General features: G+C 69.8%; 40 protein-coding genes and 6 pseudogenes (1 of these 46 running past the window's edge). 22 read left to right on the top strand and 24 right to left on the bottom strand.

The window, feature by feature from the left end; genetic code table 11:
• On the top strand, nucleotides 1-43 hold the end of the coding sequence (locus tag ABZ532_RS02300; RefSeq protein WP_361278765.1) for a PspA/IM30 family protein. 668 nt of this gene lie to the left of the window's left edge; the window shows 43 of its 711 coding nt (coding positions 669-711); its start codon lies off the left edge, out of view; the stop codon is at nucleotides 41-43.
• 187 nt (nucleotides 44-230) lie between these two features.
• On the opposite strand, the gene ABZ532_RS02295 is transcribed toward ABZ532_RS02300, so the two are convergent.
• The 5 genes from ABZ532_RS02295 to ABZ532_RS02275 form a co-directional block, all read right to left on the bottom strand.
• Nucleotides 231-2,891: a SpoIIE family protein phosphatase gene (locus ABZ532_RS02295; protein WP_361278761.1), complete on the bottom strand. Its 2,661-nt coding sequence runs from the start codon at nucleotides 2,889-2,891 to the stop codon at nucleotides 231-233.
• A 148-nt stretch (nucleotides 2,892-3,039) separates the two neighbouring features.
• Nucleotides 3,040-3,465: an ATP-binding protein gene (locus ABZ532_RS02290; RefSeq protein ID WP_361278759.1), complete on the bottom strand. Its 426-nt coding sequence runs from the start codon at nucleotides 3,463-3,465 to the stop codon at nucleotides 3,040-3,042.
• 149 nt (nucleotides 3,466-3,614) lie between these two features.
• On the bottom strand, nucleotides 3,615-4,031 hold the full coding sequence (locus ABZ532_RS02285; RefSeq protein WP_361278757.1) for a (deoxy)nucleoside triphosphate pyrophosphohydrolase: 417 nt from the start codon (nucleotides 4,029-4,031) through the stop codon (nucleotides 3,615-3,617).
• A 99-nt stretch (nucleotides 4,032-4,130) separates the two neighbouring features.
• A complete protein-coding gene (locus ABZ532_RS02280; RefSeq protein WP_361278755.1) occupies nucleotides 4,131-4,325 on the bottom strand; it encodes an SPOR domain-containing protein in 195 nt (64 codons plus the stop codon).
• Between the two features lie 205 nt (nucleotides 4,326-4,530).
• Nucleotides 4,531-5,283, bottom strand: coding sequence for a GntR family transcriptional regulator (locus ABZ532_RS02275; RefSeq protein WP_361278753.1), 753 nt, complete (start codon nucleotides 5,281-5,283; stop codon nucleotides 4,531-4,533).
• Nucleotides 5,284-5,717: 434 nt separating this feature from the next.
• Between ABZ532_RS02275 and ABZ532_RS02270 the strand changes: the two genes are divergently transcribed.
• A complete protein-coding gene (locus tag ABZ532_RS02270; RefSeq protein ID WP_361278751.1) occupies nucleotides 5,718-6,827 on the top strand; it encodes a threonine synthase in 1,110 nt (369 codons plus the stop codon).
• A gap of 51 nt (nucleotides 6,828-6,878) precedes the next feature.
• Here the strand turns inward: ABZ532_RS02270 and ABZ532_RS02265 are convergent, their stop codons facing one another.
• Together ABZ532_RS02265 and ABZ532_RS02260 are read right to left on the bottom strand one after the other, a co-directional pair.
• The gene (locus ABZ532_RS02265; RefSeq protein ID WP_361278749.1) at nucleotides 6,879-8,084 is read right to left on the bottom strand and encodes a cytochrome P450; all 1,206 of its coding nucleotides are present in this window, start codon (nucleotides 8,082-8,084) and stop codon (nucleotides 6,879-6,881) included.
• A 79-nt stretch (nucleotides 8,085-8,163) separates the two neighbouring features.
• A complete protein-coding gene (locus tag ABZ532_RS02260) occupies nucleotides 8,164-9,267 on the bottom strand; it encodes a DUF6421 family protein (RefSeq protein WP_361278747.1) in 1,104 nt (367 codons plus the stop codon).
• Nucleotides 9,268-9,559: 292 nt separating this feature from the next.
• Between ABZ532_RS02260 and ABZ532_RS02255 the strand changes: the two genes are divergently transcribed.
• Both ABZ532_RS02255 and ABZ532_RS02250 read left to right on the top strand, forming a co-directional pair.
• Nucleotides 9,560-9,784, top strand: a complete 225-nt coding sequence (locus ABZ532_RS02255; RefSeq protein ID WP_361279397.1) for an MbtH family NRPS accessory protein — start codon at nucleotides 9,560-9,562, stop codon at nucleotides 9,782-9,784.
• A gap of 1 nt (nucleotide 9,785) precedes the next feature.
• Complete coding sequence (locus ABZ532_RS02250; protein ID WP_361278745.1) at nucleotides 9,786-10,562, top strand: alpha/beta fold hydrolase; 777 nt, start codon at nucleotides 9,786-9,788, stop codon at nucleotides 10,560-10,562.
• Between the two features lie 58 nt (nucleotides 10,563-10,620).
• Here the strand turns inward: ABZ532_RS02250 and ABZ532_RS02245 are convergent, their stop codons facing one another.
• From ABZ532_RS02245 to ABZ532_RS02225, 5 genes are read right to left on the bottom strand one after another with little or no spacing between them, the layout of a single operon-like run.
• Nucleotides 10,621-15,372 carry an amino acid adenylation domain-containing protein gene (locus ABZ532_RS02245; RefSeq protein ID WP_361278743.1) on the bottom strand — a complete coding sequence of 1,584 codons (4,752 nt, stop codon included), beginning with the start codon at nucleotides 15,370-15,372 and terminating at the stop codon, nucleotides 10,621-10,623.
• On the bottom strand, nucleotides 15,369-18,050 hold the full coding sequence (locus tag ABZ532_RS02240; RefSeq protein WP_361278741.1) for a MupA/Atu3671 family FMN-dependent luciferase-like monooxygenase: 2,682 nt from the start codon (nucleotides 18,048-18,050) through the stop codon (nucleotides 15,369-15,371). Before ABZ532_RS02240 ends, ABZ532_RS02245 begins: the two co-directional genes overlap by 4 nt.
• The gene (locus ABZ532_RS02235; RefSeq protein ID WP_361278739.1) at nucleotides 18,047-21,235 is read right to left on the bottom strand and encodes a beta-ketoacyl synthase N-terminal-like domain-containing protein; all 3,189 of its coding nucleotides are present in this window, start codon (nucleotides 21,233-21,235) and stop codon (nucleotides 18,047-18,049) included. The genes ABZ532_RS02240 and ABZ532_RS02235 overlap by 4 nt, the downstream gene beginning before the upstream one ends.
• Nucleotides 21,236-21,251: 16 nt before the next feature.
• Complete coding sequence (locus tag ABZ532_RS02230; protein ID WP_361278737.1) at nucleotides 21,252-26,375, bottom strand: MupA/Atu3671 family FMN-dependent luciferase-like monooxygenase; 5,124 nt, start codon at nucleotides 26,373-26,375, stop codon at nucleotides 21,252-21,254.
• A 2-nt stretch (nucleotides 26,376-26,377) separates the two neighbouring features.
• Nucleotides 26,378-31,435 (bottom strand): amino acid adenylation domain-containing protein, encoded by a 5,058-nt coding sequence (locus ABZ532_RS02225; protein WP_361278735.1) that lies wholly within the window; start codon nucleotides 31,433-31,435, stop codon nucleotides 26,378-26,380.
• A 194-nt stretch (nucleotides 31,436-31,629) separates the two neighbouring features.
• On the opposite strand from ABZ532_RS02225, the gene ABZ532_RS02220 reads away from it, so the two are divergent.
• Genes ABZ532_RS02220 through ABZ532_RS02210 form a run of 3 tightly spaced genes read left to right on the top strand, consistent with a single transcriptional unit; the run spans nucleotide 31,630 to nucleotide 34,816 of the window.
• Nucleotides 31,630-33,042, top strand: a complete 1,413-nt coding sequence (locus ABZ532_RS02220; RefSeq protein WP_361278733.1) for an MDR family MFS transporter — start codon at nucleotides 31,630-31,632, stop codon at nucleotides 33,040-33,042.
• Between the two features lie 32 nt (nucleotides 33,043-33,074).
• On the top strand, nucleotides 33,075-34,073 hold the full coding sequence (locus ABZ532_RS02215; RefSeq protein WP_361278731.1) for a TauD/TfdA family dioxygenase: 999 nt from the start codon (nucleotides 33,075-33,077) through the stop codon (nucleotides 34,071-34,073).
• A complete protein-coding gene (locus tag ABZ532_RS02210) occupies nucleotides 34,070-34,816 on the top strand; it encodes an alpha/beta fold hydrolase (protein ID WP_361278729.1) in 747 nt (248 codons plus the stop codon). The genes ABZ532_RS02215 and ABZ532_RS02210 overlap by 4 nt, the downstream gene beginning before the upstream one ends.
• Nucleotides 34,817-34,944: 128 nt before the next feature.
• Here the strand turns inward: ABZ532_RS02210 and ABZ532_RS02205 are convergent.
• Nucleotides 34,945-35,357: pseudogene (locus ABZ532_RS02205) on the bottom strand (DNA-binding protein).
• Entirely contained in the window at nucleotides 35,339-35,563 is a 225-nt protein-coding gene (locus ABZ532_RS02200) for a hypothetical protein (RefSeq protein WP_361279395.1), read from the bottom strand. The pseudogene ABZ532_RS02205 and the gene ABZ532_RS02200 overlap by 19 nt, the downstream one beginning before the upstream one ends.
• On the opposite strand from ABZ532_RS02200, the pseudogene ABZ532_RS02195 reads away from it, so the two are divergent.
• Nucleotides 35,538-35,909: pseudogene (locus ABZ532_RS02195) on the top strand (transposase); the annotation flags it as partial. The gene ABZ532_RS02200 and the pseudogene ABZ532_RS02195 sit on opposite strands and share 26 nt — an antisense overlap.
• A 14-nt stretch (nucleotides 35,910-35,923) precedes the next feature.
• Here ABZ532_RS02195 and ABZ532_RS02190 read toward each other — a convergent pair.
• The gene (locus ABZ532_RS02190; protein WP_361278727.1) at nucleotides 35,924-36,217 is read right to left on the bottom strand and encodes a hypothetical protein; all 294 of its coding nucleotides are present in this window, start codon (nucleotides 36,215-36,217) and stop codon (nucleotides 35,924-35,926) included.
• A 38-nt stretch (nucleotides 36,218-36,255) separates the two neighbouring features.
• Nucleotides 36,256-38,091 (bottom strand): FG-GAP-like repeat-containing protein, encoded by a 1,836-nt coding sequence (locus tag ABZ532_RS02185; RefSeq protein WP_361278725.1) that lies wholly within the window; start codon nucleotides 38,089-38,091, stop codon nucleotides 36,256-36,258.
• Nucleotides 38,092-38,556: 465 nt separating this feature from the next.
• On the opposite strand from ABZ532_RS02185, the pseudogene ABZ532_RS02180 reads away from it, so the two are divergent.
• A pseudogene (locus ABZ532_RS02180) lies at nucleotides 38,557-38,945 on the top strand (transposase); the annotation flags it as partial.
• Nucleotides 38,946-39,006: 61 nt separating this feature from the next.
• Here ABZ532_RS02180 and ABZ532_RS02175 read toward each other — a convergent pair.
• A pseudogene (locus tag ABZ532_RS02175) lies at nucleotides 39,007-39,436 on the bottom strand (ATP-dependent helicase); the annotation flags it as partial.
• A gap of 182 nt (nucleotides 39,437-39,618) precedes the next feature.
• Between ABZ532_RS02175 and ABZ532_RS02170 the strand changes: the two are divergent.
• Both ABZ532_RS02170 and ABZ532_RS02165 read left to right on the top strand, forming a co-directional pair.
• The gene (locus ABZ532_RS02170; protein WP_361278722.1) at nucleotides 39,619-39,885 is read left to right on the top strand and encodes a hypothetical protein; all 267 of its coding nucleotides are present in this window, start codon (nucleotides 39,619-39,621) and stop codon (nucleotides 39,883-39,885) included.
• On the top strand, nucleotides 39,882-40,274 hold the full coding sequence (locus ABZ532_RS02165; protein WP_361278720.1) for a PIN domain-containing protein: 393 nt from the start codon (nucleotides 39,882-39,884) through the stop codon (nucleotides 40,272-40,274). The genes ABZ532_RS02170 and ABZ532_RS02165 overlap by 4 nt, the downstream gene beginning before the upstream one ends.
• A gap of 195 nt (nucleotides 40,275-40,469) precedes the next feature.
• On the opposite strand, the pseudogene ABZ532_RS02160 reads toward ABZ532_RS02165, so the two are convergent.
• Nucleotides 40,470-42,652 (bottom strand): annotated as a pseudogene (locus tag ABZ532_RS02160) (DEAD/DEAH box helicase).
• A gap of 109 nt (nucleotides 42,653-42,761) precedes the next feature.
• Here ABZ532_RS02160 and ABZ532_RS02155 point away from each other — a divergent pair.
• From ABZ532_RS02155 to ABZ532_RS02125, 7 genes are all read left to right on the top strand, one after another.
• Nucleotides 42,762-43,031 (top strand): type II toxin-antitoxin system Phd/YefM family antitoxin, encoded by a 270-nt coding sequence (locus ABZ532_RS02155; protein WP_361278718.1) that lies wholly within the window; start codon nucleotides 42,762-42,764, stop codon nucleotides 43,029-43,031.
• Entirely contained in the window at nucleotides 43,024-43,287 is a 264-nt protein-coding gene (locus ABZ532_RS02150; RefSeq protein WP_361278715.1) for a type II toxin-antitoxin system RelE/ParE family toxin, read from the top strand. Before ABZ532_RS02155 ends, ABZ532_RS02150 begins: the two co-directional genes overlap by 8 nt.
• Nucleotides 43,288-43,578: 291 nt before the next feature.
• Complete coding sequence (locus ABZ532_RS02145) at nucleotides 43,579-43,965, top strand: CPCC family cysteine-rich protein (RefSeq protein WP_361278713.1); 387 nt, start codon at nucleotides 43,579-43,581, stop codon at nucleotides 43,963-43,965.
• Nucleotides 43,962-44,693 carry a HEAT repeat domain-containing protein gene (locus ABZ532_RS02140; protein ID WP_361278711.1) on the top strand — a complete coding sequence of 244 codons (732 nt, stop codon included), beginning with the start codon at nucleotides 43,962-43,964 and terminating at the stop codon, nucleotides 44,691-44,693. Before ABZ532_RS02145 ends, ABZ532_RS02140 begins: the two co-directional genes overlap by 4 nt.
• A gap of 3 nt (nucleotides 44,694-44,696) precedes the next feature.
• Nucleotides 44,697-45,329, top strand: coding sequence for a DUF6000 family protein (locus ABZ532_RS02135; RefSeq protein ID WP_361278709.1), 633 nt, complete (start codon nucleotides 44,697-44,699; stop codon nucleotides 45,327-45,329).
• 139 nt (nucleotides 45,330-45,468) lie between these two features.
• Nucleotides 45,469-45,828: a hypothetical protein gene (locus ABZ532_RS02130; protein WP_361278707.1), complete on the top strand. Its 360-nt coding sequence runs from the start codon at nucleotides 45,469-45,471 to the stop codon at nucleotides 45,826-45,828.
• Nucleotides 45,825-47,003: a caspase family protein gene (locus ABZ532_RS02125; RefSeq protein WP_361278705.1), complete on the top strand. Its 1,179-nt coding sequence runs from the start codon at nucleotides 45,825-45,827 to the stop codon at nucleotides 47,001-47,003. Before ABZ532_RS02130 ends, ABZ532_RS02125 begins: the two co-directional genes overlap by 4 nt.
• Before the next feature lie 675 nt (nucleotides 47,004-47,678).
• Here ABZ532_RS02125 and ABZ532_RS02120 read toward each other — a convergent pair.
• The 4 genes and pseudogenes from ABZ532_RS02120 to ychF all read right to left on the bottom strand — a co-directional run bounded on the left by ABZ532_RS02120 (nucleotide 47,679) and on the right by ychF (nucleotide 52,438).
• The gene (locus ABZ532_RS02120) at nucleotides 47,679-48,383 is read right to left on the bottom strand and encodes a hypothetical protein (RefSeq protein WP_361278702.1); all 705 of its coding nucleotides are present in this window, start codon (nucleotides 48,381-48,383) and stop codon (nucleotides 47,679-47,681) included.
• A 992-nt stretch (nucleotides 48,384-49,375) separates the two neighbouring features.
• Nucleotides 49,376-49,906, bottom strand: coding sequence for an NUDIX domain-containing protein (locus tag ABZ532_RS02115; RefSeq protein WP_361278700.1), 531 nt, complete (start codon nucleotides 49,904-49,906; stop codon nucleotides 49,376-49,378).
• A gap of 1 nt (nucleotide 49,907) precedes the next feature.
• Nucleotides 49,908-51,157: pseudogene (locus tag ABZ532_RS02110) on the bottom strand (tetratricopeptide repeat protein); the annotation flags it as partial.
• A gap of 192 nt (nucleotides 51,158-51,349) precedes the next feature.
• The gene (ychF, locus tag ABZ532_RS02105; protein ID WP_361278698.1) at nucleotides 51,350-52,438 is read right to left on the bottom strand and encodes a redox-regulated ATPase YchF; all 1,089 of its coding nucleotides are present in this window, start codon (nucleotides 52,436-52,438) and stop codon (nucleotides 51,350-51,352) included.
• 231 nt (nucleotides 52,439-52,669) lie between these two features.
• Here ychF and ABZ532_RS02100 point away from each other — a divergent pair, with 231 nt between their 5' ends.
• The gene (locus tag ABZ532_RS02100; RefSeq protein ID WP_361278696.1) at nucleotides 52,670-53,332 is read left to right on the top strand and encodes a DUF6542 domain-containing protein; all 663 of its coding nucleotides are present in this window, start codon (nucleotides 52,670-52,672) and stop codon (nucleotides 53,330-53,332) included.
• Between the two features lie 118 nt (nucleotides 53,333-53,450).
• On the opposite strand, the gene ppgK is transcribed toward ABZ532_RS02100, so the two are convergent.
• Nucleotides 53,451-54,188, bottom strand: coding sequence for a polyphosphate--glucose phosphotransferase (gene ppgK, locus ABZ532_RS02095; protein WP_361278694.1), 738 nt, complete (start codon nucleotides 54,186-54,188; stop codon nucleotides 53,451-53,453).
• A 30-nt stretch (nucleotides 54,189-54,218) separates the two neighbouring features.
• Nucleotides 54,219-55,208 carry a 4-hydroxy-3-methylbut-2-enyl diphosphate reductase gene (locus tag ABZ532_RS02090; RefSeq protein WP_361278692.1) on the bottom strand — a complete coding sequence of 330 codons (990 nt, stop codon included), beginning with the start codon at nucleotides 55,206-55,208 and terminating at the stop codon, nucleotides 54,219-54,221.
• A gap of 129 nt (nucleotides 55,209-55,337) precedes the next feature.
• On the opposite strand from ABZ532_RS02090, the gene xseA reads away from it, so the two are divergent.
• From xseA to ABZ532_RS02075, 3 genes are all read left to right on the top strand, one after another.
• A complete protein-coding gene (gene xseA, locus ABZ532_RS02085) occupies nucleotides 55,338-56,552 on the top strand; it encodes an exodeoxyribonuclease VII large subunit (protein WP_361278689.1) in 1,215 nt (404 codons plus the stop codon).
• Between the two features lie 10 nt (nucleotides 56,553-56,562).
• Nucleotides 56,563-56,847 carry an exodeoxyribonuclease VII small subunit gene (locus ABZ532_RS02080; protein ID WP_361278687.1) on the top strand — a complete coding sequence of 95 codons (285 nt, stop codon included), beginning with the start codon at nucleotides 56,563-56,565 and terminating at the stop codon, nucleotides 56,845-56,847.
• A gap of 140 nt (nucleotides 56,848-56,987) precedes the next feature.
• Nucleotides 56,988-57,578 (top strand): malonic semialdehyde reductase, encoded by a 591-nt coding sequence (locus tag ABZ532_RS02075; RefSeq protein WP_361278685.1) that lies wholly within the window; start codon nucleotides 56,988-56,990, stop codon nucleotides 57,576-57,578.
• Nucleotides 57,579-57,671 lie beyond the last annotated feature (93 nt).

The following is a 57,671-nucleotide window of genomic DNA, read 5'->3' as shown; positions in this document are numbered from 1 at the left end:
CGCGGAGATCGAGGCACGGCTGGCGGCCCTCAAGGCCGCGTAGGCCTGGCCGGGCGGTTCTCGAGAGGCGGCCTGCGGCGTGGGCTGCGGAGGAGCGACCCGGGCCCTCCGGGTCTGGGGGAGCCTCACCAGGCGGTGCGGGCGCCCCGGCCTGAGTCCGAGGGAGGCCGCCCGGCCCCGGAGGACCGCCGGGACAGGGCCCGGTGGCCCGGCAGTCCGGTCCTCAGGTCTCAGAACATGCTGAGCAGCTGCTCCACGCTGGGCTCGGCCGCCGAGTCACCGTCCGGCAGGGCCAGTTCGAACCACACCGTCTTCCCGCGCGGGGTGCGGCGGGAGCCCCAGGCCGCGCTCAGCAGCCCCACGAGCTGGAGCCCCCGTCCGCCCTCGTCGGTGTCCCGCGCACGCCTGCGCCGGGGCTGTACGAGGCCTGCGTCCCAGACCTCGCAGACGAGGGTGCGGTCGCGCAGCAGCCGCAGCCGGATCTCGCCCTCCCCGTAGCGCAGGGCGTTGGTGACCAGTTCGCTGACGAGCAGCTCCACGGTGTCCACGAGCGGCTCGAGCTCCCAGGCGACCAGCTGGGCCCTGGCGAGTTCGCGGGCACGGCCCACCGAACGGGGTTCGCGGGGCAGCCGCCAGTCGCCCACGGCCTCGGTCGGCATCCCCTGGATCCGGGCCATGAGAAGGGCGATGTCGTCCTCGCCGTGGTGGGTGTCGAGGGTGTTCAGGACGTGGTCGCAGATGTCCTCGAGCGAGCGGGCGCCCGCTCCGGGGCTCACCCCTTCCTGGCGTACCGGGCCCGCCTGCAGCGGGAGCGTGCGGCGCGCCGACGGGCGGGACGGATCGGTGAGCGCCGCCCGGAAGGCGCTGAGGCCCTCGTCGAGTGGATGGTCCCGGGACTCGACCAGACCGTCCGTGTACAGCGCGAGCAGGCTGCCCTCCGGCAGCTCGACCTGGACCTCCTCGAAGGGCTCGCCGCCCACTCCGAGCGGCATGCCCGGCGGCACGTCGAGCAGCAGGGCCTCCTCGCCCGGTTCGAGGAGGATGGGCGGCAGGTGCCCGGCGTTGGCGAAGGTGCAGCGCCTGGTCACCGGGTCGTACACGGCATAGACGCAGGTCGCCAGATAGACCTCGGAGAGCTCCGGGTCACGGGACTTGTGGGCCACGCGGGATGCCTGCTGGGCACCGCTGGGGCTGCCGAGCCCGCGGGCGATCTCGTCCAGGGCGGAGAGCACCTCGGCGGGCTCCAGGTCGAGCAGCGCCAGGGTCCGTACGGCGGTGCGCAGTTCGCCCATGGCGACGGCGGCCCGCAGCCCGCGGCCCATCACGTCGCCGACGACGAGGGCGGTGCGGTGCCCGGGAAGTTCGATGACGTCGAACCAGTCGCCGCCGACCTCGGTCGCGGTGTTGCCGGGCAGATAGCGGCAGGCGATGTCGAGCCCGGCGGCCTCGGGGTCACCTGGGGGCAGCAGGCTCCGCTGGAGGATCAGGGCGCGTTCGTGCTCGCGGCGGTAGAGCCGGGCGTTGTCCATGCAGACGGCGGCGCGCGCGGCGAGTTCGACCGCGAGGGCGCGGTCCCGTTCGCCGAAGGGCTCGCTGCCCTTGGCCCGGGAGAACTGCACCAGGCCGATGACCGCGTCGTGGGCGACCATCGGCACGGCGAGGGTCGACTGGACGAGGCTGCGGTCCTCGCCGGGGATGGTCTGCACGCGGGCGGTGCGCAGGGCGACGGCCGACGGCGTGCTGAACGGGAAGTGGTGGACGGCCCCGACGCGCGGCGACGCCGGCGTACCCGCGGCAGCGCTGTCCGGGGAGTCCGGACCGTCCAGGCCGTCGGACGGGAGGGCGCCGGCGACCGCGCTGGCGAAGGCCACCCGGCGCAGCTCGGCGCTGGCGCCACCGTAGCCTTCCGGGCGGCTGGAGCCCCAGTGTCCCGGCGGGGCCTCGTCCCCGGAGAGCAGCCCCTGGTAGAGGTCCACGGACGCGAGGTCGCAGAACCCCGGCACGGCGACGTCGAGCAGTTCGCGCGCCGTGGTCTCCAGGTCGAGGGAGTTGCCGATCCGGGCGCTCGCCTCGTTGAGGATGGCGAGGTTGCGCCGGGCGCTGGCGGCCTCCCGGGCGGCTACGTGGCGGCGCGTGACATCGATTCCGAGTCCGGCGACGCCGATGGGGCGTCCCGTGCCGCTGTGCACCCTGTAGAGGTTCACCGACCAGTGGCGGCGATCGATGCTGTCGGGCACGCTGCCGACGATCTGGAGGTCGGTGACGGACTCCCCGGTGTCCAGGACCCGCTTGAGCGCGGCGGTCATCCGCTCCGCCTCGGGCCGGGAGAGGTAGTCGTGGACGGTGCGCCCGCGGTGCTCCGACACCGCACCGCCGAACACCTTCGCGAAGCGCTGGTTGGCGCGTACGACGGTGAGGTCGGGGCCGAACAGGAGAAAGCCAAAAGGAGATTGGCCAAAAATGGCCTGCGACGCGGCGAGATCGGTCTCTATGCCGCGCAGCGCGCGGACATCGACCACGATGCAGAGCGCGGCACGCCGGCCGCCCTCGGTCTCGCTCGGCATGACGTAGACCTCGGCCAGGCCGTGGGCGTGGTCCTCGTCCGGCATCCGAAAGGGGACGAGGCCGGTCCACTCCCTGCCGTCGAGTATCTCGGCCATCTTGCGGTGACCGCGAGGGCGCAGCTCGGCGGGCATGAAGACCTCGATCGGGTCCTTGCCCATGACTTCCGCGGGTCCGATACCGAACTGCTCGGTGGCACGACGGCTCCACTGGTCGACCAGCCCGTCAGGGCCGATCGAGAACGATGCCACCCTGATGTAGTCGTAGATCGAGCCGGGCGGACTGCTCTGCCACACCACGCCGCTCGCCGTCTCAGGTATCTCGCTCACGCGACCGTCCCCTCCAGCTCACCGCACCGGACCGGCCATGCCTGGCAGTATTCAGCACTACGGCCTCCGGCGGCACGGCGTTCACGATCACAGAGCGGTCTCGTTCATTTTGAGCCGAGAACGCGATGATCGACGTCCCATCAGACTTCTAACCAGGCAGAGGCAGCTCGAACCACACCGTCTTGCCCGTCCTGCCGTGACGTGTGCCCCACCGCCTGGCGGTGCAGGCCACCAGCTGGAGTCCGCGTCCCCCTTCGTCCTCGGGGCCGGCCGGGCGCTCCAGGGGTGGATCGGGAAGGGGGTCGCTGACCTCCACGAGGAGCGCGGAACGGGTCGGCGGGGTGTCGCCGTCCACACTCAGCCGGACCAGACGTACGCCGATCGGGCCGGAGGCGTACCGCAGCGAATTGGTCACCAGCTCGCTGACCAGCAGCTCGGTCACATCGCCTAGGCCGTCCAGACCCCAGACGCGCAGCGCGTCCCGGACGGCGTGGCGTGCGGCGCGGACGGCATCGGGCGCGCCAGGGAAGGTCCACTCGGCGATGTCGCCAAGGGTGTCGCTCACACCGATCACTTCCCACGGCCGATCGTGGTGACTGGACCACGTCTGATTCCGGAGCGTCATTCACCCCATACCCGATATTCAGGACACCTACCGCCGTGGAACCCCTACGGTGACGCGAATGGCGGACATGGTCCGGGCAGGGCGGTGCGGGGGAAGTCTCACCCCGGAGACCCCTTTGGCACGCATCGCGCCGCGGCGTCCACCGCCGGACGGTCCTGGGGCAGCCAGTCCACGGTGTGCAGCTCATCGGGAGCGAGCCAGCGCAGCTCGTCGTGGTCCTCCAGCGGTTCGGGATCGCCCCGCAGCAGCCGGGCCGTCCACACCTGCAGCACATAGCCGGGGCCGAGCGGCCATTCACCGGGGACCCGCTCGAGCGGCTGCGCGTCGACACCGAGCTCCTCGCGCAGCTCGCGCACCAGTGCCTGCTCGGGGGTCTCGCCCGGCTCCAGCTTGCCGCCGGGCAGTTCCCAGCGGCCGGCCAGCTCCGGAGGCGCACTCCGGCGCGCGGCGAGCAACCGTCCCCGCTCGTACACCGCTCCCGCCACCACGACCCGGGCTGTCACACGATCCGTCATGCGCGGGAGCGTAACGCGCCACGCCGCCACCACCGTGCCGTGTACGCGGGGGAGCTGAGCCCGTGCGGACGGCGCACGGGGCAAGGCAAGGGAGCAGGGCTAGGCCAGATCGGGAGCCGGCGCCGCCGGCCCGAAGCGCTCCACCCAGTAGAGCTGCTGGTGGCCGCGAGCGCCGAGGCTGTCGGCGATCCTCCGCGCCTCGACCTCGGTGGCGTACCTGCCGACGCGATAGCGGTTGCCGTTGTCGTCCTGACGGATCACCAGCCAGGGAAGCACCGCGCTGTCTTCGCTCATCGCGACCCTCCCGTCGCCTGCCTGCGCATCTTCAACGATCCCCAGGAAACCGCACTCTGCATATGCCCGAGCTTACGCCTGACATTTACTCAGCGGTTACGCGTTCTCACAAAGAGATACGGATCCAGCCAGAGGCAGGACGGGGAGAGGGAGCGTACATGGCCGAGCGCGCCCCTCACAGGGCGCTTTCAGGCCCCGTGGCGGCTCACCGCACGGGAAGGTGGTACGAGATCCGGTAGCGGTCGGCCGGGATGACGACATCCGCCGTCTCCACCGCCCGGCCCGACGCGTAGTAGGTCCTCTGGATGACCATGACCACATGACCCGGAACCCCGCCGAGTGCCTGGAGTTCCTCCGCCAGACCGGGACGCGCGCCGACCTCTTCCGCCACGTTGTCCACGACGACGTCGATGGCTCCCATCCGCTCGACGACACCGCAGCCGCCGAGCGGCCCTTCCTCGGGCAGCATCACGGGGGTCCGGCCGGTGATGGCGAGCGGCTCCCAGGAGGTGGACAGCATCATCGCCTCGCCCGCCTCCCGGAACACATAGCGGGTACGCATGACCCGCTCGTCCGCACCGATCCCCAGCCGGGCGGCGACGGCGGCACCGGCGTCCACCTGCTCGCTGCGGGACTCCCAGGTGCCCCGGGCACCGTCCACCGCCTGTTCCTGGCGGAAGGGACTGCCGCCGGACGTCAGCCGGAAGCCGGAACGGGCGATCCGGCGGGGCACGGGCCGCTCGCGCACATAGGTGCCGGACCCGGAGCGGCCCTCGACGAGCCCCTCGGCCATCAGCACCTTGCGCGCTTCGAGGGCCACGGTGTCCGACACCCCGTACTCCTCGCGGATACGGGCCTGCGAGGGAAGCCGGGTGCGCGGCGGCAGTGAACCATTGGCGATCTTCCGTCGGAGATCGCTCGCAACACGCAAATAGGCGGGCTGCTCACCGAATGTCACTGGCCACTCCCAACGGGTTGACAGACAGCAACAGCGTGGCAACCGCCGGTTGGCCCCCGCAAGCATGGGCCAGAGCATCACCAGTCGCAATGGCGCCTCTTCAGCCAACGCCTTACCGGAGGTAGGGCGCTTGCCGCCGGGCCCGACGGCAGAAGGGGTGGTCGCCCGAAGCGACCACCCCTTGCTGTTATGTCAGAACCTGATCAGAACTGAGGACACCTGGAGTCGATCTTTCCGGTGTGGTCGCTCGCGCTGTCGCTCACGGCTTCCATCTCCCGTTCGCGACCTCGGACGGGGCGTCCACCGTGGAGGTGGTGTCGCCGCGTCCCGGCCGGGGGGCTGCCGGCCGAAAGGCCGACGGTTCTTCAGGGTTCCCATGGAGAAGTGCGCGGGTGGCGTAACGCGCGCGGCACACAGGTGCGATGGTGGATCACATGACGGAGTACCAGTGTCCGATGTGCGATGTCCGGTCCCCGGTGGAAACGGCCGCCTGGTGCTGTCCGCAGTGCCATGGCCCATGGGACCTCGACTTCCGGGCGTCCCCCGTACCCCGCGACTCACTGCCGTCCCGCGTCAACTCTCTCTGGCGGTACGAGGAGGCCCTGCCACTGCCCGCCCCGGCACACGCCGCGGTTTCCCTGGGCGAGGGCCGCACCCCGCTCGTTCCCCTCACGGACACCGTCACGGCCAAGCTCGACTTCCTGATGCCGACCCTGGCCTTCAAGGACCGCGGAGCGGTGATGCTCGCCGAGCTGGCACGGCGGCTGAAGCCCCGCCGCGTGATCGCCGACAGCAGCGGAAACGCGGGCACGTCGATCGCGGCGTACTGTGCCCGCGCCGGTCTCGACTGCACCGTCTACGTGCCCGCCGGCACCTCCCCCAAGAAGCTCGAGCAGATCGGGGCCCATGGTGCGCGCGTGGAGCTCGTCACGGGAGACCGCGAGGCCGCGGCACAGGCGGCCCGCTCGGTCGCCGGGGATGAGGACGTCTTCTACGCCTCGCATGTGTTCAACCCGTACTTCCTGCACGGCACCAAGACCTATGTGTACGAGATCTGGGAGGACCTCGGCGGACGGCTGCCCGAAACCCTCGTACTGCCGGTCGGCAACGGGACCCTCCTGCTCGGCGCGGCGCTCGCGATCGACGAGCTGCACGCCCAGGGCCTGATCACCCGGAAGCCCGCCCTGCTCGCCGTCCAGGCCGCGGCGGTCGCCCCCCTGGCCTTCGCCTTCCGCGCGGGAGCGGACGACATCCTGGCCCCGTCCTTCACGACCAGCACGCTCGCCGAGGGCATCGCGATCCCGAACCCGCCCCGCGCCCGGCAGATCCTCACCGCGGTACGCGCCACGGGCGGCAGCTTCCTCACGGTGACGGAGGACCAGATCCGCGCCGCCCAGCTGGACCTCGCCGCCCGCGGCCTCTACGTCGAGTCCACCGGCGCGGCATCCTGGGCCGCGGCCGGCACCTGCGACCTGGGCGACCGGACCGTGGTGCTGCCGCTGTGCGGGGCGGGGCTGAAGACGGGGCTCGCGGCGGCGACGTAGACGGTCCGGTCATGCGTCCAGGCACTCGGGAAGTACCACCCCCAGGTGCGTTCAGGCGCCAGGGGCTTCCTCCACCACGAGGTGCTCCAGGACCGTGACCCCGTAGTGCGACCGCGTCCTCGGCGGCTCCGCGAAGCGGAGGGTGGACCACTTGGCGAACAGGGCGTCCAGGGCGATCTGGGTTTCGAGCCGGGCGAGACCTGCTCCGAGACAGTAGTGCGCCCCGTATCCGAACCCGAGATGCCGTCTGATCTCCCGCCGGTCGTCGAGGCGGTCGGGCCGGCTGAAGGCCTCCGCGTCACGGTTGGCCGTGCCGAGCATGATCAGGACCAGGTCGCCGGCCGAGATCTTCCGGCCGGCCACCTCGACCGTGTCCGTGGCCACCCTGGCGACCTGCTGGACCGAGGTGTCGAAGCGAAGCAACTCCTCGACCGCGCGGCCGGCCCCGTCACCGCTCAGGCGTTCCCAGGAGCCGGTGTGCAGGATCGAGCGCACGGCCTTGCCGATGAACGTCGATGTCGTCTCGAACCCCGCGTAGATGAGGAACGTCGCCGTGGCCCAGACGTCCTGGAGTTCGATCTCGCCCTTGCGGTGGGCGTCGCGGAGCAGGTGCAGCCCGGTGCCCGCCGGCGGTTCGCCCGCGAGCACCTGGTCGATGACCACGGTCATGTCCTCGAGTGCGGTGTGCCCTCTGGTGACCACGTCGGGCAGGTAGTCCGCGATCAGGAAGGCCGCGACGTCCTGCGCCCAGGCCTCCAGATACGGGGCCACCCGCGGGGGCAGGCCGAGGATGTGGCAGATCACCCGTCCGGAAAGGGGCACCGCGAGATCCGCCATGACGTCGATGGACTCCCGGTGCGCGGCCATGAGTTCGTCGACCACACCCTCGACGAAGGGCCGCAACTCGGCCACCCGCTCGGCCGAGAAGAGCGGGGCGACCAGTTTCCGGGCCCTGCCATGACTGGGATGGTCATTGAACATGAACCACTTGCGCACCAGCCCCGAGGTGCGCGCACCATCACCGCCGCCGACTGCGGCGTGCAGCGGCGTGCTTCCCCTCTCCGGCCAGGCGGACGACAGCGAGGGGTGCCGCAGCAGTTCGGTCGCCTCGCGGAATCCGGTGACGAACCACAGCGCGAGATCCTCGTCCCAGCGGACGGGCTCGATGTCGCGGTGCCGTAGGTAATCACGGCACGGGTCGGTCATCGCCCCTTCGCCGCTGTCGTACGGACACCTGGTGGCGGCTGTGTGACTCACGTGAACTACTCCTGCTCAAAGGTCTGTTCCCACGGGACGGAGCCAGGGGCGGCACCGCCCCTCCCGCCCTGCTCGCCCGTCACACGCCGAGTCGCTGCTTGATCTCCGCGAAGTAGGGGATGTGCTGGTAGTCGCGCGCCTCGGGGTCGTAGACCGTGTAGGCGTTGGTGAATCCGAGGAGGTCCTTCTTGACCGCCTCGACGGGTTCCGTGTGGATCCTGCTCTCGATGCGCTCGATCTCGTTCAGGAAGCCCGCGAGTACACCCGGGAGCCCGGGCAGGAGGGTGATCCTTCCGTTGGCGAGGCGGATTCCGTTGTGCTCGGAGAGGTAGTTGAAGAGCAGTTGCGAAGCCACCGCGTCGTAGTTCGGGCGGGGAATCCCCTCTACCGCGTAACGCAGGAGCCGCTCCGCGAGCATGAACTCATAAGCCGTCATCGCCTCTTCGCGCGGAAGCTTCTCGTCCTGTAGGCAGACGAGCATTCCGGACACATCGACGCGCAGCTCCTCAAGGCCTGCCAGGGGCTTGATCTTCTTCGCCGAAAGAAAGTCGGGGATGGGCATGTCGCCGTGCCGGTGATGGTACTCGTGGAGCCGTACCCACCAGGAGCAAGCCAGCTCGACCGTCTTGTCAGACGCCCCCTGGATCCGCGGGAAGCTGCCGGGCTCCATCACCGCGTCGATCATTTTCCGGGTGATGCGGTTATGCCTCTCCACGAACTTGTCGATGAAATAGAAGATAAGATCTTCCGGCTGCTGTATTCCATCGATGTGATTTTCCGGGAAGAGCGCCACCACCGCCCGCGAACGGAATCCGTCGGTGGCTTTCGTCATATTCACCGGCATGGTGTTACTGGCATAACGCTCCGCCAGGTGGGGATCGGTCGGAAGTGTCTCGTAGGTGAGGTAGTCCAGACCGAGAGCCGGGAAATACGAGGCATCGAAGAGCGAGAATATGTGATTGTCCCGCCGGGTGTTGATGTGCTCTTTGACGGCCGCCAGGCGATCACCGGACCTGAACGCCCGGACGTCCTCCAGAAGCGCCTGAACCGCAGGCTGCCGACGCAGCGAGGGGCTGACTTCCAGTCGCCTGGACAGCTCCTTGAGGGTCGACTCCTCTCGGAACATCGCACGCTCCGGGAGGGTCTGCCTGATCTCCTGAATCTCCGCGAACACCTGCTCCATGAATTTATCCCTCCGTGTGCATCACGCGTAAATTGATGCATCAATTCCGGGCAGGCCAAGGTATGCGGTCCGCCCCCTCGCCCGCTGCCACGTCGCCCCCACCGCTTGACGCAGGGGCGGAAATAAAGAAGTGATTGCAAGCCTAAACGACCCGCTGATCAGTTGCAATGAGATCGAGGCCGGAACCCCGCTGTGACGATAACTACCCTCCACTCCCCACAGGGCCTTGCCATCCCGATACCGGCACTGTTAGCTTCTTGATCAACATCAGCTCTCCGTGAGAGCTGAATTCATGTCCCACCTGGAGGTACAGATGGACGAGCAGGGTCGGTTCACCGTGGTCCTCAATACCGAAGAGCAGTATTCGATCTGGCCATTGGACAAGGCGATACCGGACGGCTGGCGTACGGACGGCACGAGCGGCACGAAGGACGAGTGCCTCGCCCACATAGCCGAGGTATGGACCGATATGCGCCCACTAAGCCTTCGCCGCGAGATGGAGGCGCAGGCACAGTAATATGGCGAAGGCCGCGAAGGACAAATGGATTTACTACCAGCGCCCCGGGAACGAATCGGCCACCCGGCTGTTCTTCTTTCCGTACGCAGGTAAGGGGGCTTCCGGTTACCGGGAGCTGGCGGACAGCTTCGGCCCCGGGGTGGAGCCCGTCCTCGTGCAGACGCCTGGACGGGAGGGCCGCCTTGCCGAACCCGCCGTCGCGGATCTCGGTGACCTGGTGGTCCAGCTCGCCGATGCGCTGCGCGGCCGTATGGATGTGCCGTTCGCGTTCTTCGGGCACAGCATGGGTTCGCTGATCGCCCTGGAGCTGGCGGCGCATCTGGAGCGCACGGAACCGGGACTTCCCGGCCCGGTGGGCTTGTTCGTCTCCGCGGAGACCGCCCCTCATCTGCTCCTCCCTCCCCAGGTCCCCGACGACCGGCTCAGCGACGCGGAGTTCCTGGCGGACCGGACGCGTGTGCGAGAGGACAGTCCGCTGCTGTCCGACCCGTTGTTCACCGAGTTGATGCTGCCGAGCTACCGGGCGGACTGCGTGCTCGTCGAGCGGTACACGGCCACGGCCCGCGACACCGTGCTGCGCTGCCCGGTCTCCGCGTTCACCGGCGAGTACGACGAGATCGTGCCGCCGGAGTCCGTGGCCGGCTGGAAGCAGCACACCGCAGGCCGGTTCAGGCTGCGGCTGCTGCCCAGCGGCGAACACGCCTTCTTCGAAGCGGAGTCCCTCCCTTTGATCACGGCGGCGGTCGAGGGCGACCTGCGGGCCGCCCGGCAATCCTGACGCCCGCCCGGGGGCCGGTGGGAGAGACGTCTCGTCTCTCCCACCGGCCCCCTCGGCGTCACCCGAGAAGGTCACCGACCGTCCCGTCGGGCCGGTCCGCCAGCTGGTCCAGGACCTCGGCCAGTTCGGCCGCGAGGTCCCGTACCAGCTCCTCATCGGCCCGTGCCTCGTCGTACATCATGGCGAGGCGCAGCGGCTTGACGTCCACGGAGACGATGAGCGCGGCGCCGACCCGGGAGAATCCGGCGGTGCCTACCACCCGGAGCCCGCCGGTCGGGGCGTCGTGGAAGCTGTGCGGGTAGTTGTGGATGAGCAGCAGCGTGTCCCACAGCGCCCCGCCCGTACCTGAGCGCTCCTGGAGGACCCCGAGGTCGGCCGTGAACAGCTCCTTGAGCAGAGCGCCGCGGTGGTGCAGCCTGCCTATCCAGTCGGCCACGGTCTCCTCGCGGTCCAGCCTGAGGCCCGACGGGAGGGTGTTGATCATCAGTCCCAGCATCCGCTCGACGTCCAGGACATCGGCGTCACGGGCGGAGAAGACCGAACCGAACTGAACGTCGGTCGCGCCCGTGCGCCGCGCCAGCACCGCGGCCCAGGCCGCCTCCAGAACAGTGCTGACCGTGACGCCGTGATCCTTGGCGAACGCCTCCGCCCTCGCGGGCAGCGGGAAGCGCAACTCCCGGTAGCACTCGGCGGACGGTCCCACCTCGGGAGCGAAGAGCGACTTGGGGGACAGCTCCTTGAGCTGCTCGTTCCACAGCCGCTCCGCCGCCGCCCGCTGCCGCGGCAGCAGCCACTCCACATAGGCGCTGAAGGGTGCGCGCGGATCGGCGGCCGGCTCGGGGCGGTGGTCGCGCAGTGCCGCGTGCATGTCGAGCAGCTCGTCGTAGAGCTGGGAGAAGCTCCATCCGTCGAGCAGCACGTTGTGCCGGGTCCACACCATGGCGAAGCGGCGGTCGCCGAGCCGCAGCAGGATCATCCGGCTCAGCTGAGCGGCCTCGTCGGGGAATCCGCTGCGCCACTCCTCCTCCAGCAGGTCACGGCGTCGCCGCTGCTGCTCGTCGGCCGGATAGCCGCTCCAGTCCTCGTACCGGAAGGAGGGCTCTGAGGCGGGGTGGACCTGCTGCTCGGACTGCTCCGGCCGCTCGTGCCAGCGCACGGAGGTGCGCAGCACCGGGTGGCGCTCGACCAGGCGCCGGAACGCGGTACGCATGGACTCCGGGTCGACTTCGCCGTCAAGGAGCAGCTCTGCGGGCACGACGTACACGCCCCTGCCCGGTGCCGCCGCGGCCTCCCGCAGCATCTCCCGCTGCAACGGCGTGAGCGGGAAGCGCGTGGGACTCGCCGCGGCGGCGGGACCGGGGGCGGCGGAAGCCACCTTGGCTCCGTCACCGGACTCCCCGGCCACCGCGGCCAGGGCGGCGAGTGTCGAGTGCCGGAACAACGCCGGAACCGTGAGCTGCATACCGACCCTGCGCGCCTTGGCGACCATCTGGATCCCCAGGATCGAATCCCCGCCGAGCTGGAAGAAGCTGTCCTCCCGGCCGATCCGGTCCACTCCGAGCACCTCGGACCACAGGGCCGCCAGCATCAGCTCACGCGGGCCGAGCGGCGCCTCGTATCCGGAGTCGCCGCCCGGGGCGGTGGTCCGGGCAGCGCGTTCCGGTGCGGCTGCGGGTGCGGGGAGGGCTGCACGGTCCAGCTTTCCGCTGGTCAGCACCGGAAGGCCGTCGGGAAGCTCCATGTACACGGTCGGCAGGGCGAACTCCGGCAGCCGGTCGGCCAGGTGGTCGCGCAGTTCCTGTTCCCCGCCGGACGGGCGGCCGCAGTAGTACGCGACGAGCCGGAGGCCGCCCTTACCCTCCGCCGCCACGACGGCAGCCTCGCGGACCGCGGGATGGGCGAGCAGCGCGGCCTCCGCCTCCCCCGGCTCCACACGGACTCCGCGCAGCTTGATCTGCCGGTCGATGCGGTCCACGTACTCCAGGACCCCGTCGGAGCGCCAGCGCGCCCGGTCGCCGGTGCGGTAGAGGCGCCCTCCGGGCAGTGTCCCGAAGGGATCGGGCAGGAACCGCTCCGCGGTCAGGCCCGGCTGTCCGCGATAGCCGCGGGCGAGCTGGACCCCGCCCAGGTACAGCTCACCGGGAACACCGACGGGCTGCGGGCGCATCCGTTCGTCCAGGACGTACGCCGTGGTGTTGGCCACGGGCCCGCCGATCGCCACCGAGGCGGGCAGCTCCGGCACCGGCCAGCAGGTGACGTCCACGGCTGCTTCGGTCGGTCCGTACGCGTTGAACATCCGTACACCCGGCAGCACTTGCTGCACCCGTGCGGCGAGTGCCGGGTCCAGCGGCTCACCCCCGCTGAACAGCACCCGCAGCCCCGTGCACCGTGCGGCTTCGGGCTCGTCGGCGAAGAGCCGCAGCAGCGAGGGGACGAAGTGCGCCACGGTGACGCCGTGTTCGGTGATCAGCCGGGTCAGCTCGCTGAAGTCCCGGTGTCCGTCCGCGCTGGGCAGCACGGCCGTCGCACCCATGTGGAGCGGCCCGAAGAGCTCCCACATCGCGTAGTCGAAGGTGGGTACGGCGTTCTGGAGCACGACGTCCCCGGCTCCGAGTCCGCAGTCGCGCCGCATCCAGCGGAGCCGGTTGACCAGGGCCCGGTGGCTCACCATGACGCCCTTGGGGGTGCCGGTGGAACCCGAGGTGTACAGCACATAGGCGAGGTTGCCGGGGCTGGGCCGGTGGCCGGCCCGGGCGGCAGGCTGCCCCGCCGCGCCGCACCGGCGCATGCCCGAAGCGTCCACCAGGAACTCCGCGCCCGCGTCGGCCAGCACGAAGTCCCTGCGCTGGGCGGGCCAGTCCGGGCCGAGCGGCAGGAAGGCACCGCCCGCCTTCGCCACGGCCAGCAGGGTGACGAGCAGCCGGGTGGAGCGCTCCAGGCAGACTGCCACCACCGACTCGGGACCGACCCCGAGCCCGCCCAGACTGGCGGCCAGCTCGGTCGCCTCGGCGTCGAGTTCCGCGTAGCTGAGGTGCCGGTCCGGGCCGATGACGGCGGTGCGCTCCGGGGTTGCCCTCGCCTGCTCTTCGAACAGCTCGTGAAAGCAGCGGTCCGGGCCGAGGTCGGCCCCGGTGTCGTTCCAGTCCTTCAGTACCAGCCGGAGCTCCGCCTCCGCGACGGTGTCGAGCTCCGACAGCGGCCTGTCCGGCTCGGCCGCCGCAGACCGGAGCAGGGCGCCGAACCGGTCCGCGAACGCGGCGACCGTCGCCTCGTCGAAAAGGGCTGTCGCGTACTCGATGTCGATGAGCAGCTCATGGGGAGCCTGCCAGGCGTACATGCTGAAGTCGTACATGGCGTAGTGCCGCGGCACCGGGAACAGCTCGGCCGAGACCTCGCCCAGATCGGCGCGGAGATCCGGCGGCGTCGGCTGGAGGTTCAGGGTGCTGGAGAACAGCGCGGGCCGGGACGCGTCCCGCTCCTGCGCCAGTTCGGCGAGCACCCGGCTGAACGGCACATCACTGTGGGCCATGGCCCCGAAACCCGCCTGCCGGGTGCGTACGAGCAGCTCGCGGAAGGTGGGGTCGCCGCCGAGGTCGCCGCGGAAGCACACCATGTTCAGCAGCGCGCCCGTCATCTTCTCCAGGCCGGGCTGCGAGCGCGCGGTCACCGGGCATCCCACCACCACGTCCTGGGTGCCCGCCCAGTGGCCGAGCAGCGTCTGGAACGCGGCGAGCAGGACCGTGAAGCGGGTCGCCCGCTCCTCGCGCGCCAGCGCGTCGAGCCGGTCGAGGAGGGTGCCGGGAACCGTGAAGCGGTACCTGCGTCCGTCGATGGCGCGGACCGCGGGGCGGGGCCGGTCGAGCGGCAGCTCGATGTCGGTGGCACCGTCGAGCTGCTCACGCCAGTAACCGAGCTGTGCGCCCAGGTCCCGGGAGTGCTGCCGGTGGGTGTGCTCCGCGTACGACGGGGCGGGCTCCGCCGGTTCGCGGCCGGTGTAGAGGACGCCCAGCTCCTCGCACAGCACCTCCATCGAGGGTCCGTCGGCGACGATGTGGTGGCCGTACAGCAGGAAGACATGGTCGGTCGTGGACAGGCGGACGAGCTGGGCACGCAGCAGCGGGCCCGCGGCGAGGTCGAAGGGCTCGGCGAGCCGGTCGAGCGCGAGGGCGCGGACCGCTGCCTCGTCCTCGGCGTCCAGCCGCTCCAGTGTCAGCCGCGGCGCGGCGTCGGGCGTCAGGATCTCCTGGACCGGGCGCCCTTCGGGGTCGACGGGGAAGCGGGTACGCAGTGCCGCGTGCCGCTCCACGAGGCGGTCGAGGGTGCGCTGGAGCCGCTCGGGGTCCAGCGGTCCGGTCAGGCGCAGTGCGAGCAGCTCGGTGTACGCGAGGTTGCCGGGGGTGACCTGCTCGGCGACCCACTGGGATTCCTGCTCCGGGGAGAGCCGCAGCCTGCCGGATGCCGGCAGGGCGGCCTGCGGCTCCGCGACGGCCTGCGGACGGGCGGGGAGGTACGCGGTCCCGGTGTCCTGCCCGGCTGCGGCGGGGAGTGCGCCCACCGCCTCGGCCAGGGCCGCTGTGAACTCGTCGAACGCGGGATGGAAGAAGATCAGCGTGAGCGGCAGCGTCTCACCGAACTCCCCCCGCAGGGAGGCCATCAGCCGGGCTCCGCCGACCGAGTCGCCGCCCAGCTCGAAGAAGTCGGCGTCGCCGTCGAATCCGGTCCGGCCGAGGACGATCTCCCAGGCCCTGACGGCTGCCGCCCTGATGTGCCCGGGCGATGCGGTGTGCGTGTCCACTGCGTCTCTCTTCATGAACGGTCCTGGGTCAGGGCCTCGGAGCCGAGGTGTGCCTCGAGTTCGTCCTCGTCCACGTGGTAGCGGGTGGAGGAGGCGTCCGGGAGGTCTCCGATCCTCAGGTCAGGGTCGGATACGGCGGCGGCGAGCATGGTCGAGAAGGTCTCGATCGACTGGACGACCATGTCGTGGTCGAACAGGTCGAGGGCGTACTCGAACCGCCCGAACGCGCCGAGCCGGCTGTCCCAGAGGGTGAGCGTGCTGTCGTACAGCGAGGTCTTCGGGTCGGTGTCGAGAGGGCTCAGCCGCAGCCCGGACATCGTCACCGGGTCGTCCCAGCGGAGGAACAGGTAGCGCAGCTTGAACAGCGGTGTCCAGGAGGTGTCGTGCTGCGGTGCGAACCGGTCGACCATCGCCTGATAGGGCACCTCCGCGTGGGACAGCGCGCCCGAGACCATCTTTCGCACATCCGTGAGGGCGCTGCGGAAGGTCTGTTCGGGGCGCAGCCGGGTACGCAGCAGCATCGGGCGCAGCAGCAGGCCGAGCAGGCTGTCCGGTGCGCGGTCGCGGTTGGCGGTCGGGGAGCCGAGGATCAGATCCGGCTCGCCGGTCACCCGGGTCAGCGAGGCGGCGAGGGCGGTGTAGGCCGTCATGAAGGGGGTGACGCGCTGGGCCCTGCTGAGCGCGTTGAGTTGCCTGGTGGTCTGCTCGGGGAAGAGCATCCAGGCCCGGTGGCCCGCGAAGGACGGCTGAGCGGGCCGCTCACCCCCCAGCGCCGCCTTCAGCGGGAAGGTCACCGGCTGCGGCGCTCCGGCCAACTGCTCGTCCCAATAGGCGAGCTGGTCGTCGAGGCGGCCGCCGCGCAGCCGGGCACGCTCCTGCTCCGCGAACACCCGGAAGGGGATCGCCGTCGGCAGATCGGGGGTCCTGCCCTGGAGCAGCGCCCCGTAGACGGTGAAGAGTTCCTTCAGGAAGACCGTGAAGGAAACCCAGTCGGTGATCATGTGGTTCTTGACCGCTGCGAGTTGGTACTCCTCGGCACCCAGGGTGATGAGGGCGAGCCGCAGCGGTGGAAGGTCCGGGGCGAAGGGGCGGCGGCCGACCTCGGTACGGATGTCACGCGCGGTGCGCATCCGCTCGGCCGGGGGTACGCCGGTGACGTCGAAGCGCTCCAGCACGACGGGGAACTCCCCGGGCGCCCCGATGCGCTGGAAGGGCTCCCCGCCCGCCTCGCCGAACGCGGTGCGCAGCACCTCGTGCCGGGCCACCACGGTCCGCAGCGCGTCCTCGAGCAGCGCGGGGCGCAGCGGGCCGCGGATGCGCAGCGCTGTGGTGACGTAGTTGGCCGGGCCGGGCGGCAAGGCCTTCTGCATGCGGTACATCCGCTCCTGGTCGATACCGAGCGGAGCGGAGATGCCGGAAAGGGGTGGGGCGGCGGCAGGGGCGGAGACGTCCTGACCGTTCGAGTCCCGCGGGATGACCGGAACGGCCGGGACGGGGTGTGACGCCGCGGAGGCGGCAGGCGTGGCGTCCGGGGCTTCCCGGTAGTCCTCCTGCACCCCCGCCAGCAGGTCGATGCTCCGCTGCGCCTGCTCCAGCGGGATTCCGAAGTCCACCAGGCAGGCGGCCTCGTCGACACCGGCGTCGGCGAGCCGGTCGAGGAGGCCGCGTACCGTGGCCGGCGAGCCGATGAGTGCCGTCTGGCGGGCATAGCGCTCGTAGGCGAAGTCGAGTTGGGCCTCGATGTCGGCACCCCCGGCATCCGCGCCCGAAGCGTCGAGCATGTCGCTCTGCTGCTCCAGATAGCCCCGCAGGTACTCGCGCAGCGGCTCACGGCACCGTTCCCGCGCGGCAGCCGCGTCCTGCTCGAGGTAGGTGTGCAGCATCACGCTGACCGTGCCGCTCTCGGGGTCGTGTCCGTGGGCGGCACGCTCCTTGCGGTAGAGCGCGATATGCGTGGCGAGCTGCTCCGTCTCGGTGCCGATGAGCCCGGTCAGGATGTTGGCGCCGAGGCGGCCGGCCCTGCGGTAGGTGTCCGGGTTGCTTGAGCAGGTGATCCACACGGGGAGTTCGGGCGTCACCGGGCGGGGGTGGACGTGCGGGGTGATCTTTGTGTCACCCGGGCCGGGGAAGGCCACCTCCTCGCCCCGCCAGAGTCGCTGGACCAGCGGAATGGTGTCGAAGGTGTACGCGCGCCGGTCCTCGTACTTGTCCGGGGCGAGCACGAAGTCGGTGCCGTGCCAGCCGGTGGCGAAGGAGACACCGACACGGCCGCCGGAGAGGTTGTCGATGACGGACCAGTCCTCGACCACTCGCACCGGGTGGTGCAGGGGCAGCACCAGGCTTCCGGCGCGGATCTGCACCCGTTCGGTGGCGGTGGCCAGGGCGGCGCCCAGGACCGAAGGGTTGGGGTAGATACCGCCGAAATCGTGGAAGTGCCGCTCAGGGGTCCACACCGCGGCGAACCCGAGCCGGTCGGCCTGCCGTGCCGTCTCCATGAGGAAGCGGTACGGCTGGTCCTTGTCCCCCGCCGTGTTGGCGAAGTAGAACAGGCTGAACCGCAGGGGCCGCCGCGGTGGCCGGACCGCCTTGCGGCCGCGCAGCCGCTCGGCGAGTTCGGCCCGCTGCCCGGGCGAGAGTGCGTCGAGGCGGTCTCGCAGCCCGCCCCGCGGGTCGCCGGTGGTGTCCCGGGTCATGCCGTCGCTCCTTCCGGTCCGGTGCCGAGCAGCCGGGCCAGTTCGTCGTCCGAGAGCCCCGCCAGCTCGGCGGCCAGGTCATCGAGTTCGGCGGAGGTGTCGTCGGGCGAGCCGGGGCCGGACACGGCGGAAGCGCCCTCCACGCCGGTGGTCCCACCGTCGATCAGCGCGGCCAGTTCGGACACCTGGGACGCCTCGAAGAGGTAGCGCACAGGGAATTCCGTGTTCAGTTCCCTGCGCAGCCGGTGGACGACCTCGGCCGCGAGCAGCGAGGTGCCGCCCAGGCCGAAGAAGTCGTCGTCGGGGTTGATGTCGTCCGTCCCGAAGGCTTCGGTGAACACGGCGAGTACCACTGCCTCGGTGCCGCCGCGGGCACCGCCCGAGCCCCGCCCCGCCGCGGCCGTCTCCGCGGTGGCGGCCCCGGTGTCCACCGCCGCGGGTACGGACCCCGGAGCGGCGGACTGGTGCGAACGGGCCGGTGCGTCCAGCCAGTAGCGGTCCCGGGCGAACGGATACCCGGGCAGCGCGGCCTGGCCACGCCGCTCTCCGTCGTAGTACGCCGCCCAGTCGATCTCGGCCCCGGCCTCCCAGGCCTGGCCGAGCGCGCCGAGCAGCTCGCCGGCCGGCTCGCCGCCGGTCAGCGGGAGCGACGCGACGGGCGCGTGCCGCAGCGTCCGCAGGTGCCTGCGGGCCAGCTCCGTCATGCCCTTGCCCGCGCCGACCTCCACGAAGAACGCGTCCGGTTCGGCCGCGAGAAGATCGAGGCCGGCACCGAAACGGACCGTGCCGCGTGCCTGTGCCGTCCAGTAGGCCGGGTCGCAGGCCTGTTCGGCCGTGATCGGCTCTCCCGTCAGACAGGAGATGAAGGGCGAGGACGGCTCCCGCAGCCGTACGGCGCGCAGTTCGCGCGCGAACGCGGACAGCATGGGGTCGAGCATCGCCGAGTGGAAGGCGTGCGACGTGTGCAGGACCCTGTTCTGCACACCCTTGTCCACGAGGTTCCTGCGCAGTCCGTCGACCACTGCGGAGGGTCCGGACAGCACGCACTGGCGCGGTCCGTTGACCGCCGCGAGGTCGAGGCCCGCGGCGCGTGCCTGCTCGGCCGCCTCGTCCTCGGACAGCGCGACGGCGAGCATGCTCCCGGCGGGCAGCGCGGCCATCAGCCGGCCGCGGGCGGCCACCAGGCGCAGTGCCGCGGGCAGGTCGAAGACTCCGGCCAGGCAGGCGGCGACGTACTCGCCGATGCTGTGCCCGGCCATGGCCCGGGGAACGACTCCCCAGGCCTGCCACTGCCGGGCCAGGGCGTAGGAGTACGCGAAGAGGGCGGGCTGGGCGTTGTCGGTGCTGTTCAGCGCGGTCGCGTCGGCGTCCGGGTCGAGCAGCAGGCCGCGGAGGTCCACGCCTTCACCGAGCAGCAGCTCCAGACAGGTGTCGAGCTCCTGGCGGAAGACGGGGGCCACGCGGTGGAGCCCGGCGGCCATGCCCGGGCGCTGTGCCCCCTGCCCGGGGAAGAGGAACACCACAGCGGGGGGTTCGCCGGCGACCCTGATCCGCCGGGTGTCCACATCCCGCAGCCGGGCCACGGCCTCTCCCGCGTCGGCGGCCACCACAGCCAGCCGGTGGGGGAGCTGCCGCCGTCCGGTGGCCAGTGTGTGGGCCGCGTCCGCCAGCCGGTGCGTGTCATCGCGCGCGTCCGCATCCGACTCGCCGAGCGCGTCGGCCACGCGCAGCCGCCACCGTTCGAGGGCCTCCTCGTCGACGGCCGAGAGCACCAGCAGTTCGCGGTCGCGCGGGGTCGGCGCCACCGGGGCAGCGGCCGGGGCCTGTTCGAGCACCACATGGGCGTTGGTGCCACCGACACCGAAGGAGCTGACGGCCGCCCGCCTGGGGCTGTCCCCGGACGGCCACGCCGTGCGCTCGACGGGGACGTGGAACGGGGAGTCCTCCAGCTCCAGCAGCGGATTGGGCTTCTCGAAGTAGCTGCTGGGCGGGATGACCCCGTCGCGAACGGCCAGCGCGGCACGGATCAGACCGGCCACACCGGCCGCGGCGTCCAGATGCCCGATGGTGGCCTTGGCCGAGCCCAGAGCGATCCGCCCGCCTTCCCACGACGCCTCACGTGAGGCGTCGTGGGCCGCACCGTAGGCGCTGCGGAGCGCCTCGATCTCGATGGGGTCGCCGATCCGGGTGCCGGTGCCGTGTGTCTCGATGTATCCGACGGTGTGCGGGGCCACATCGGCCAGGGACAGTGCGTCGCGGATCACCGCGGCCTGGCCCTCGACGCTGGGCGCGGTGAAACCGACCTTGGCCGAACCGTCGTTGTTGAGGGCCGAGGCGCGGATCACGGCGTACACCCGTCGTCCCTCGGCCACGGCGTCGTCGTACCGCTGGAGCGCCACCGCACCGGCGCCGCTGCCGCCGATGGTCCCTTCCGCCCGGTGGTCGAACGGGCGGCAGTGGCCGTCCGGGGAGCCGATGCTCCCTTCCTTGTAGAGGTATCCGATGCGGTGCGGCAGTTCGATGGTGGAGCCGCCCGCCAAGGCGAGATCGCTCTCGTGGGAGAGCAGGCTCTGCACGGCCTGGTGGACGGCCACCAGCGAGGCGGAGCAGGCCGTCTGCACGCTGACGGCGGGTCCGCGCAGGCCGAGGCGGTAGCTGGCGGCGGAGGCGAGGAAGTCCTTGTCGTTGAGGATCCGCGCTTCCAGCATGTTGATCGAGCTGCCCAGGGCGGGCACCGCGTTCAGCCACAGGTAGCGGGTCATGCCCGCGGCGGCGAAGACGGCGGCGCGCTCCCGGTAGCGGTCCGGGTCGCAGCCGGCGTCCTCAAGGGCCGCCCAGGCGCACTCCAGGAAGATCCGTACCTGCGGGTCCATCAGCCGGGCCTCACGCGGCGTGTATCCGAAGGCCTTGGCGTCGAAGCGGTCGTGGTCCTCGAGCGGCGCGCCCGAGCGGACGTACTGCGGGTCGTCCACGAGCGCGGGGTCCTCGCCCGCCGCGATCAGTTCGTCGCGGCTGTACTCCACCACCGCCTCGGTGCCGGCCAGCGCGTTCTGCCAGAACTCGGCGACATCGCGGCTGCCGGGGAACCTCCCGGCCATGCCGACTATCGCGATCAGATCCTCGGTGTCCGGCTGCTGTGCCATCTCTCCCCCGTCGGCCATCTGCCCCTCGTCCCCGTCAGCCATCTGTCTCTGTCCCCCGTCAGCCATCCGTCCCCGCTTTCCTGCGCCGGTGGAACCGGTTGCGCGCCGTGCGCCGGCCGGTGGTGTCCGTGGCGTCCTGGCCGGTCGTGTGCTTCGCGCCCGTCCCGGACGCATCCGCGGACTGCCGGTCCCCCATGTGCGCGGCGAGTGCCGCGATCGTGGGATACGCGAACAGGTCCACGAGCCGGGGCGCTGTTCCGGTGCCGGTGCCGACCAGCTCGGCCAGGCGTGCGTGCACCCGGATGAGCAGCAGCGAGTTGCCGCCCGCGTCGAAGAAGTTCTCGTGGATGCCGATCCGCTCCACCCCGAGCACCGAGCACCACACCTCGGCGAGCCGGCGTTCCAGCGCGCTGCGCGGGGCCACCGGAGCCGCGGTCCGGCCTGCCGCCGCGTCCGGCTGCGCGGGTGCGGCGGCCAGCGCCTTCCGGTCCACCTTGCCGTTCGGAGTCGTCGGGAAGGCGGTCAGCAGGGTCAGGTGCTCCGGCACCATGTAGGCCGGCAGGCTGCGGCGCAGGTGCTCACGGAGCCGGTCGAGGTCCGGCGGCGCCTCGGCCGGCGTGGCGACGGGCAGCTCGGCCCCGGTCATGTCCGGTCGGCGGCCGTAGACGATCCCCACCTCGAGTTCGCTGAGGATCGTCCGGCTCGCGGTCTCGAAACCGTGCCGCTCCAGCTCGGCCAGCACCTCGTCCCGCCGTACGTCTCCCTCGACCTCGACGGCCACCTGCCGTACCCGTGGCCAGTCGGCGTCGTCGAGACCGGCGAGCACGTCCAGTTCGGCCCGCTCCACATCCACCTTCAGCAGGCCGATGTCGGCGAGGCCGTGCTCGGCGATCAGCTCGTGCAGGGTGGTGAGCCGGCAGGTGAACCGCTCGCTGCGGTACTGCTCCGCCAGGAAGGCGTCCACGTCCTCTGAGTCCGCCGACGGCATCAGCACCGCCGCCCGCCTGCGGTCGGCCACAGGGTCCGCATAGCGGCCGGACAGGCCGGTCAGCGCCGGGTAGTAGGTGAACTCGGCCGTGCCGGGGGTGTCGGCGAGACCCGCGTTGACCAGCACCGCGTCGATGCCGTTGGCCCGCACGGTGCGGCTGAGCCGGTCGAAGGTCGGCGGGATCGGTTCGACGGAGAGGATCCGCGCGGGTCGGCAACTCCGGTGCGCCCACAGCGTGGTGCCGCCCACGTTGGCGCCCGCGTCCAGCACGGTCATGCCGTCCCACAGGCGCAGGAAGCCGTCTCCCAGGTAGTCCCCGTCCTCGAAGATCTCCTTGTGGATCTCGGCGGCGGCCCGGCGGTCCCCGGTGGCGACCACGCCGCCCGTCGGAAGCGGGATCAGCTCCGGGTCGCCGGCTTCCGCGGCGGTGAGGGCGGCGCCCCGAGGGCGTATCCAGGCGGCCAGCGCCGCCCGGTCCCCCTCCCCCACCACACCGGTGATGGCCCGGTCCACGGCGGGGAAGGCCTCGATGTGCGCCTCGATCTCCCCGAGTTCGATCCGCCGCCCGCGTAGCTTGACCTGGTCGTCGATGCGTCCCCGGTACTCCAGGGTTCCGTCCGGTCGCAGCACCGCGAGGTCTCCCGTGCGGTAGAGACGCGCTCCCGGCGGGCCGTACGGGTCGGGGACGAACCGCTCGGCGGTCAGCGCCGGCCGGCCCCAGTACCCGCGCGCCACGCTGTCGCCGCCGATCAGCAGCTCGCCCGGGGTGCCCACGGGCACCGGCTCGCCGTCCTGACCGACCAGGTGGAAGCGGGTGTTGGCGACGGGGCGTCCGATCGGCGGCGGTCCGTCGCCCGTCACCGGCTGCGCGCTGGACCAGACGGTGGTCTCCGTGGGGCCGTACATGTTGAGCACCCGGCCCCGCAGGGTCTCGGAGAGCCTGCCCGCGAGCGCGGCGGGGAATGCCTCTCCCCCGATCACGAGCTGCTCCAGCTTCTCCAGCGTGGCGAGTCCGGCGTCGGTCTCGGCCAGCGCGAGCGCCAGCGACGGCGTGCACTGGAGATGGGTCGCACCGTGCCGGGCGAGCTGGGCGAGCACCGAGTGGTCCTCCTGGGGACCCGCCTGCGCGGCGGACCGTGCCCAGCGGGCTCGAAGGTCGTCCAGATGGGGCAGCGAGGCGAGGACCTGCTCCGGGTCGATGCCGAAGTCGATGAGGCAGGCGATCTCGTCGACCCCGGCGGCCGCGATCCGCCCCACCATCGGCTCGCATGTCTCCGGAGACCCGAAGAGCCCGGCCTCGCTGGCGAACCGGTCGTAGTAGCGCTCCAGGAGCACATCCAGCTCCTCGGGCGGCAGCGCCTCGAGATCCGCCGCGTCCTGGTCGCTGAGCAGCCGCTTCACCAGGCCCAGGGAGCTGCGCAGATAGCCGACGAACGGCTTGCGGGCCCGCTCCCGCACCGCCTCCGCGTCGCCGTCGACGGCCGTGTGCACCATCAGCGCCACCCGGCCGCGGCCCGGGTGGCCCGCCTCGTCCCAGGCCCGGCGGTAGCGGGCCACCTTCTCGCCGAGCTCCTCCAGGCTCTGGCCGAGCAGATGGGTGAGCAGATGTACGCCCGCACGGCCGGCCTCCTCGAAGGTGGCCGGGTCGCCGGACGACGTCAGCCAGACGGGCAGCCCGCCGCGGGCCGGCCGCGGATGGGTGCGCACCTCGATGGTGGCTCCCGCGCCGTTGTCCCTCTCCACCGCTTCGCCGCGCCAGAGGGCGCGTACGGTGTCCATCCCCTCCAGGAGCACGCGCTTGCGGTCGGCATGCCGGCCGGGGGCGAGTACGAAGTCGTCGGCCAGCCACCCGGAGGCGAAGGACACTTCGGCCCGGCCGCCGGAGAGCCCGTCCACGACCGCCCATTCCTCGGCGACCCGCAGCGGGTCCTGGAGAGGCAGCACCACGCTGCCCGCCCGGACGGCGATCCGCCGGGTCACCGCCGCGACGGCGGCACCGGTCACGGAGGGGTTCGGGTACAGCCCGCCGAAGGGGTTGAAGTGCCGCTCGGGCGTCCACACTCCCGCGAAACCGTGCTCGTCCGCGTACTTCGCGCCCTCCAGGAGCAGCCGGTACGGCTCGTGGCCCTGGTCGCCCTCCGCGCTGGCGAAGTAGAAGAGGCTGAAGTCCACCGCGGGGCGGGGCGCCGAGCGCTCCTCGCCCTGGAGCACGACGGTGACGCCGCGCGCCAGCGTCCACAGCAGTTCGAGGCCCGCGATGTCGAAGGAGATGCTGGTGGTCGCCAGCCACACCGAGCCCTCGGCCGCGGTGATGTGCTCGTCCATGGCGTGCAGGAAGTTGGTGAGGGCGCCGTGCGGCACCGTGACGCCCTTGGGGGTGCCGGTGGAGCCGGAGGTGTAGATGACGTACGCCGGGTTCTCCGGCCGCACCGCGGAGCTGACGTCCGGCTCCGCACCGGCCGCGTCCAGCGGCCCCGCGGCGTCTCCGTCCAGCGGGTGCGCACCGTCCCCGTCCAGCAGCTCCGTACCGGTCAGCACAAGGGAGGCCCCGGAGTCCGCGAGCATCTGCCGGCGGCGCCGCTCGGGGTAGTCCGGATCCACCGGCACATACCCGGCGCCCGTCTTGAGCACCGCGAGCAGTGCGACCGGCAGGTCTTCGGTGCGGCGCATCGCCACGGCCACGAGCTGCTCGGGGCCCGCTCCCCGGCCGATCAGCCGCCGAGCGAGGCGGTTGGCCCGGGAATTGAGCTCGGCGTAGCTGAGTCTGGTGTCGCCGCTGATCAGCGCGGTGGCCTCCGGGGTGCGGCGGGCCTGCTCGGCGATCCGCTCGTGCACCAGTTCGCGGTTCGGGTAGTCCCGCGCGGTGTCGTTGAGGCGGCGGACGGCGTCGGCGTCGGCTTCCGTGGTCATCGGCAGCCGCGCGATAGGTGTCCCGGGCTCGGCGACCGCGCCGGACAGCAGCGTGGTGAGCTGTTCGGCGAACCGCCTGATCGTGCCGGCGTCGAAGAGGTCGGTGTTGTATTCGAGCACTCCGGTGGCGCCCGAGGCGTGCCGTTCCACCGTCAGGATCAGGTCGAGGGTGACGGAGCCGTAGTCGAGCCCCAGCCACTCGGCGTCGAGACCGGGGATCCGCAGAGTGCGGTCGCCGGTCTCGTACCACGCGAACATCAGCTGGATGATCGGGGAATGGCTGAGCTGTCGGGACGGCTGGAGCTCGTCCACCAGCTTCTCGAACGGCATGTCCGCGTAGGGGTAGCAGGCGAGCGCGTCCGCCCGCACCCGGTCGACGATTTCACCGAAGGTCAGGCCCCCGGTGACCTCACTGCGCATCGCCATGGTGTTGGTGAATGCGCCGACCACCCGCTCCAGTTGGGGGTCGGAGCGGCCGTCCACCGGGGTGCCCACCACCAGGTCGGAGCGACCGGTGCTGCGGTGCACGAAGGCCAGGAAGCCCGCGAGCATCGTCATGTACGGGGTGGCGCCGCGCTCCGCGCCGAACCGGGTCACGGCCGCGGTCAGCTCGTCGCCGAACTCGAACCGGTGGGTGGCCCCCGCATAGCTCTGCCGGGCGGGGCGGGTGCGGTCGGCGGGGAGTTCGAGCAGCTCGGGCAGGTCCGCGAGACGCTCCCGCCAGAAACCGAGACTCTCCTCGAGTGCGGGTCCCGACAGCTGCTCCCGCTGCCACATCGCGTAGTCGGCGTAGTGGAGGGGAGGCTCCGCCGGCAGGTCCTCCTCGCGGTAGAAGGCGCTCAGCTCCGCCAGGACGATATCCATCGACGCCCCGTCGGCGATGATGTGATGGGCCATCAGCAGCAGTGCGTGGTCCTCTGCGCCGAGCCGGACGAGCAGCGCGCGCAGCAGCGGGGCCCGGCCCAGGTCGAAGGGGCGGCCGGCCCAGGTCTGGAGCACTGCGGGAAGCTCCGCTTCGGTGCTCTCCGTACGTTCCAGGGCGACCTCGGCGGTGTCCTCCACCACCTGGAAGGTGCGCCCGGCGGCCTCGGTGAAGCGCGTGCGCAGCGCCTCGTGCCTGGCCACCACCGTGGTCAGGGCCCGGCTCAGCGCCGCCTCGTCCAGGGCGCCTCGCAGCCGCAGCGCCGCGGGCACCTGGTAGACCGCCTGTTCGGGCGCGATCTGCTCCAGGAACCAGAAGCGCTCCTGCGCGAAGGACATCCGGGCACTACGTATCTCGGCCATGGTCAGCTCTCTTCCGCAGCGTCGTCGGTGAGTAGTTCGGCAAGGCTGCGGCGCGCGGCCGGTCGCAGCGGCGCGGGGCCGGGTGGCGGGGCGCTGCGACTGCCTTCCAGGGCCGCGTCCAGGCCCGCGGCGAGCTCGCCGAGGGTCTCCTGCTGCAACACGAGCTGGAGCAGTACGGGTACGGGGAGCGGGTAGACCTGGGAGAGTCGGCGCGCCAGCCTGGCGGCCTTCAGGGAATCCCCGCCGAGCTGGAAGAACCTGTCCTGCGTGGTCGGCTGCCGGGTGTCGAGGAGCTCGTCCCAGAGCTCCGCCAGCTGACGCTCGGTCGCGGTCCGGGGGGCCCGCCCGCGCGGGGTGTGCAGCTCCCCGGGGTCGGGCAGCAGTGCCGGGTCGAGCTTGCCGTTGGGTGACAGCGGCAGTTCGGACAGCACCACGAGGCGGCCCGGGACCACGGACTGCGGGAGGGTGGCGGTCAGCGAGGCGCGCAGCTCGTCGAGGTCGAATCCGTTGGGGTCCGGCACCTCCAGGTAGCCGACCAGACCGCCACCGCGCAGGGTGACATGGGCGGCGGTGACCGAGGGGTGGCGTTCGGCCGCGGCCTCGATCTCGCCCGGCTCCACCCGCAGCCCGTGCAGCTTGAGCTGCCGGTCGCCGCGGCCCGCGAAGACCAGCTCCCCGTCGGCCCTGCGGTAGGCCAGGTCGCCCGTCCGGTACATCCGGGTGCCGGGCGGGCCGAAGGGGTCGGGGCGGAACCGGTCGGCGGTCTGTGCCGGGTCGCCGAGATAGCCGCGGGCCAGTCCGTCGCCGGCGATCCACAGTTCTCCCGTGACACCGTCGGGCACCTGGGCACCAGACGCGTCGAGCACATGCAACCGCACGTTCTGGAGGGCCCGGCCGATCGGCAGGCTGCCGGATCCGGACAGCTCCGCGGGGAAGGGGACGGGCACCGGGTACATGCTGGCGCTGACGCTCGCCTCGGTCGGGCCGTAGGCGTTGACGACCAGGCAGTCGTCCCGCAGCCGCCCGGAGAGCTGCCGCAGCGCCTCGACGGAGACCGGCTCGGCGCCGACGCTGATGCCGCGCAGCGGAAGACCGCTGCGGCGCGCCGCCTCGGGGGCCATGTACGGCGCGAGGAACGTGCTCTCGATGCCGTGCTCGGTCAGCCAGTCCAGATGGTCCTCGGGGGTGGTACGGGCCCGCTCGGGCGCCAGGTGCACCTCGCAGCCGCGGGCGAGCGCGGGGAACAGCGCGTAGACCGAGGCGTCGAAGCTGAAGCTGGCCCACACCGCGGCCCGGCAGCCCTGGGGCACCAGCGCGTCGTAGTGGGGGTCGGTGATCAGGTTGACGACTCCCGCGTGCGGGATGACGACGCCCTTGGGCCGGCCGGTGGAGCCGGAGGTGTAGATCACATATGCGGGGTGCCGGGGGTCGACCGGGGTGTGCAGGTCGTCTCCGGACAGCTCCCGGGTGTCCGGCAGGGTCCCGGAGAGCACGACGGCCGGCTTGGAGTGCTCCAGCATGTACGCGCGGCGGTCGCGGGGATAGGCGGGGTCGACGGGGAGGTAGGCGCCGCCCGCCTTGAGCGTGGCGAGCATGGCGACGGGCACGTCCGGGCCGCGCTCGAGGGCGACGGCGACGATCCGCTCGGGGCCCACACCGCCCGCCACCAGATGGCGGGCGAGCCGGTTCGCGCGTTCGTTCAGCTCGGCATAGCTCAGCCGCTGGCCCTCGTACACGAGGGCTGTTGACCCGGGGGTGCGCCGGGCCTGCTCCTCCACGACCTCGTGCAGCAGCCTCGGTGCGTCCTGCGCCGGACGCCGTTCGGTGGCGTTGAGCCCGCGCAGCCGGTCCTGCTCCGGCGCGGTGAGCAGCGGCAGCGCGGAGACGGGGGATTGCGGCGCGGCGACGGCGCCCCGGATCAGGGTGGTGAGATGACCGGTCAGCCGGTCGACGGTCGCCTCGTCGAAGAGGTCGGTGCTGTAGACCACGGCTCCCGCGATGGTGCCGTCGGGCCGTTGCTCCAGGGTGAAGGTCAGGTCGAACTGGGTGGCGCAGAAGTCGGACGGCAGCGGTTCGCGCTCCACCCCGGGCAGCGCCAGCCCTTCGCCCGGCATGGTGTGCAGCGAGAACAGGACCTGTACGAGCGGGCTGTGGCTGAGGCTGCGGGAGGGCGCCAGCTCCGCCGTCAGCCGCTCGAAGGGCACCTCCTGGTGGGCGAAGGCCGACAGCGCCGTCTCCCGCACCCGGCCGACCAGTTCGGCGAAGCTCGGGTCCCCGGCCAGTGAGGTCCGCAGCGCCAGGGTGTTGACCAGGAAGCCGACCACCCTGTCGAGTTCCGGCCGCAGCCGGCCGGCGACCGGCGAGCCGACGACGAGATCGTCCTGCCCGGTGTAGCGGTGAAGCACGGCCTTGACCCCGCCGAGCAGCACCATGAACACGCTGGCCTCGTGTTCCCTGGCCAGCTCCTCGATCGCGGTGACCAGCCCGGCGTCCAGGGTGAAGTGGTGGGTGCCGCCGCCGAACGACTGTGCGGCGGGACGCGGCCGGTCCGTGGGCAGTGCCAGCACCTCGGGCGCCCCGGACAGCTGCCGGCGCCAGAAATCCAGCTGACCGGCGAGGTCCCCGCCGGTTCCCCCGGCCGCTCCTTCGCCGGCGAGGCGGTCACGCTGCCATTGCGCGAAGTCGCGGTATCCGGGCGCGGGTTCGGCCGGTACCGGCAGGAGACGGCCCGCGTACAGCGCGCTCAGGTCCTCGAAGAGCACCCTCAGCGACCAGGCGTCGGCGACGATCTCGTGCACGGTGAGCTGGAGTACGTGGTCCTCGTCGCCGAGCGGCACCACAAGAGCCCGTACCAGCGGCGCGCTGCCCAGGTCGAAGGGGCGGTAGGCCTCTTCGAGCAGCGTGGCCCGCAGTGCTTCCTCGTCCCCGGGGTGGTGCGGCACGGCGGTCCGCAGCTCAAGGGTGACCTCGCCGGCGTCCGCCACGATCGCCAGGCGCGTCTCCCCCGTGCTGACGAAGGAGGTACGCAGTGCCTCGTGCCGCTCGGCGAGGGCTTTCAGCGCGGCCCGCAGGGTCCCGGCGTCCAGGGGGCCTCGCAGCCGGTAGGCGAAGGCGTTGTTGTACGCGGCGTTGCCCGGCCTCAGTTCGTCGAGGAAGAGGAACTGCTCCTCTCCGAAGGAAGGCAGACCCCGCGTCGGGTCGTCGCGTCCGGGGATCGGCAGCAGCCGCGCGCTTCCCTCCCGTTCCGCCTCGGCCTGCCGTACGGCGTCGGCGAGCTCGCCCACCGTCCGGCCCTCGAACATCAGCCGCATCGGCAGGTCGACCCCGTGGGCCTCACGGATCCGCGCGACCACCTGGGTGGCGATCAGGGAGTGGCCGCCCAGGTCGAAGAAGTTCCGGTCGGCGGCGACCTCGTCGACGCCCAGGGCCTCGGCCCAGATCCGCGCGATCGCCTCCTCGGTGGCGTCCCGCTCCCCCGGCGTCCCACCGTCCGTTGCCGTGCGCGCCACCGGGGCGGGGAGCGCGGCACGGTCTGCCTTGCCGTTGGGGTTGAGCGGGATCCGGTCGAGTACGACCAGGGCGCTCGGCACGAGCTGGGCCGGGAGCCTTCCGCGGACGAACTCACCGATCTCGTCGACAAGCCCGGCCCGTTCACCGGCGACCGCGTTCTCGTGCGCGGGTTGGTCCCCTGAAGGTCCCGTGGGGACGACATAGCCGACCAGACGCTTGTCGCCCGGCCGGTCCTCGCGCACGGTGGCGACGGCGGCGACCACCGCCGGGTGCGCCCGCAGCGCCTCCTCCACCTCGCCCAGTTCGATCCGGAAGCCGCGGATCTTCACCTGGCCGTCCAGCCGACCGCCGAATTCCAGTACTCCGTCCGGGCGCCGGGTCACGCGGTCCCCGCTGCGGTACATCCGCGCTCCACCGCCCGCGAAGGGGTCGGGGAGGAAGGAGGCCGCGGTGCGCTCGGGGCGTCGCCAGTAGCCGAAGGAGACCCCGGTCCCGCCGATGTACAGCTCGCCCGGGGTGCCGTCGGGGACCGGCCGCAGTTCCTCGTCGAGGACGTAGAGAAGTGTCTGGTCGATCTCGGTGCCGATCGGGACGCTGTCGGCCTCCGCCGGAAGCGCGACCGTGTCGTAGACGGTGGAGAAGGTGCTGGCCTCGGTCGGACCGTAGCCGCTCAGCAGGCGTCCTCCGGGCGGAAGATGCTCGCGTGCGGTCCTGACGCTGCCGGGGTCGGCCGCCTCACCCCCGATGATCAGCTGGGGCACGGTGGCGAAGACCGAAGGCTCGGTACGTACCGACTCGTTGAAGAGCGAGGTGGTGACGAACACCGTGCTGAGCCGCTGTTCGCGAACGAAACGCGCCAAGTGGCGGGCGGAGAGCATCACATCCCGCTCGATGGCCACCAGGCAGGCGCCGTTGAGCAACGCCATCCACATCTCCAGGACGCTCGCGTCGAAGGAGAGGTTGCCGCCGAAGCCGACTCGGTCGTCGGGCCCGAGATCCATGTAGCACGTGTCAACGACCAGCCTGATGACGGCTTTCTGGGTCGTCAGCACCCCCTTGGGGCGGCCGGTCGACCCGGAGGTGTACATCATGCAGGCGGGCTGGGCCGCCGACTGACGGCCGGGGCGGTCGGCGGGGCAAGCCGCGATCAGCTCGGCGTCGCGGTCCAGGCGCACCACGGGGATGTCGTCCCAGGGCAGCAGCTTGTCGTGCGGCTCCCGCGTGACGACCAGATCGAGCCCGGCGTCCGCCGCCATCCACTCGAGCCGCTCGGCCGGGTACGACACGTCCAACGGCACGTAGACCGCACCGCATTTGAGCGCCGCCAAAGCCGCGACGACCATATCCGACCGCCGGTCGGTGCATATCCCGACGAATGCGCCCGGCCGTACTCCGCGCTCGGCCAGATGGCCGGCCAGCCGATTCGCCCGAGCGTCCAGCTGCGAGTAAGTCCACTCATCGGAGCCGAAACCCAGGGCGGGCCGCTCGGGTGCCCTATCGGTGTGTTTCTCGAAGATCCCGGCAAGAGTGGATGGCTCAACTCGCGGCATAGCAGGTCTCCGTCGGCAGAGGGGCGTTCCAGCGCTCAAGATCGAAGTCAGAACCTTCCCAGAAGACGCCACTCAAGATCAAGATCTTTCATTATCAGTCGCAACTGTGCATGATGGTGCTGAAGTTGGCGGCGATCCGCACACAGCAGCGGCCGGGCCGACTGCCACAGGACCACTGCCGATGGAGGTTGCGCGTGACGGTCGAAGCCACGTCCGAAAAGGCCGATGCAAAGCTGGACCGCCCACTGCTGATACTCGGCGCCGTGATGTCGGTGGGCACCTTCGCGGCGGCCTTGGACGCGACGATCGTGTCGCTCGCCCTGGACAGCATTCGTGCTGAATTCAGCACTCCGCTTGAGACGATTCAGTGGATCATCACCGGCTATCTCCTCGGAATCGCCACCGTTATTCCGGTGACCGGCTGGGCCATCGACCGCTTCGGCTCCCGGACCATGTGGCTCACGGCCATGGGGCTCTTCCTCGCCGCGTCACTGTTCTGCGGATTCGCCTGGTCCGCCCCGGTCCTGATCGCATCCCGGGTGGTTCAGGGCTTCGGCGGCGGCATGATCGTCCCCATCGCCCAGGCCATCCTGGCGCGCGCCGCGGGCCCCTCCCGGGTGGGCCGGACCATGGCCCTGGTGACCATCCCCACCCAGTTCGCCTCGGTCATAGGACCGACCCTCGGCGGCCTCCTGGTGGAGACGACGAACTGGCGCTGGATCTTCTACATCAACCTGCCGGTCTGCCTGGCCGCCGGACTGCTCGCCGCCAAGCTCCTCCCGCGCGACGAGCCGGAGGGCAAGGCGCGCCTCGACCTCACCGGGCTGCTGCTGCTCTCCCCGGGGCTCGCCCTGCTGGTATTCGGCGTCTCCCGGATCACCGGCGGCGGCAGCGGGGTGGTCACCCCGATGCTGATCGGCGCGGTCCTGCTGGCGGGTTACGTGGTGCACGCCCTGCGCACACCGCACCCCCCGATCATCGATCTGCGGCTCTTCAGCACCCGCTGGTTCCGGACCCTGGCCGCACTGATGGCCGTGTACGGCGCCTTCTTCTTCGGCGCCGTCTATCTCTTTCCGCTCTACTTCCAGGAGGCCAGGGGCCACTCCACGCTGCAGGCCGGACTGGACGTGGCGCCCAACGGCATCGGCCTGCTGCTGATGCTCTTCCTGGGCGGCACGCTGGCCGACAAGCTCGGCCCCCGGCCCGCCATGCTGGCCGGCCTCGGCACGCTGGCGTTGGGCACCCTCGTGTACACCCAGCTTCCGGCCGACCCGCCGGTGTGGCTGCTCTGGATCGCGCTGGCCGTACGCGGCGCGGGCGTCGGACTCTGCGTCGGCCCGCTGATGGCCGCGGTGTTCCAGGGCGGACTCCCCAAGGCCTCGATCCCCCGCGCCACCACGTCCATCAACATCCTCCAGCGTGTGGGCGGCTCCTTCGGCACCGCACTCTTCGCGGTGGTGCTCCAGAGCCAGGCCGGACAGCACGCCCCCACAGCGGCCGACTTCAGCCACACCTTCTGGTGGGTGACGGGCCTGATCGCCCTGGCTCTGGTGCTCACGTGGTCGCTGCCGCGCGGGCGCCCGGCGGAAGCCGCCGCGGACCACTGAGAGCCGACCCGGACCGAACAGAAGGCGTGACCATGAACAGCCCCCTCGGGGATGCCGTAACGGAACGAGCCGCGCTGCCGGACGGCGGTCCGCTGCCGCTGGCCGTCGAACCCGTGGCTCCCGGCCTCGACCTCGTGGACTGGGCGTCCAGCCACAGCGAACCGCTGCGCGAACGCGTAGACCGGCACGGCGCCGTGCTGCTGCGCGGGTTCTCCGGCGTCACCGCCGAGTCCTTCGAGACCACCGTGCACAAGGCCTGCGGCGCACCCCTCGAGTACGTGGAGCGCTCATCCCCGCGCCACGCCGTGCACAAGAACGTGTACACCTCGACCGACCACCCCGCGCGCGAACGCATCCACCTGCACAACGAGCAGTCGTACAACGTCGTCTGGCCCCTGCGCATCTGCTTCTGCTGCCTGACCGCACCAGGCTCAGGCGGCGCCACCCCGCTGGCCGACTGCCGCAAGGTGTACGCCCGCATACCCGAGACCGTGCGGCAGCGCTTCGCCGACCGCGGCGGCTATCTCTACGTCCGCAACTTCGGTCATGGCGCGGGTCTCAGCTGGCAGGAGGCGTTCGGCACCGGCGATCCGGACCAGGTCGACCGCTACTGCGCCCAGAACGACATCACGACGCGGTGGGGCCCCGACGACCAGCTCCGCACCACCCAGCGGCGCCCCGCTTCGGCCCAGCACCCCCGCACCGGGGAATGGACGTGGTTCAACCACATCACGTTCTTCCACATCTCCACCCTGGGCGCCGCCATGGCCGAGGCACTCGTCGAAGCACTGGGCCCCGAGGCGCTGCCCAACAACACGTATTACGGCGATGGTACGGAGATCGAAGCCGAGGTCCTGGAGACCCTGCGCGCGGCCTACGCCGCCGAACTCGTCGAGTTCCCCTGGCAGCAGGGCGACGTCCTGCTGGTCGACAACATGCTGACCGCCCACGGCCGGGCCCCCTTCGAACCGCCCCGGCGGATCGTCGTCGGCATGGCCGATCCCCTCACCACCCGGCAGGTGACCACGTGACCCCCCTGCATCGGCGCACGCCCGTACTGCGCACCTTCCACGAGGCACCGGACGCCACGTCCCGACTGGTCTGCTTCCCGCACGCGGGCGGCTCCGCTCCCTACTACTTCGCGCTCTCGCTGGCCCTTTCACCGGCCGTCGAGGTGCTGGGCATGCAGTACCCGGGCCGCATGGACCGCAGCGGCGAGCCGGCGGCCGAGGACATCGCGACACTCGCCGACGAGGCCGCGACCCTCATCGCCGCCGCACCGCAGCCGCCGCCCGCCCTCTTCGGCCACAGCATGGGTGCCCTCGTCGCCTTCGAGACGGCCAGAAGGCTGGAGCAGCAGCACGGCATCACACCGTCCGCACTGATCGTCTCCGGAATGCGGTCACCCTCCCAGCCCCGCCGCTCCCAGGACTGGGACCGCGAGGAGGTACTCCTCGACGAACTGCGGCTACTCGCCGGCACCCATCCAGGACTGCTGGAGAACGAAGAGCTCAGAGAGCTCTTCCTGCCGGTCCTGCGCAGTGACTTCCGGGCGGTGTCCACCTACCCGGGCGATACCACCACCGTGCTCTCCTGCCCGATCACCGCCTTCACCGGCGACGAGGACCCGGTCACCCCGGACGGTATGGAGCACTGGGCAGCCCACACCTCGGCCCCCTTCACCACCCGGTCGTTCCCGGGCGACCACTTCTACCTGACCGGCTTCCCCGCCCCTGTGGTGGAAGGCATACGGGCTGCGTTGGTCCGGCGCTAAGTACCGCTCCTCGCCTGCGATCCGCCACTCACAGCGGCCAAGCGGTCAGCAAATCGCCGGGGCCGTAGGTTGCATCGAGCCCCCCCCCCCCCGGCCGAAGAGCCCCGGGACCACCCCGACCACAGGAATCACACCGCCACGAGCCGGACCCGCTCGCCACAGAGCTTGGCCATGTCGTCGATATCGGACGTCGACATGACCACCGGGCGATGGTGTCGCAACGCGGCCTCGGCGACCGCCGCATCGATCGCGTACTTGTGCCCGTGCAGTCCGGCATCCATCAGCAGCTTCGAGGCTGCCTGCGCCTCCTCGTCGCCCACCGGGACAACCCGCAGTCCAGAGAGCACCCAGTTCAGGCGGGACGTGTTCATACGGGCATGGACGGACTCGACAATGGTGAGCGCACTGATCACAACCTCCATGCCACGCGAGCGCGCTCAGCAATCAGCGCCACCACCTGCTCGTCATCGGCGAGCATCTTCGAGAGTCCCTCGCTGTCGAGGACCAGCGTCCCCTCGTGACTCAGCTTGCGGCGGGCCACTCGCCCTCCTCGGCGAACACCTCGTCGAAGACCTGCCGCGCCCGCTGACGAGCCTGTTCGGGCACCGGCCCCTTGCGGCTCTCGTAATCCGCCAGATACTCGTCAAGCACCTGGCCGCGCAGCTCACGCTCGACTGCCTCGGCAATGAACGCGGAGAACTCCCGCTTGCCCACCCGCGCCCGGATGATCGAGGTCCTCGAACGGATCCGTGTTCCCCGTCCCCAGGACGGTCGCCCCCGTACTCGGCCGGAACACTTGGGCGGCGACAAGGCATACAGCTCACGTCGGAACCGGCGCTATCTGCGAAGGCGCCAGATCAAACACACCATCCCCGAACCGAAGGACCAGCGGGCCAACCGCAAACGCCGTGGCAGTGAGGGCGGCCGGCCCACCGGCTTCGACAGCGAGTTCTACAAACGTCGCAACGAAGTCGACCGGACGATCAACCGGCTTAAGAACTCCCGGGCCGTTGCCACCCGCTACGACAAGCGGGCCTACATCTTCCACGGCACCGTCACCACCGCGGCTGTCCGGTTATGGCTCCGGGGCTGAGCCAGCCTGCAGTCTCAGTCCCCGAGAAACCACAGGTACAAGCCCTGCCCGTCGAGAACCACCTGCCCCAGCCCGATCAACTCGCGCGCGAACTCATCAGTCAGCACGCCTGCAGGCAGCCGTGGTACCTCCTCCAACAGGGTCGACACCTGCCGGCGGTTGAAAACGGTGTCCGCGTACGGCAGCAGGTGCCCCAGCATCGGAAACACCGACTGATCGAGACCAGCCAGCTCAGGACCCCAGACCACACCATGCTTCGCGCGGGCCTCGATCGTGCCGTTCTCGCCTCGGACCTGGAGATTAATCACGGTCAGACCCTACGGCCTCATGATCCGCCGGACACTGCCTACAGCACGGTGGTGGGAGCCGTGAGGGTCCGGGGACCGGGCCGGTGCGGCTTGTATGGCTCATAGGGCTTGTGGGGTTTGTGGGGCCATGGGTTGTGCGGTTTGCCTGGTGCGGTGACGGTCACGGTCACCGGCTCGCCGGTGGTGCTCCCCTGGGCATTGGTGGCGGTGGGGGTGAAGGTGTGCTGGCCGGGGGCGATGGGTGTGAGGGAGGTGCAGGTCCAGTTACCCGAGTCGTCGACGATCGCGGTGCACACGGTGGTGTCGTTCTCGTCGGTGACGGTGATGCTGTCCCCGGGCCCGCCGGTGCCGGTGAAGGTCACGGTGCAGCCCCGTCGGGTGCTGGCCGTGCTGGGGTACGGGCGGGAGGGTTTGCCGCAGGTGATGGTGGACCCGTCGGCGGGGCTGATGATCACCGGCGCGGTGGGGGGCTCGACCGTGTCGATGGTCACAGTCACCGGCTCGCCGGTGGTGCTGCCCTCGGCGTTGGTGGCGGTGGGGGTGAAGGTGTGTACCCCGTCCGGGATCGGCGTGGTCGCGGTGCAGGTCCAGTTACCCATGTCGTCGACGACGGCCACGCAGACCACGTTGTCGTTCTCGTCCGTGACGGTGATCGTGTCCCCCGGCCCACCCGTACCGGTGAACGTCGGAGTGCTGTCATCGATCGTGGACCCGTCAGCGGGGCTGGTGATCACCGGCGCGGCTGGCAGGGTGGTATTCAGCAGCACCGACACCGTGTTCGCATTGGAGTTGGCGGTGACCAGGTCCGGCAGGCCGCCGTTGAAGTCCCCCACCGCCACCGAGTACGGGCCGTCGCCGGTGGGGTAGGCGACCGCGGCGGCGAAGGTACCGTCACCGTTGCCCGCCAGCACCGACACCGTATCCCCGCTGTTGTTGGCAGTGACCAGGTCCAGGTTGCCGTCACCGTCCAGATCCCCCACCGCCACCGAGAGCGGGTTGTCGCCGGTGGGGTAGGCGACCGCGGCGGCGAACGTGCCGTCCCCGTTGTTCAACAGCACCGACACCGTATCCGCGCTGGCGTTGGCGACGGCCAGATCCTGGTCACCGTCACCATCGAAGTCACCCACCACGACGGAGTCCGACCCATCGCCCGTAGGGTAGGAGACGGGGCTGGCGAACGTGCCGTCCCCGTTGTTCAACAGCACCGACACCGTATCCGCGCTGAAGTTGGCGACGGCCAGATCCTGGTCACCGTCGCCGTCCAGATCCCCTACCGCCACCGAGACCGACCCAACGCCGGCGGGGTAGTCGACCGCTGCGGCGAACGTGCCGTCCCCGTTGTTCAACAGCACCGACACCGTGCCCGCGGGGCCGTTGGCGACGGCCAGATCCTGGTCACCGTCACCATCGAAGTCACCCACCGCGACGGAGGACGGGCCACTCCCGGTGGGATAGGCGACGGGGCCGGCGAACGTGCCGTCCCCGTTGTTCAGCAGCACCGACACCGTATCCGGCCCGAGGTTGGCGACGGCCAGGTCCTGGTCGCCGTCACCATCGAGATCACCGACGGCCACCGAGATCGCCCGGTCGCCGGCGGGGTAGTCGACCGCAGTCGCGAAGGTGCCGTCCCCGTTGTTCAACAGCACCGACACCGTGTCCGCGAAGAAGTTGGCGGTGACCACGTCCTGATCGCCGTCACCGTCCAGATCACCCACCGCAACTGACTCCGGGTCGGCTCCGGTGGGATAGTCGACTTTGGGCGCGAACGTCGCGGTCGCAGCCAACGCGGTCCCGGAAAACGTTCCCAGAACCAGCCCGGCCGCCATCAGCAGCGCTACCCCCAGCTTCGACGGGGCGCGTCCAGCCCGGGTCATCGCACTCTCCCCGGCACACACTCTGACGTCATCGTCTCTCCCTCTTCTCACCAGACCCGCGTGGCCACGGGACGTTGACGCCCGGACGCGTCGGAGGACGCCCCCCGTTTCAGACAAGGCGCGATGCCAGCGCCTCACCCACATGAACCGACGAGAAGACAGACCCGGACGCGAGAAAGACCACACGGTGGCTCACTACGCCGGCACGCCCGAACCGCAGTCCGGACAACACACCTTGCCAACGGTCCCCACTCGCCCTGCCCCGACACCCACCACCGGCAGCCGAGAACACCCGAAAAGCCCACGTCAGGCGATCCGGAACTTCAGCGTCCGAAGTGCCCCCTCTGTCCGTATGGGAGTGTCTAATCAACGCGGATCCGATGATCAAGGAGACGCCTGATGAGTGAAACCATCCTGGAGGATTCGGCCGTGGAGGAGGCGGTCGTCGAGTCGGCTGCGGAGGCGGTGTCGGCGAGCAGTTGATCGCGATGCTGGTCGACCATGCCCGTTCCGACGGACTGCAGCTGACTGGAGAGGGCGGGCTGCTGCAGCAGCTGACGAAGCGGGTGCTGGAGTCCGCCCTGGAGGGCGAGATCACCGATCACGTCGGCTACGACAAGCACGACGTGACGGGCAGGAACAGCGGCAACTCCCGTAACGGCACCCGAGCGAAGACCGTGCTGACCGATGTCGGTCCGATCGAGGTGAAGGTGCCCCGGGACACCGCTGGCACCTTCGAGCCGCAGGGCGTCCGCAAGCGGCAGCGCCGTCTGACCGGTGTGGATGAGATGGTGCTCTCGCTGTCGGCGAATGGCCTGACCCACGGGGAGATATCGGCTCATCTGGCCGAGGTCTAAGGAGCCGAGGTGCCCAAGCAGACCATCACCACGATCACGGACAAGGTGATGGAGGGGCGGCTTCCACCAGCACCTGCAAGGCCATGACGAGCGCGGTGGTGCTCGGCTCCGGCCGGTCCACGTCGATGTGGACGGCCATCTCGTGCACGGCCTCGGAAAGCCGGCGAGCTGCGGCGAGCATCTGGTCGACAGTGCGCTGCCCGACACCGGGAATCTGTCGCAACCGATAGGGGCCCGCTTCGAGAACACGGCCCACTGTGCGGAAAGCCGCTCTTCTCGATGCTCCCCAGCCACAGGCGTCCTTCAGTGACGTCCTGCAGCCGGGCGACGGGGATGGCGTCGAGCTCCCGCTTGACCGCCGCGTCGTGGATCGGCTTGAGCGCCGCCCGCACCGCCTCGACCGCCGTGCCATGGTCACCGGCCAGCGCCTGCGCCGCCCTGTGCAGTCGGACTCCCCTCGCGACCGTGCCCCGCTCGCCACGCCCCACGCGTCCCGCCCCTCTCTCGCAGTCCCCGCATCCTCCCACCACGCACTCCGGCCGTGGTGCGTCGCCCAGTACGGCCTTGGAATCACGACAGGTCCACGATCCGGCTCGACACGGCGGCCTGTCGGCCGGACCCAAGACGACATCACCCGCCCCCCTGCGCCATACCGCGCTATGGTATTGATATGGCTACCAAGAAGGTGACGATCACTCTCGATGAATCCCTGGTCGAGGCCCTGGCCGGTGCCGCCGAGGAGGAAGGCATCCCGCTCTCCCGGCTTGTCGCTGGAGCGGCCGAACGAGAGCTGCGACTGCGAGCCGGGCGGGCCGTGATCCAGGAGTGGCAAGCGAAGCACGGCGCCTTCACGCCTGAAGAGCTCGCCGCCGCCCGCGCCGACATGGCCGATGCCGATGCCGAGTACCTCAGCGACACCGGGGCATCGGCCGCGTGAACATCCCTTACGTGTACGACGCCGGTGCACTGATCGCCATCGACAACGACGATCGGCGTATGTGGGCCCGCCACAGCCTGGCTCTCGAAGACGGTAGGGACATCCACGTGCCCTCCGTGGTCGTCAGCCAGGCATGGCGGGACTCCCGCCGCCAAGTCAGGCTCGGCAAGTTCCTCGCCGGGTGCCACGTTGTACCCGTGGGCCTCGAAACCGCCAAGGCCGCAGGCATTCTGTGCGGCAAGGCCGGCACCGCGGACATCGTCGACGCCAGCGTCGTTGTTGTGGCTGCCACTCTCGGGGCGATCATCTGGACTTCCGACCCGAACGACATCCGCGCCCTGATCGACGCCCAGGACATCAAGCCCGCTCCAGTCATCCGCACCGTCTGACCTCCGGAAAATCTGCGGACTACTGCGGACAGCCGGACGGCCTGACCGGCATCCTCGCAGGTCAGGCCGTCTCTATGCATCCGCTAAGACGTTGAAGCGGAATGCCTGCGGGCTGATCCTGACCTGCGGCGGAGCCGCACGCAACGCCCTGACCAGGCATTTCCCCGTTGACGTCCGTTGGGTCCCGCCGGTCGCTTACGGGTGCCCTGCGGACTCTTTGCGGACCGCTCCCAGCCGTGCCTGCTCTTCCTCGACGATCTGGCGGGCCATCGACGTATCCGAAACGTCAACCGCGTCCGGCGTCGACTCGGCGACCGCGCTGCGACGTGCGTACGCGTCGAACAGACGGGTCTTGTTCTGCAGCATCTCCACCATCCGCTCGTCCACCCCGCGGGTGGCGAGCAGCCGGTGCACCCGTACCGAGCGCACCTGCCCCATGCGGTGGGCCCGCGCCACCGCCTGGTGCTCGATGGTCGGTTTGATCTGAGGCTCACAGATGATCACGACGGACGCGGCCTGCATGTTGAGCCCCACCCCCGCCGCCTCGATCTGCGCCACCAGCACCGCGTGCCCCGGCACGGCGGCGAACTCGTCCACCAGCTGCTGACGGCGCGCGGGCGGCACGCTTCCCGAGATCGGACCGAACACCTGACCGCCGCCATCGCTCCACGCGCCGTCCAGCGTGCCCTTCACCGTGCCAAGGACGTCTCTGAAGTTGGAGAACACCACCACCTTCAACCCGTTCTCGGCGGCGTCCTCGACGATCTCGCGCAGCCGGTTCAGCTTGGCCGACTTCTCGGGGCGCGCGTACGCCGCTCTGCGCATCGCCATGAAGTTGCCGGCGCGCACGGCCTCGCGGTAGGCGTCTTCGTCCGACGCGCTCAGCTCCTCCCACTCGTCCGTGTGCTGGAGCGCGGGCAGTTCGGTCAGAACGTCCTGCTGGTTTCGGCGCAGATAGACCGGGGCGACGGCCTTCCGAAATGCCTTGGAACCGGCCACTCCGTCACGGTCACCGACAGCCCCTGCCAGGTGCGGCTGAGAATCTGCACAAGGCTGCGAAACTCGGCCACTCGGTTCTCCATGGGCGTGCCGGTCATGAAGAGAACGCGTTCGCAGTGCCCGGACCATTCGGTCACGGCCTGGGAGCGACGGGTCTTCGGATTCTTCACGTAGTGTGCCTCGTCCACGACCAGCATCCCCACCTCGCCGCCTTCGGGGGCCGGGAAACCACGCAAGGCGTCGAAGGTGGTCACACCTACGCCGCCCCGGCCCTTCCAGTCGGCGAACGCTTCCTGCCTGTCGGGGCCGTGAAGAGGCATCACGCGCAGCTTGCTGCGGGCCTCGATCTCCCGTGTCCAGTTGATCAGGACGCTGGCCGGACAGACGACCATGAAGTGGCTATTCCCCTCGGCTGCGAGATGAGCCAGAGCGGCGATGGCCTGAATGGTCTTGCCGAGCCCCATCTCGTCGCCGAGGATCACCTTGCGTTGCGCCAGGGCGAAGCGAGCCCCGAAGGCTTGATAGCCCCGCAGCGACACCCGCCGGTGAGTGTCATCAAGCATCTGGTCGCGGACCCGCTCGGCAACTTCGCCGGGCAGGAACCCCTCGGCGGCGGCCGCATCAGGTCTGCGGCCGGAGATCTCAGCGAGCAGGCTGTAGTACTCGGCGGAACGCAGCTCGAAGTCGACCCAGGCCGCAACCTCGGTAGGGGTGCCGCGCAGCAGATCGACCGACGCCTGTGCGAGCAGCTCCGGCACACCGCCCCGCGTTGCTTCCTCGGTCAGCCTGCGGACCTCTGCGACGGCCTCCAGCGCCCGAACTCGTTTGGGCTGCCCCACCAGCAGCATCCGCAGCCGCCCGGCGGCCGGCTTGGCCTCGGCCAGCAGCGGACCGAGCCGCTCCGTGAGAGCCACGGCCGTGTCGGCGGCTCGCCGCGCATCGGGGCCCGCTTCCACCAGCACATGCAGGGCCATGACGAGTGCGGTGGTTCGCGGCTCCGGCCGATCCACGTCGATGTGGACGGCGATGGTCTCCCGAACGGCGTCGGCTATCTGGCGTGCCGCCGCGATGACTTGATCAGCGGTCCGCTGTCCCGCGCCGGGAATCTGCCGCAAACGGTAGGGCCCGGCGTCAAGCACCTGCCGGACCGACCGCAGCCCGCTCCTCTCGACCTCCCCGAGCCTCAGCCGCCCCTCGGTAATCTCCTTCAGCCGGGCCACTGGGATGGCGTCGAGCGCCTGTTCCGCCGCCATATCGCAGATCGGCTTCAGCGCCGCCCGAACTACCTCGACAGCCCGCCCGTGGTCACCGGCCACCGCCTGCGCCGCCTCGTACAGCCGCGCTCCCGCGGCAACCGCCTCCCGCTCACTGCGCCCCATCCCGCCCCGGCCCCTCTCGCTGTGTCCCCGCATACTGCCACCGGTGCCCCTGGCACCGACCGGGACCGCAGACATTGTGTACACATGGCACACTCGGTACCCTGGGGTCATGACTCAGCCGCTGCCCATAGAGTCCATCCGCGACGTACGCGCTCACTTGGCCGAAGTCGTTGAACGGGCCGACCGCGACGACGTGCCCACTGTCATCACCCGCCGCGGCAAGCAGGTAGCCGCAGTGGTCTCGATCGAGGTGCTGCGCAAGTACCAGGAGTGGGAAGAGCGCGAGATCAACCGCATCATCGACGAGCGCATGGCAAACCCGGCCGTCGGCGTCCCGATCGAGGACGTGATGAGGGAGACGCTGGCACGCAGTGAGTGACTACCGCACGGTGTTCCGGCCCGAGGCCCAGGCGGAGCTGCGCAAGATCCCGCGTGACATGGCGCTTCGCATCCTGGCCAAACTGACAGAGCTGGAGAGCGACCCCTTCGGTTTCAACACCACCGCACTCGTATCCCAGCCCGAGCGCCGCCGCCTACGGGTCGGCGACTACCGTGTCGTCTACACGATCGACGACGGGGAGCTGGTGGTGTGGGTCGTACACGTCGGACACCGTTCCACGGTCTACGACACGTAGCCGCTCCAGGTTCTGCGGACTACTGCGGACAGCACAACGGCCTGACCTGCATCGCCGCAGGTCAGGCCGCCTCTAGGTACGCGATCAGACGTTGAAGCGGAATGTCTGCGGTCTGATCCTGACCTGCGGCGGAGCCCACTCCAGGGCTCTGACCCGGGATTTCCTGGTTGGCATGCGTTGGCTCCCGACGGCCGTTTACGGGTGTCCTGCGGACTGGGTGCGGACTGGCCGGGGGCTCCGAGGCGGCGAATTCCCTGGCACACCGGCTGGGCCTGCAACGAGACTGCGCAGGTGAGCGACCGCTACCCCTGTCCCTGCTGCGGGCACCGCGTGCTGGACGCGATGCCCGCCTCGTACGAGATCTGCCCCGTCTGCTTCTGGGAGGACGACGGGGTCCAGTTCCGCTGGCCCACCATGGCCGGCTGCGCGAACAAGGTCTCCCTCATCGAGGCCCAGCGCAACTACCAGGACTTCGGCGCATGCGACCAGCACGGCCTGCGGTATGTCCGCCCGCCGGCCGAGAACGAACCGCTCGACCCCGCCTGGCGCCCCATCGATCTGACCCGGGACTCCTTCGAGGACCGGGCAGCCGAGGACAGCGCCCCGTGGCCCGACGACAGCTCGGTTCTCTGCTGGTGGCTCCCCACCTTCTGGCGCCGGGACCACTGCGCGTCATGACCTCCCACATCGAGACACTCGTCCAGCAGCTCGACGGCAAGGCCGACGAGTCCTACGACGCCCGCGCGGAGCTGATCTGGATCGGCGCCGACGCCATACCCGCCATCATCAGCGGCCTGCCTTCCCTCGGCGGCTTCGGCCAGCTGACCGCCATCGAGGTCTTCGAGGAGGTGGGCGATCCCCGCTGCGGCCCCTCTCTCATCGACCTGCTGGACAGCGACAACCCCACCGTCCGCGAATGGGCGGCCATGGCCCTGGCGAGCCTGGAGATCGACGGTGCGGTCGAGCCCCTGCGCCGCGCCTACCGTGCCTGCCTGGAACGGGCGACGCCGCCCGACTGGAGCGAGCCGGAAGGCATCCGCTGGGCCCTGACCGAACTCGGCGCCCGCGCCCCTGTCGTCCCACCGCTCACCACGCGCCTACGAGCCTCCACTGCGGACGACGCCCCTGGCTGGCCCTCAACCCACTTCACCGAGATCATCAACGACCTGGCCGACCACGCCCAGGTGATCCTCTACTCCCAGTTCTGGCGAGTGGACGCCGGCCGCACGTACGGCGTCTCCGGCCTCGACCTGAACTGGGAACTCGACTGGACCGCGCCCTGGGAGCACCTGGTCGAGGAGTCCCGCACGTGGTCCCTGCTGGAAGCCTCCGAAGCCCCCACCGGCGACAACATCTTCGTCGCCCCCACCTGGATCGACCGTACCGACCTGCACCCGGAGAGGTGACCGATGCCGTTCCAACACCCCGAGGAGGTCGGCTACGGCTACGTGATCGAGCGCTACGCGGCAAGGAAGAACTCGGGCCACGCGCGCTACCTCGTCCTGAAAAGTGGTCGATTCCTGCGGCCCGAGTGGCCTCACGGCGAACGTTTCGCTCATCACCTCATCGACGACGCGGCCACGATCACCGATGCCGAGCTGGAAGCCCTCCTCGGCTACGAGTGGCGCTCGCGCCTCACCGCCGCATGGCTGATCGGCGTCGACCGGCGCGAACGGTTCCGCGAACGCATCGGCGACCTGCTCCTGGCCAGCGAGGTCTGCTTCTCCGGCAGCGCCTACTGCTTCGCCCTGGCCCGCTTCGGCACCCACGCGGACGCCGAGATCCTCACCGCCTACCTCGACCGCTACCTCCCCCGCACCGACCTCCGCTACGACCAGCCCGCAGCCCTCGGCGCCCTACTCCGCCTCGACGCCCACCTCGGCACCCACCATGCGGACCGCTTCACCCAGCCTGACGGTCTCTGGGACCAGTGGGTCAATGCCCTGGCCCACCTCCGCAGCCACCCCGCATGCACCCCCGTCGAGCGGCGCCGCTCGACAGACCTCCAGTGCGAGTTCGCCAACGGCTGGCGACGCCCGTAGGTCGCGGCGCAATCACCGGATCCAGGCCCGTAGTTCCCACCAGGTGGGGGCGTGAATAAGCCAAACGCACACCAGAAAGCTGGTTCTGCCCGACGATGGAAATGCGGAAGACCGCCAACACGCGGAGACAGGGGGACCCATGCGCATCGACGTGCGGGTAGAGGCCGAGGCAGACGAGCTGCGTTCACTGCACCAGTGGCTGGGGACAGACAGAGAGATCCGCAGGTCGTCCTCCTTGACACTCCAGGAGCAGCCTCCCGAGCCAGGGCACATGGGCGGTTTGCTGGACGTCATCCAACTGGTGACTGACAACGGATGGAGCGCTGCCTCCTTCGTGGTGGCACTGGCCGCCTGGAAGCGAACCAGGCCCCAGGACCCGCGGATCGAGATCAGGCGGGGTGACACCGTGATCGTTCTTACCCAGGGCAGCGATGCCGAGATCGAACGTGTCATTCGTGCCCTTGAGACCTCGACCGAGGATGAGGCACCTGGGACATGAGCGTGTTGCCCGACCCCGGCGCGACCCGAGCCGTGCTGATCGGCACCAGCGACTACGACCACCTGGAGTCGCTGCCGGCTGTGTCCAACAACCTGACCGCTCTGGCCGAGGCGCTGACCGGACCCACCTCTTGGACCCTGCCGCAGGAGCATTGCACGATCCTCTCCAACCCCACGACTGCGGAGATGACCATGGCCGCAGTGCGAGCCGCAGCCGAGCAAGCGCGCGACACCGTGCTGATCTACTTCGCCGGTCATGGGCTGGTCGACCCCGAAGGGGACCTCTATCTGGCCATGCCGCAGTCCAAGCAGCAACGCGTGGAGACCGGACTGCCCTATCGGTGGATACGGCAGGCTCTCCTGAACGGCCGGGCCGATCGATGTGTTGTTGTCCTCGACTGCTGCTACAGCGGTCTGGCCCTCGGGACGATGGGCGGCCCGTCAGATCTGGCCGATCAGGCGGCCGTGGAGGGAACATTCCTGCTGGCCGCTGCTGCAGAAACACGCCAAGCACTCGCCCCGCCGGACGAGACCTTCACCGCGTTCACCGGCGAGCTCCTCGACACGCTTCAGACGGGCATCCCCAATGGGCCTGAGCTGATCGACTTTGGAGCGCTGTACCGGCACTTGCGCATCAGGCTGGCGGCCAAGGGGCGCCCCGACCCCCAGGCGAGAGACAGGAACACCGGGGCTCGACTCGCTCTCGGCCGCAACCTGGCCTGTCTGCCCACAACCGCGATCACACCGTCTACTGACGGGAAGCCAGCCACAGGGCGCTCCTGGCCGAGTCCCTCGGGAATCCGCACTGTCAGGGGCTTCTTCAAGTCGTTGGCCGATGTTCGTGTAACGAGCGGTCTCACCCATCAGATGGTTAGCCAACGTTCCGGTGGACGCATCTCACCCGGCACCGTCAGCCGGCTTTTGAACCGCGAGGGCCTTCCCAAGACCTGGCACACCACAGCGGCGTATCTGTCGGCCTGCGGCGTGCCGGATCAGCAGGTCGCTGAGTGGCATGCCGTCTGGACGCGGTTGCTAACGGATACGACGACCGACACCGCGCCGCACACCGTCCCGCAACCGCGCCAGCACCAGAAGCCGACCACGTTGCAGCGGTTGACCGGAAGAGTGTCTCGGCGAAACGGTCGCAGTCGAGATCACCGTTCAGGGAGTAGCTGAGGCAGTCGGAGACGCCTGCTGCGGAGCCGGAACAGGTGCCTCGCTGTCATCACCGAAGACCGTGTTCCAGGCAGCAATAGCCAGCAACGCCGCCGCAATCACAAGGCCCGTCGCAGGCTTCTTCACCTGCTTGGCGGCCGGCGGCCGCACCCAGTGTCCTGCCCGGTAGTAGGGCTTGTCGCTCTTCCGCGCCACCGCGCGCTCCCCCCGACAACGCTGCCTTCCGTTCCTTCGACAGTTTGGCAGCGTCCGTCCTGGGGAGAGGGCAAACGGCTGCGTCCGGCTGATTCTGGTCCCTGCAGAACCGACCACTCCTCTGCTTGCCGACGCCACACACTGGGCACGGTCCAAGACCCACGGCAAGTAACCGGGCTGCAAGTACGCCATCCACCACGAAGGCATCCGCCGGCACGTTCAGACCGCCTCGGAGACCCACGTGCGGGAGGTCGGTGGCCTTTGGGCTGACCTCGACGAAACATGGCAATCCACCGCCAGTACGGCCCTCGCCGTGCACCACGATGCGCCTGAATCTACTCGGGCAGGGTGCCCAGATGCGCTTCCAACGATCTCGATCCGCCCCGAGGCCCAATCGGCGCCAACTCCGGGAAGCCTCTACCTGCGGACTGATATCCCCACGATGGGACAGCACCCAATCCAATATTTACACAGATGGAGCTACCCTGTCAGATACTGCCACAAGTGACTGAGTACTGTTTCTTGGCTATAGCCAGCGAGAGACAATGCGACAGCAGAGACAAGCAGCGACACTGCCGCAACGAACAGGGCAATCCATCCCATTCTGAACGTGTCGATTGAAGCACCCATCGATGCGACTGCAGCCAGGATTTCTCGGTACCCCTTGTCGGCCTCAAGTAGCCCGGCAAGCCGATTATCCTGATTGCTTCTAATTAGAGCATTAAGACCTTGCGGCTCTCTCGCATCATGCCCAGCAAGCCGGAGGCGCTCCTCCAGGGCGGGGGAGTCCTTGATCACTACCTCAGCCTCCTCATCAAAGGAGGAATGCGACGCATTTCGCAAGCGTACATCTTGTTCGACGCTTGCCAGGTCAAGACTCGCAGTTAGAAAATCATCCCGCAGCGATGCAAGTCTCTTGCCTGAGAATCTCCCATGCCGATTGCGCGCACGGTCTCGCAGAGAAGCACGTTCCTGCGACATGGAATCGATCATGTGCGAGACGCCCAACAGGACGGCGAGACCGTTTATGCGCATTGCCGCATACCCGGCAAGCCCAGCAGGATTCGCGCCTCCGTAAAATTGGAGGTCCCCGATTGCAGACGTAATTCGAGGAACGCTGCCCCAGATCGCATAGCAATTCTTCAGAGCAGGGCACAAGCTCTCATCCACCGGCTCCAGGAGCATTCGAGGAAAATCCTCTGAAACCCAATGCCTGAATTCGCTTCTTGTTACCCCTAGCGCCCTCAATGGGTCTCTCAGTTGAGATGCGTCCGCCTGCGGATCTGTCGGATCAAACTCCCTCAGCAAGATAAGGTCGATGGCCGGTTGGGGCACACCCTTGGCTTCGAACCAACCCGGACAGTGCTCCGCAAGCCAGGAACGCGCCGCACCGTGCAGCGACGCCCTTTCCTGTTGAGTGACGCCGAGGCCAGCCGACAGTCGGTTCTCAGCCCGAGGACGCCCCGGCCTCATCACCATCCGCGGCTCATGAGGTCCATGCCAAACCGAGTTAACACATGCAGCCCCTGCGGACGACATCCGAAAGAACGAAACAACTGCTGTCAACCCACCTCCGATCTGGATCGCCGTCAGCCCGATGGATGAAAACTGCCACGGAAGTTTTCGCGTCACACCATCCGGGTGATACCACGGCGCATCGGCAGAGTGCACTTCACCCAGATGCCACAGGAGCCGCCTGAATTTCCCCGAGATCTCTCCAGATACTCCTGATTGCCTTGCCCGATCCCGCTCCAGACCCGGCGGCGATCCCACGAATTCCGCTCCAGAGAGCTCTTCAATCTCTCAAATTCACTTGGCGGGAAGAATTCCACCAACCAAACGGCTGGAATTTCGACAACTTCCGCATCCGGGACTGTCAGATTTCTCGACGAGTCATCCAGGCTCCATGCGATATTCCGCCTGTGCTCATCGAACGGAATCAGGTAATTGATGCCAAAATTTAGCGCTTGACGCCAAGAAAGAGGGAATCGTCGCCCCAGTGGCGACCTCGAAAGAGCTGAGAGCCCCTTGTAGGGGAGATCGTACCAACGCCGACCGTGCCCAATCTCAGGTACTGCATCATACGCGTCGCGAATGAATCGCGCCCTTCCTTCGCCGTCGCTAACCATCCGCCGAGATCCATCCCTTCCTCCCACCTTCGAAGACCTTCAAGAAAGTCACTCCCACCCCTGCAAGGAAATATCCTGGCCGCGTGACAAATATTTCTCCAGCGCGCTGGATGTGGTGTCAACGAAGGCGCCGGGGATAGCATTGGCGTCGACCCAGCGAACCTGGGAGTGCTTGCGGGGTTCGCGGTTCTCGGGTTCGCCGGTCCATTCGTGGGTGGCGAAGACGACGGTGAGGAAGCCGTTGGGCGCTTCGACGCCCCAGGCGCCATGGATGATGTGGGCGACCTTGAGGGACTCGGGCTTCACCGTCAGGCCCGTCTCCTCGTAAAGCTCGCGGACCGCGGTCTCCGTGATGGGCTCGCCCGGTTCGCTCTTGCCGACAGGGAGGTCCCACATCCCCTGGGCGAACTTCGCGTTCTCGCTGCGCTGGAGGAGGACGACGCGGTTGGTGGCCTTGTCGTGAACGATGACGGCCGCGACAAGCAGGGTCATCGATTCGAGCGCCGGCTTGAGGGCCTTCGGCTGGTCGTCGGTCTGCTGGGCCACGGTGTTCCCTTCGTCGGGCGGGTTGTTGGGCATGTTAGGCGAGGGTCTCGCGGGCGCGGCGGGCGAGATCGGCGGCGCCGGGGACGCGGCGGCGCTGGTAGACCGCGAGGGTGGAGCGGATTGAGGTGATCGCCTTCCGGGTCCGGTCGGAGGTCATGCCCTCCATGAGAACAAGGGCCTGAGTCCAGGCGGCGACCGCTTCGTCTGCGCGGGCCTGGGCAGCGAGGCTGTCGCCGAGGTCGGCGTGGGTGAGGGCGTGGACGCGCTTGTACTTCGCGGGGTCCCAGCAGGTGAGCGCGTCCCGGTGCTGCTGTTCCGTGCCGATGTGGTCGGCGAGGTCGGTCAGGGTGCGGGCGGTGTGGCTGGCCACGGTGCCGGCGGCGGGGCCGCTGACGCGGGAGTAGCTGGGCTGGGGGCCGTCGTCTCGGAGGAGGGCGTCTTCGGCGGCGAGCAGGGCGCGCGCTGCCAGGGAACTCTCGTCGGTGGCGGCGTAGGCGCGGGCGTGGGTGATGTGGAGGAGCGTCTCGGTCTGGCCGTCTACGTGGCCGAGGCCGCGCTTCAGGGCGCCTTCGACGAGGTCGACGCAGTGGTGGGGCTGTTTGAGACTCAGGGCCTGGTGGGCGAGGGCGCGCATCATCCAGGCGGCGTGGCCGTAGGGGTCGGCTTCGCAGGCGAGCTTGTAGCCGACCTGGTAGTAGCGCTGGGCGGCGCCTTCCTGGCCGAGGTCGTGGTGCTTCCACCCTGCGAGGTAGGCGAGTTCGGCGACGGCGCCGAAGGCGGCCCGGCGTAAGGCTTCGCTGGGGAAGCGTCCGCGCAGCATGGGAGCGGCTGTGTCGGCGAGGTACGCGGTGACGGTGGTCATGCCGTGCCCGCCGCCGAGGCGCTCGTCGGCGGCGCTGAAGGCTGCGGTGATCTGCCGTACGACGTCCACGTCCTCCGTGCCGACCATGGACGTGCCGGTGCGGGCGCGGAGCATGCGGGCGGTGGCTTCGTGGAGGCCGCGATGGCGAGAAAGCGACGCCGTTCGACGTCGGCGCGGCCCAGGTCGGTGGCGGCGAGGACGGGGTCGGATTCCGTCGGCGCATCGGCATCACCGGCCTGGAGGCCGATCTCGGTCTGGGTGATCGTGCGCCCCGCTCGGCGGGACAGCGCCTCGGCGAGGTACTGACCTACCCGGCCCGACGGGGCGCGGGTGCCGTTCACCCAGTGCGAGATGGCCGACTTGTTGGTCTGGAGGATCTCGCCGTTCTCGGCTGCGATGCGCCGCACGTCTCTGGCGAGGGCCACGGGCTGGCCGCCAGCACCTCACGAACGGTCTTCAACACGGTCAACGCCGTCTTCCGGGCGGCCGTCCGTGACCGGATGATCCCTCTCCCCCGCGTGCCGGACTCATCCAGCACGCTGCGGACTCGGTGCGGACCGCAAAGGCCGCCCAACCCACTCCGCCGCAGGTCAGACAGCCTTTCGCCGAACGTATTAGACGTTGAAGCGGAACTCCACCACGTCCCCGTCCTGCATCACGTAGTCCTTGCCCTCCATGCGCGCCTTGCCCGCCGCGCGGGCGTCGGCGACCGAGCCCGTGGCGACCAGGTCGGCGAAGGAGATCACCTCGGCCTTGATGAAGCCCTTCTGGAAGTCGGTGTGGATCACACCGGCCGCCTCGGGGGCCGTCGCGCCCTTCTTGATGGTCCAGGCGCGGGACTCCTTGGGGCCCGCCGTGAGGTAGGTCTGGAGGCCGAGGGTGTCGAAGCCGACGCGGGCGAGGGTGGCGAGGCCGGGCTCCTCGGCGCCCACGGACTGGAGGAGCTCCATGGCGTCCTCCTCGTCGAGCTCGGCGAGGTCCTGCTCCAGCTTGGCGTTGAGGAAGATCGCCTCGGCCGGAGCGACCAGGGCGCGCTGCTCGTTCTTGAAGGTCTCGTCGGTCAGCTCGTCCTCGTCGACGTTGAAGACGTAGAGGAACGGCTTGGTGGTGAGCAGGTGCAGGTCGTGGAGGAGCTCGTCCTTCTCCGAGCCCTGCAGGATGCCCTGCGAGAACAAGGTGTCGCCCCGCTCCAGGATCTCCTTGGCCGCCTCGACGGCCGCGACCTTGGGGGCCACGTCCTTCTTGATGCGCGACTCCTTCTGGAGGCGCGGCAGGACCTTCTCGATCGTCTGGAGGTCCGCGAGGATCAGCTCGGTGTTGATGGTCTCGATGTCGTCCTTGGGCGAGACCTTGCCGTCGACGTGCACGACGTTCTCGTCCTTGAAGGCCCGGATGACCTGGCAGATCGCATCGGACTCACGAATGTTCGCCAGGAACTTGTTGCCGAGGCCCTCGCCCTCGCTCGCGCCGCGGACGATTCCGGCGATGTCCACGAAGTCGACGGTCGCCGGGAGGACCCGCTGGGAGCTGAAGATCTCGGCCAGCTCGGTCAGCCGGGCGTCGGGGACACCGACCACGCCCACGTTGGGCTCGATCGTGGCGAACGGGTAGTTGGCCGCCAGCACGTCGTTCTTGGTCAGGGCGTTGAACAGGGTCGACTTACCGACATTCGGCAGTCCGACGATTCCGATCGTGAGCGACACGTTGGCGACTTCCTGAGTGAGGACTGGCGGAGGGCCGGGGGCCCGGCCCCGGGTGGGCCGATCCACCAGTTTACGGGCGCGTCACCGGGGCCGACGACGGGAACCGGTGGAAGCGGCCCGGGGCTCTCGCGTACGAGCGAGGCACGGGTTTGCGTCGAACTCATGGCCAAGGTCACCCAAAGGGCGTGTCTTGTGGCGGAACCTTCACGCAATGAGACCTACGTTTGATCCGTGGAGCACAGGACAGGTCCCTCGCAGCAGCGGCCACGGCCGCAGGCCCCGCTTTCCGGGCAGGGCGCCCTCATCGAGGGCGCCTCGGTGTACCGGGTCACGGACCGGCCCGGGCGCCCGGGCCGGTCGGGCCGCACCGTCCGGCCGGGTGGCTCCGGAGGGCCGAGACGCCCGGCTCCCCGGCGCCCGGTGCCACCGTTGCTGCTCGCACTGCGCAGGCTGCCGAACCCGCGGTTGACCGGACTCGGCGCCGGGCTCTTCGCCTCGGCCGTCATGCTGCTGATCGGTTCGCTGGACGAGCTGCTGCTGGACGGCTCACCTCTGGTGTACGGCCTGCTCTTCCTCCCGGTCAGCGCCCTGACCGCGCTGTGGGTGCGCAAGGCCGACCTGGTCACCGCGCCGATCAGCGTGCCGATCGCCTTCACCGTCGGCGTCATCCCGGTCGCGGGCGGCGTCGGCGGCTACGGGGGCCACATCATGGCCGTGGTGACGGCGCTGGCCGTCAACGCGGGCTGGCTCTACGGCGGCACACTCGTCGCCGGTGTCATCACGACCGTGCGGAAGGTGCGGCTGATGCGCCGGCCTCCCGCCCGGCGCCCGGCCCCCCGCAAGGCCGAAGGCCGCCCGGGGCAGTCGCTGCGGCCCCCGGGCGGCAGGCACTGAACCGGCCAGGACCTGTCCGGGCGACCTCCGTCGCGAGGCGGTGGGTCTCCCCAGGTCGGGGGCAGGCCCACGCCGTGGCCGACGCCGTCGTGGGCCCGAGAAGATCGCCCGGACATTCCTAGCGTCGTGCCGCGGCCATCGCCGCGCCCACGATGCCCGCGTTGTTCTGAAGCTGCGCCGGGACGATCTCAGCCCGCACGTGCTTGATGAGCGGCAGGAACTTGTCCGCCTTGCGGCTCACCCCGCCGCCGATGATGAACAGCCCGGGCGAGAACAGCATCTCCAGATGCTCCAGGTACTTCTGCACACGGCGCGCCCAGTGCTCCCAGCTCAGCCCCTCGTCGTCCTTGACCTTGGTCGACGCGTGCTTCTCGGCCTCGTGTCCGTGCAGCTCCAGATGGCCGAGCTCGGTGTTGGGCACCAGGCGGCCGTCGATGAAGAGCGCGCTGCCGATACCCGTGCCGAAGGTCAGCAGCATCACGCTGCCCTTGCGGCCGCTGCCGGCGCCGAAGGTCATCTCGGCGACTCCGGCCGCGTCGGCGTCATTGAGCACGGTGACCGGGAGGCCGAGCTTGTCGCCCAGCAGCTGGCCGCCGTCCACGTCGATCCAGCTCTTGTCGACGTTGGCGGCCGTTCGGATGACCGATCCGGTGACCACGCCAGGGAAGGTGACCCCGACCGGTCCCGACCAGCCGAAGTGGCGCACCACCTCGGCAACGCCGTCGGCCACGCCATCAGGCGTGGCCGGATGCGGTGTGAGCACTTTGTGGCGCGGCTCCGCGAGGTCGCCGCGCTCCAGGTCCACGGGCGCGCCCTTGATTCCCGAGCCGCCGATGTCCACTCCGAAGACGTTCATGGACACAACGTTACGAGGAACCGCTGACAGTTACTCCTCGACGAGCGAAGCGGCCTCGGTACGGAGGTCGCGGCGGAGTTCCTTGGGCAGGGAGAAGGTGAGCGACTCGTCGGCGGTCTTGACGATCTCCACGTCCTCGTAGCCGCGCCGGGCGAGCCACTCCAGGACCTCCTCGACCAGGACCTCCGGCACCGAGGCGCCGGACGTGACACCGACCGTGCCGACACCCTCCAGCCAGGACTCGTCGATCTCGTCGGCGAAGTCGACCAGATAGGAAGTCCTGGCCCCGGCCGTCAGGGCGACCTCGACCAGGCGCTTGGAGTTCGAGGAGTTGCGGGAGCCGACGACGATCACCAGGTCGGCCTGGGCGCTCATCTCCTTGACCGCGATCTGGCGGTTCTGCGTCGCGTAGCAGATGTCGTCGCTCGGCGGGGAGACCAGCAGCGGGAACTTGGTCTTCAGCTTGTCGACCGTCTCCATCGTCTCGTCGACGGAGAGCGTGGTCTGGGAGAGCCAGACGACCTTCGACGGGTCACGGACCTCGACCTTGGCCACGTCGTCGGGGCCGTCGACGAGGGTGATGTGCTCGGGGGCCTCGCCGGTGGTGCCGATGACCTCCTCGTGGCCCTCGTGGCCGATCAGGAGGATGTCGAAGTCCTCCCCGGCGTACCGGATGGCCTCCTTGTGGACCTTGGTCACCAGGGGGCAGGTCGCGTCGATGGTCGCGAGCTTCCGCTCGGCGGCCTCCTCGTGCACGATCGGCGCCACACCGTGCGCCGAGAACATGACGATCGAGCCCTCGGGCACCTCCGCCGTGGTGTCGACGAAGATCGCGCCCTTCTTCTCCAGGGTCTGTACGACGTACTTGTTGTGGACGATCTCGTGGCGCACGTAGATCGGGGCTCCGTACTGCTCCAGAGCCTTCTCCACGGCGATCACGGCACGGTCCACGCCCGCGCAGTAGCCACGGGGTGCGGCCAGCAGGACGCGGCGGGCGTTCGTTGCAGTCATGCGTCCCATCGTAAGGGCGGCCGCCGGGGGCCAACGATCGCCCGCAGGGCTGAGGCTGCGCGTACGCGGTGATGTCGGCATATGACTCGTGCCGCTCGCGCGTCCGCGCTGTCACGAGGGGCCGATACGCTCGCGTGCATGGGTCTCACTACGTCAGCCGAAACCCCGGTCCCCGTCGGCGAGGTGTCACGGCTCATCGGGGGGTGGATCGACCGGCTCGGTGCCGTGTGGGTGGAGGGGCAGATCACCCAGCTGTCCCGCAGGCCGGGGGCGGGGGTCGTGTTCATGACGCTGCGCGATCCGTCGTACGACATCTCGGTGGGCGTCACCTGCTACCGCCAGGTGTTCGACGGTGTCGCGGACGTCGTGTCCGAGGGTGCCCGGGTGGTTCTTCTCGCCAAGCCGGAGTGGTACGCCCCGCGAGGGCAGCTCTCGCTGCGGGCCACGGAGATACGGCCGGTCGGCATGGGTGAGCTGCTCGTGAGGCTGGAGCGGCTGAAGCGGTCGCTGGGCGCCGAGGGGCTTTTCGACCGGGACCGGAAGAAACCGCTGCCCTTCCTGCCGCAGCTGGTCGGGCTGGTCTGCGGCCGGGCGTCCGCGGCCGAGCGCGACGTACTGGAGAACGCGCGGCGGCGCTGGCCCGCCGTGCGGTTCGAGGTGCGCAATGTGGCGGTGCAGGGTGTGCGTGCCGTGTCGCAGGTCGTCCAGGCGGTGAAGGAGCTGGACGACCTGCCCGAAGTGGACGTGATCATCGTGGCGCGTGGCGGCGGAAGCGTGGAGGACCTGCTGCCCTTCTCGGACGAGCAGCTCATCCGGGCCGTGGCGGACTGCCGCACACCGCTGGTGTCGGCGATCGGCCACGAACCGGACGCACCGCTGCTCGATCTGGTCGCGGACCTGCGGGCCTCGACACCGACGGACGCGGCGAAGAAGGTCGTGCCGGACGTCGGCGAGGAGCTGGAGCGGGTGCAGACGCTGCGGGACCGGGCGCTGCGGATGGTGCGGGGGCTCGTCGAGCGGGAGGAGCGGGGGCTCGCGCACGCACTCGCCAGGCGGTCGATGGGGCATCCGCACCGGATCGTGGAGGAGCGCGAGCAGGAGACGGAGGCGCTTGTCGCGAGGGGCCACCGGGTGCTCGGACATCTGCTGGACCGTGCCGACTCCGAGCTGGCCCACACCCGCGCGCGGGTCCTCGCCCTGTCTCCCGCGGCCACGATGGAGCGTGGCTATGCGGTGCTCCAGCGGGCGGACGGCACGGTGGTGCGGGCCCCTGGCGAGGTCTCGGCGGACGAGGAACTGCGGGCCAGGGTCGCGGAAGGCGAGTTCACGGTCACTGTCGGACCCCACGCATAGGGTGGAGCGCATGACGGCGAAGACGGACGGCAGCGCAGGCCACGGCTCGATCGACGCGGCCGACTCGATGGGGTACGAGCAGGCGCGTGACGAGCTGATCGAGGTCGTACGCCGGCTGGAGGCGGGGGGCACGACCCTCGAGGAGTCCCTGGCCCTGTGGGAGCGCGGCGAGGAGCTGGCGAAGGTGTGCCGCCGCTGGCTGGACGGCGCCCGGGCCCGGCTGGACGCGGCGCTGGCGGACCGGCGGCCGGGCGACGCGAACGCCGATGACGACGGGGACGACTCCGCGTTCTGACCCCCGGCCCCGTCCATCATTTAGTTGAAAGTTGTGTGAGTCGGCTCACGAGAGCCTGGATTTAGTTGAATGTTAATCCACTTCGGCCGTACGGTCATCCGCGTACCTGACACCCCCTTGCCCATCCGGAAGGTATGCCGATGTCTCTCGCACTCGACACCGCAGCCCAGGACCTCCTTTTCCGTGAGGCCCGCACCGCCAACACCTTCACCGACGAGCCGGTGACCGAAGAGCAGGTGCAGGCCGTCTACGACCTGGTGAAGTTCGGCCCGACAGCGTTCAACCAGTCGCCGCTGCGCATCGTCCTGGTCCGCTCCGCCGGGGCCCGTGAGCGCCTGGTCCCTTACATGTCCGCGGGCAACCAGGCCAAGACCGCCACCGCTCCCCTGGTCGCGATACTCGCCGCGGACAACGAGTTCCACGAGGAACTGCCCGAGCTGTTCCCGCACTTCCCGCAGGCCAAGGACGTGTTCTTCACCGAGCGTCCGGTGCGTGAGCGCTCCGCGCTGCTGAACGCCGCGCTTCAGGCCGCCTACTTCATCGTGGGTGTCCGCGCCGCGGGTCTGGCCGCGGGCCCGATGACCGGGGTCGACCTCGCCGGTGTGCAGAAGGAGTTCCTGGACGACGACCACACCCCGCTGATGGTGGTCAACATCGGCAGGCCCGGCGAGAACGCCTGGTTCCCCCGCTCGCCGCGGCTGTCCTTCGACGAGGTCGTCAAGACCGTCTGACGGTCGAGCTTCACGCACCTACGGCGGGGTCGAGGAACCCGAGATGCCACCTGTCGTCGCTCTGTCGCTTGTACGAGACCGAGGTCGCCTTCC

Source organism: Streptomyces sp. NPDC019396, from assembly GCF_040632375.1.
In the GTDB taxonomy this organism is placed as follows: domain Bacteria; phylum Actinomycetota; class Actinomycetes; order Streptomycetales; family Streptomycetaceae; genus Streptomyces.
This window is presented reverse-complemented; position numbering and strand designations above follow the sequence as displayed.

Coding starts and splice junctions, on each gene's coding strand:
- ABZ532_RS02285 (WP_361278757.1), bottom strand. CDS start 4,031: ATGACGGATCGTGTGACAGCCCGGGTCGTGGTGGCGGGAGCGGTGTAC.
- ABZ532_RS02280 (WP_361278755.1), bottom strand. CDS start 4,325: ATGAGCGAAGACAGCGCGGTGCTTCCCTGGCTGGTGATCCGTCAGGAC.
- ABZ532_RS02270 (WP_361278751.1), top strand. CDS start 5,718: ATGACGGAGTACCAGTGTCCGATGTGCGATGTCCGGTCCCCGGTGGAA.
- ABZ532_RS02260 (WP_361278747.1), bottom strand. CDS start 9,267: ATGGAGCAGGTGTTCGCGGAGATTCAGGAGATCAGGCAGACCCTCCCG.
- ABZ532_RS02255 (WP_361279397.1), top strand. CDS start 9,560: ATGTCCCACCTGGAGGTACAGATGGACGAGCAGGGTCGGTTCACCGTG.
- ABZ532_RS02250 (WP_361278745.1), top strand. CDS start 9,786: ATGGCGAAGGCCGCGAAGGACAAATGGATTTACTACCAGCGCCCCGGG.
- ABZ532_RS02245 (WP_361278743.1), bottom strand. CDS start 15,372: ATGAAGAGAGACGCAGTGGACACGCACACCGCATCGCCCGGGCACATC.
- ABZ532_RS02240 (WP_361278741.1), bottom strand. CDS start 18,050: ATGACCCGGGACACCACCGGCGACCCGCGGGGCGGGCTGCGAGACCGC.
- ABZ532_RS02235 (WP_361278739.1), bottom strand. CDS start 21,235: ATGGCTGACGGGGACGAGGGGCAGATGGCCGACGGGGGAGAGATGGCA.
- ABZ532_RS02230 (WP_361278737.1), bottom strand. CDS start 26,375: ATGGCCGAGATACGTAGTGCCCGGATGTCCTTCGCGCAGGAGCGCTTC.
- ABZ532_RS02225 (WP_361278735.1), bottom strand. CDS start 31,435: ATGCCGCGAGTTGAGCCATCCACTCTTGCCGGGATCTTCGAGAAACAC.
- ABZ532_RS02215 (WP_361278731.1), top strand. CDS start 33,075: ATGAACAGCCCCCTCGGGGATGCCGTAACGGAACGAGCCGCGCTGCCG.
- ABZ532_RS02185 (WP_361278725.1), bottom strand. CDS start 38,091: ATGACCCGGGCTGGACGCGCCCCGTCGAAGCTGGGGGTAGCGCTGCTG.
- ABZ532_RS02170 (WP_361278722.1), top strand. CDS start 39,619: ATGGCTACCAAGAAGGTGACGATCACTCTCGATGAATCCCTGGTCGAG.
- ABZ532_RS02155 (WP_361278718.1), top strand. CDS start 42,762: ATGACTCAGCCGCTGCCCATAGAGTCCATCCGCGACGTACGCGCTCAC.
- ABZ532_RS02140 (WP_361278711.1), top strand. CDS start 43,962: ATGACCTCCCACATCGAGACACTCGTCCAGCAGCTCGACGGCAAGGCC.
- ABZ532_RS02135 (WP_361278709.1), top strand. CDS start 44,697: ATGCCGTTCCAACACCCCGAGGAGGTCGGCTACGGCTACGTGATCGAG.
- ABZ532_RS02130 (WP_361278707.1), top strand. CDS start 45,469: ATGCGCATCGACGTGCGGGTAGAGGCCGAGGCAGACGAGCTGCGTTCA.
- ABZ532_RS02125 (WP_361278705.1), top strand. CDS start 45,825: ATGAGCGTGTTGCCCGACCCCGGCGCGACCCGAGCCGTGCTGATCGGC.
- ABZ532_RS02120 (WP_361278702.1), bottom strand. CDS start 48,383: ATGCTCCTGGAGCCGGTGGATGAGAGCTTGTGCCCTGCTCTGAAGAAT.
- ABZ532_RS02115 (WP_361278700.1), bottom strand. CDS start 49,906: ATGCCCAACAACCCGCCCGACGAAGGGAACACCGTGGCCCAGCAGACC.
- ppgK (WP_361278694.1), bottom strand. CDS start 54,188: ATGAACGTCTTCGGAGTGGACATCGGCGGCTCGGGAATCAAGGGCGCG.
- ABZ532_RS02090 (WP_361278692.1), bottom strand. CDS start 55,208: ATGGGACGCATGACTGCAACGAACGCCCGCCGCGTCCTGCTGGCCGCA.
- xseA (WP_361278689.1), top strand. CDS start 55,338: ATGGGTCTCACTACGTCAGCCGAAACCCCGGTCCCCGTCGGCGAGGTG.
- ABZ532_RS02080 (WP_361278687.1), top strand. CDS start 56,563: ATGACGGCGAAGACGGACGGCAGCGCAGGCCACGGCTCGATCGACGCG.
- ABZ532_RS02075 (WP_361278685.1), top strand. CDS start 56,988: ATGTCTCTCGCACTCGACACCGCAGCCCAGGACCTCCTTTTCCGTGAG.